At 66.6% G+C, this 51462-nt stretch carries 34 protein-coding genes and 4 pseudogenes; 29 read left to right on the forward strand and 9 right to left on the reverse strand.

Annotation, left to right across the window (positions count from 1 at the left end; genetic code table 11):
- Positions 1 to 384 (forward strand): M24 family metallopeptidase (locus BMW87_RS32995; RefSeq protein WP_143062652.1); only part of this gene is annotated, 384 nt, incomplete at its 5' end.
- A gap of 144 nt (positions 385 to 528) precedes the next feature.
- Here BMW87_RS32995 and BMW87_RS34910 read toward each other — a convergent pair.
- Positions 529 to 918 carry a hypothetical protein gene (locus BMW87_RS34910; protein ID WP_143062653.1) on the reverse strand — a complete coding sequence of 130 codons (390 nt, stop codon included), beginning with the start codon at positions 916 to 918 and terminating at the stop codon, positions 529 to 531.
- A gap of 97 nt (positions 919 to 1015) precedes the next feature.
- Here BMW87_RS34910 and BMW87_RS33000 point away from each other — a divergent pair, with 97 nt between their 5' ends.
- From BMW87_RS33000 to BMW87_RS33035, 8 genes are read left to right on the forward strand one after another with little or no spacing between them, the layout of a single operon-like run.
- Positions 1016 to 2419, forward strand: a complete 1404-nt coding sequence (locus tag BMW87_RS33000) for an MFS transporter (RefSeq protein WP_093082460.1) — start codon at positions 1016 to 1018, stop codon at positions 2417 to 2419.
- Positions 2416 to 18468, forward strand: coding sequence for a non-ribosomal peptide synthetase (locus BMW87_RS33005; protein WP_093082463.1), 16053 nt, complete (start codon positions 2416 to 2418; stop codon positions 18466 to 18468). The genes BMW87_RS33000 and BMW87_RS33005 overlap by 4 nt, the downstream gene beginning before the upstream one ends.
- On the forward strand, positions 18465 to 21965 hold the full coding sequence (locus BMW87_RS33010; RefSeq protein WP_093082465.1) for a non-ribosomal peptide synthetase: 3501 nt from the start codon (positions 18465 to 18467) through the stop codon (positions 21963 to 21965). The genes BMW87_RS33005 and BMW87_RS33010 overlap by 4 nt, the downstream gene beginning before the upstream one ends.
- Positions 21966 to 21982: 17 nt before the next feature.
- Positions 21983 to 30265, forward strand: a complete 8283-nt coding sequence (locus BMW87_RS33015) for a non-ribosomal peptide synthetase (RefSeq protein WP_143062654.1) — start codon at positions 21983 to 21985, stop codon at positions 30263 to 30265.
- Positions 30266 to 30267: 2 nt separating this feature from the next.
- The gene (locus BMW87_RS33020) at positions 30268 to 31218 is read left to right on the forward strand and encodes a TauD/TfdA family dioxygenase (protein ID WP_177192906.1); all 951 of its coding nucleotides are present in this window, start codon (positions 30268 to 30270) and stop codon (positions 31216 to 31218) included.
- A 46-nt stretch (positions 31219 to 31264) separates the two neighbouring features.
- Positions 31265 to 32209 (forward strand): TauD/TfdA family dioxygenase, encoded by a 945-nt coding sequence (locus tag BMW87_RS33025; protein ID WP_093082472.1) that lies wholly within the window; start codon positions 31265 to 31267, stop codon positions 32207 to 32209.
- Complete coding sequence (locus BMW87_RS33030) at positions 32209 to 33378, forward strand: hypothetical protein (protein ID WP_093082475.1); 1170 nt, start codon at positions 32209 to 32211, stop codon at positions 33376 to 33378. Before BMW87_RS33025 ends, BMW87_RS33030 begins: the two co-directional genes overlap by 1 nt.
- A 7-nt stretch (positions 33379 to 33385) precedes the next feature.
- The gene (locus BMW87_RS33035) at positions 33386 to 34834 is read left to right on the forward strand and encodes an alpha/beta hydrolase family protein (protein WP_093082477.1); all 1449 of its coding nucleotides are present in this window, start codon (positions 33386 to 33388) and stop codon (positions 34832 to 34834) included.
- Here the strand turns inward: BMW87_RS33035 and BMW87_RS35770 are convergent.
- Positions 34801 to 34908, reverse strand: coding sequence for a hypothetical protein (locus BMW87_RS35770; protein WP_177192908.1), 108 nt, complete (start codon positions 34906 to 34908; stop codon positions 34801 to 34803). The two genes, BMW87_RS33035 and BMW87_RS35770, sit on opposite strands and share 34 nt — an antisense overlap.
- A gap of 33 nt (positions 34909 to 34941) precedes the next feature.
- Here BMW87_RS35770 and BMW87_RS33040 point away from each other — a divergent pair.
- Positions 34942 to 35232: pseudogene (locus BMW87_RS33040) on the forward strand (2OG-Fe(II) oxygenase); the annotation flags it as partial.
- A 281-nt stretch (positions 35233 to 35513) separates the two neighbouring features.
- Here BMW87_RS33040 and BMW87_RS33045 read toward each other — a convergent pair.
- The 3 genes and pseudogenes from BMW87_RS33045 to BMW87_RS33055 all read right to left on the reverse strand — a co-directional run.
- A pseudogene (locus tag BMW87_RS33045) lies at positions 35514 to 35741 on the reverse strand (TonB-dependent siderophore receptor); the annotation flags it as partial.
- Positions 35742 to 35751: 10 nt separating this feature from the next.
- Positions 35752 to 36090, reverse strand: a complete 339-nt coding sequence (locus tag BMW87_RS33050; protein ID WP_093082480.1) for a hypothetical protein — start codon at positions 36088 to 36090, stop codon at positions 35752 to 35754.
- Complete coding sequence (locus tag BMW87_RS33055; RefSeq protein WP_093082482.1) at positions 36087 to 36287, reverse strand: hypothetical protein; 201 nt, start codon at positions 36285 to 36287, stop codon at positions 36087 to 36089. Before BMW87_RS33055 ends, BMW87_RS33050 begins: the two co-directional genes overlap by 4 nt.
- A 257-nt stretch (positions 36288 to 36544) precedes the next feature.
- Here BMW87_RS33055 and BMW87_RS33060 point away from each other — a divergent pair, with 257 nt between their 5' ends.
- The 11 genes from BMW87_RS33060 to BMW87_RS33095 all read left to right on the forward strand — a co-directional run bounded on the left by BMW87_RS33060 (position 36545) and on the right by BMW87_RS33095 (position 41517).
- On the forward strand, positions 36545 to 37057 hold the full coding sequence (locus BMW87_RS33060) for a PA2169 family four-helix-bundle protein (protein ID WP_093082485.1): 513 nt from the start codon (positions 36545 to 36547) through the stop codon (positions 37055 to 37057).
- Positions 37058 to 37087: 30 nt separating this feature from the next.
- Entirely contained in the window at positions 37088 to 37258 is a 171-nt protein-coding gene (locus BMW87_RS35260; RefSeq protein ID WP_218149805.1) for a hypothetical protein, read from the forward strand.
- A gap of 161 nt (positions 37259 to 37419) precedes the next feature.
- Positions 37420 to 37551, forward strand: a complete 132-nt coding sequence (locus BMW87_RS35775) for a hypothetical protein (protein WP_354337939.1) — start codon at positions 37420 to 37422, stop codon at positions 37549 to 37551.
- Positions 37552 to 37606: 55 nt separating this feature from the next.
- Positions 37607 to 37915, forward strand: coding sequence for a type II toxin-antitoxin system RelB family antitoxin (locus BMW87_RS33065; RefSeq protein ID WP_093082487.1), 309 nt, complete (start codon positions 37607 to 37609; stop codon positions 37913 to 37915).
- Positions 37912 to 38208: a type II toxin-antitoxin system RelE/ParE family toxin gene (locus tag BMW87_RS33070; RefSeq protein ID WP_093082490.1), complete on the forward strand. Its 297-nt coding sequence runs from the start codon at positions 37912 to 37914 to the stop codon at positions 38206 to 38208. Before BMW87_RS33065 ends, BMW87_RS33070 begins: the two co-directional genes overlap by 4 nt.
- Positions 38209 to 38231: 23 nt before the next feature.
- Positions 38232 to 38528 carry a hypothetical protein gene (locus BMW87_RS34915; RefSeq protein ID WP_143062655.1) on the forward strand — a complete coding sequence of 99 codons (297 nt, stop codon included), beginning with the start codon at positions 38232 to 38234 and terminating at the stop codon, positions 38526 to 38528.
- A 327-nt stretch (positions 38529 to 38855) separates the two neighbouring features.
- The gene (locus BMW87_RS33075; RefSeq protein ID WP_093082492.1) at positions 38856 to 39407 is read left to right on the forward strand and encodes a DUF421 domain-containing protein; all 552 of its coding nucleotides are present in this window, start codon (positions 38856 to 38858) and stop codon (positions 39405 to 39407) included.
- 493 nt (positions 39408 to 39900) lie between these two features.
- Entirely contained in the window at positions 39901 to 40236 is a 336-nt protein-coding gene (locus BMW87_RS33080) for a polysaccharide deacetylase family protein (protein ID WP_093082495.1), read from the forward strand.
- 51 nt (positions 40237 to 40287) lie between these two features.
- Positions 40288 to 40725: an Hsp20/alpha crystallin family protein gene (locus tag BMW87_RS33085; protein WP_093082496.1), complete on the forward strand. Its 438-nt coding sequence runs from the start codon at positions 40288 to 40290 to the stop codon at positions 40723 to 40725.
- 18 nt (positions 40726 to 40743) lie between these two features.
- Entirely contained in the window at positions 40744 to 41154 is a 411-nt protein-coding gene (locus BMW87_RS33090; protein WP_093082499.1) for an Hsp20/alpha crystallin family protein, read from the forward strand.
- A 207-nt stretch (positions 41155 to 41361) separates the two neighbouring features.
- Positions 41362 to 41517: a hypothetical protein gene (locus BMW87_RS33095; RefSeq protein WP_256217013.1), complete on the forward strand. Its 156-nt coding sequence runs from the start codon at positions 41362 to 41364 to the stop codon at positions 41515 to 41517.
- A 93-nt stretch (positions 41518 to 41610) separates the two neighbouring features.
- Here the strand turns inward: BMW87_RS33095 and BMW87_RS35780 are convergent, their stop codons facing one another.
- Positions 41611 to 41889: a DUF3606 domain-containing protein gene (locus BMW87_RS35780; protein WP_093082501.1), complete on the reverse strand. Its 279-nt coding sequence runs from the start codon at positions 41887 to 41889 to the stop codon at positions 41611 to 41613.
- 361 nt (positions 41890 to 42250) lie between these two features.
- On the reverse strand, positions 42251 to 42433 hold the full coding sequence (locus BMW87_RS33110) for a DUF3606 domain-containing protein (protein ID WP_093082506.1): 183 nt from the start codon (positions 42431 to 42433) through the stop codon (positions 42251 to 42253).
- A 464-nt stretch (positions 42434 to 42897) separates the two neighbouring features.
- Here BMW87_RS33110 and BMW87_RS35635 point away from each other — a divergent pair.
- Positions 42898 to 43157 (forward strand): annotated as a pseudogene (locus BMW87_RS35635) (IS110 family transposase); the annotation flags it as partial.
- Between the two features lie 71 nt (positions 43158 to 43228).
- On the opposite strand, the pseudogene BMW87_RS33120 reads toward BMW87_RS35635, so the two are convergent.
- Positions 43229 to 44026: pseudogene (locus tag BMW87_RS33120) on the reverse strand (site-specific integrase); the annotation flags it as partial.
- A gap of 362 nt (positions 44027 to 44388) precedes the next feature.
- Here BMW87_RS33120 and BMW87_RS33125 point away from each other — a divergent pair.
- From BMW87_RS33125 to BMW87_RS33140, 4 genes are all read left to right on the forward strand, one after another.
- Complete coding sequence (locus BMW87_RS33125; RefSeq protein WP_093082509.1) at positions 44389 to 45207, forward strand: NYN domain-containing protein; 819 nt, start codon at positions 44389 to 44391, stop codon at positions 45205 to 45207.
- A gap of 188 nt (positions 45208 to 45395) precedes the next feature.
- Positions 45396 to 45683: an ECs_2282 family putative zinc-binding protein gene (locus BMW87_RS33130; RefSeq protein WP_093082511.1), complete on the forward strand. Its 288-nt coding sequence runs from the start codon at positions 45396 to 45398 to the stop codon at positions 45681 to 45683.
- Positions 45683 to 46156 carry a hypothetical protein gene (locus tag BMW87_RS33135; protein ID WP_093082514.1) on the forward strand — a complete coding sequence of 158 codons (474 nt, stop codon included), beginning with the start codon at positions 45683 to 45685 and terminating at the stop codon, positions 46154 to 46156. Before BMW87_RS33130 ends, BMW87_RS33135 begins: the two co-directional genes overlap by 1 nt.
- Before the next feature lie 39 nt (positions 46157 to 46195).
- Positions 46196 to 46981, forward strand: coding sequence for a hypothetical protein (locus BMW87_RS33140; protein WP_093082516.1), 786 nt, complete (start codon positions 46196 to 46198; stop codon positions 46979 to 46981).
- A gap of 145 nt (positions 46982 to 47126) precedes the next feature.
- Here BMW87_RS33140 and BMW87_RS35785 read toward each other — a convergent pair whose 3' ends face one another.
- On the reverse strand, positions 47127 to 47492 hold the full coding sequence (locus BMW87_RS35785) for a JAB domain-containing protein (RefSeq protein WP_256217014.1): 366 nt from the start codon (positions 47490 to 47492) through the stop codon (positions 47127 to 47129).
- A gap of 310 nt (positions 47493 to 47802) precedes the next feature.
- On the opposite strand from BMW87_RS35785, the gene BMW87_RS33150 reads away from it, so the two are divergent.
- The 3 genes from BMW87_RS33150 to BMW87_RS33160 form a co-directional block, all read left to right on the forward strand.
- The gene (locus BMW87_RS33150) at positions 47803 to 49608 is read left to right on the forward strand and encodes an AAA family ATPase (protein ID WP_218149806.1); all 1806 of its coding nucleotides are present in this window, start codon (positions 47803 to 47805) and stop codon (positions 49606 to 49608) included.
- Between the two features lie 81 nt (positions 49609 to 49689).
- Positions 49690 to 51222, forward strand: coding sequence for an IS21 family transposase (gene istA, locus BMW87_RS33155; protein ID WP_093082519.1), 1533 nt, complete (start codon positions 49690 to 49692; stop codon positions 51220 to 51222).
- On the forward strand, positions 51215 to 51462 hold a 248-nt coding region (locus tag BMW87_RS33160; protein WP_218149807.1), incomplete at its 3' end, for an ATP-binding protein. The genes istA and BMW87_RS33160, both read left to right, overlap by 8 nt.

A 51462-nucleotide genomic window follows, 5' to 3' on the forward strand; every position in this document is an offset into this window, starting at 1 on the left:
GCCGGAATCCGGCAGGTCAAGCCCGGAGCGACTCTGGGCGATGTTGGCCATGCCATCCAGTCGGTTGCCCACCGGGAGCAATTCAGCGTGGTGCGTGAATACTGCGGGCACGGCATCGGCCAGATCTACCACGATGAGCCGCAGGTGCTGCACTATGGGCGACGCGGGGAAGGGTTCAGGCTGGAGCCGGGGATGGTTTTCACCATCGAACCGATGCTCAACGCAGGCAAGCGCGAAACCAGGCAATTGCCTGACGGATGGACGGTGGTGACGAAGGATCGGTCTCTGTCCGCCCAGTGGGCGCACATGGTGGCTGTAACGCCCGAAGGCTATGAGGTGCTTACGCCCTGGCTTGGAGGCACAGGCGCCTACGCGCCGGTTTGATACTCAGCCTGGGCGAGAACGCTTCACTTTTCGTGTCGCGCGACAGCTGTTGAAATCCATGCCGAGCGGTTGAAAACTGCAACGAATTCATTAAAAAAGAAAAGGCGCCCGGCATTGCCAGGCGCCTTTTCTTTTTCTTTTTTCTTACTCCGAGGCTCGCCCGCCTGAATTTTCCGCCTCCCCAAATTTGCAGGCCATGGTTTTACGCAAGCGCGCATTAGGCGGAATTACTACGTCGAGCAGGTCGTGTTTCAGCGGAAATCCGCGACCCTGTCTTGCACCTGAACGCCGTAGGGGAGACAGGATGTTGCACTTCAGATTTGACTCAGCCTTCTCTTTGAGTTTGCATAATAAGTTTTTGCCGAAAATGCGGCGCGGCTGCGTCGCCAAATTGGGCGAAAACAGAACAGATTTTCGTAATTGAATCGGCCAATCAATTCCGAAGTTCTCGTCTGTCTGCGTCAACAAATTTAAATAGTGCGTCATTTGTTGGCTGCCGCAATTACCGTGCTGCAGCGCGGAATAATCGTGCATCACCTCGCGGCCAGGCCGCGAAAAAACCCTAGCTCGCCACCCGCAGCAGCACCCGCGCTTCATTCATCGAGCGCGGGAATTTCAGAGAGCGCACGTTATGCAGGAAGTGACCGTGGAAGCCGCCGCGACTTCAACCCGTGACGACCCGGTCATGCCGCCGTTGCAACACGCGCCGTCGCGCGCGCGATCGACGTTCGCCTTGCTGTGGCTGAGCGAGACGGCCTTCGATCTCGGCACCACGCTGGTCAGCTTTGCGGTGGGCGTGTGGATTTTTTCCCGGACCGGCTCCGCGCAGGACTATTCGTTCTCGGTGCTCGCCGCCGCGCTGGCGGGCATGCTGGCCACGCCGTTCGCCGGCGCATTGGCCGATCGCCACGACCGGCGCTGGGTGGTGCTGTCGTGCGATGTTGCCGCCATCGCCGGCACCTTCGCGATCGTGCTGGCCCTGCTGTCCGGCCGGCTCGGCATCGGCGCGCTGTACGCCTACGCCGCGGTCGCGGCGGCGGTCGGCGCGCTGCGGCGTCCGTCGATCCGGGTGGCGGTCAGCCGCTTCGTGCCCAAGGACCGCTTCGCCCAGGTGGGGGGGCTGACCGGCATTTCGCGCGCGCTGGTGCAGGTCGGCGCGCCCGCCGCGGCCGGCTTCCTCATGGCGCGGATGGGCCTGCAGGGGGTGATGGCGACGCAGCTGTGTCTTTTGCTGGCAGGAGCCGCGCTGGTGTTCGCGGCATTGACCCGGGCCGGCGTGGACGTGCGCGGCGGGCCGCGCGCTGGCGAGTCGTCCACGCGCAGCACATCGCTGTGGCGTGGAGCGGGGGCCAGCTTTTCCGGTGCGCTGGCCTATCTGCGCGAGCAGCCGTTGATGGGCGCATTGCTGGGCTACGGCGCGCTGGTGCAGTGCCTGCTGGTGCTCGCGACGACCCTGCTCACACCGATGGTGCTGTCCACTCATTCCAGCGACGTGCTGGGCCTGGTGATGTCGGTCGGCATCGTCGGTGGCCTGCTCGGTTCGGTCCTGGTCGCCACCGCCTGGATCCGGCGCGGGCTGATGCAATGGATCCTGGCCTGCGACGCGCTGCAGTGCGCGGCGGTGCTGTTCGCCGGTTGCGTGACCACGCCAGCCCTGTGGTGCGCGGCGGCGTTTGTCTGCCTGTTCTGCGGCAGCACCTCGGTCGCCTGCTCGCATGCGCTGTGGATGCGCAAGGCGCCGATGGGCCGGCAGGGCAGCGTGTTCGCCCTGATCGCCGCGTCCAACATGCTGGTGATGTGCGTGGTGCTGCTGGCCGGCGGCTGGCTCGCCGACGCGGTGCTGGAGCCGGCGCTGCGCCCGGGCGGCGCGCTCGGCGCTACGGTCGGCGTCTGGTTCGGCACGGGGCCGGGCCGCGGCATCGGTTTTCTGTTCTTCGTTAGCGGCGCGGTCGGCCTGGTGCTGACCGTTGTCGCGCTCGCCCACCGGCGCTTGCGCCGCCTGGAAACGCTGGTGCCGGACGGCGGCGAATCGTGAGCAGCAAGGAAGTCCTCCATCCCCTGAGCTCGCCCCAGCAAGCGGTCTGGCTGGACCAGTCGCTGGCGCCGGACCTGCCTTGCTACAACATCGGCGTCGCGACCCGCCTCGACGGGCCGACCGACCCCGATCGCCTGGAGGCGGCGATCCGCTCGGTCGCCGGGCGCCATCAGGCGCTGCGCACCGTGCTCGAGCGTAGCGCCGGCGCCGATATTGGCGGGGCTGTGCAACAACGTTTCGCCGATACCGTGGATGCGCCGTCGCAGCGCTTCGATTTCACGGGCGAAGCCGATCCGGAGGCGAGCGCCTGGGCCCATCTGCGCGCCGCGTTCCTGACGCCGTTCGGGCTGTACGGCCAGCGGCTGTGGCGCATGCACTGGCTGCAGGTTGCGCCCGAACGCGGCTATTGGCTGGCGTGCTTTCATCACCTGGTCGCGGATGGCTGGTCGGTGTCGCTGATCGGCAATGCCGTGGTCGATGCCTACAACCGTCTCGGGCGCAAAGAGCCCGTGGCCGGTAGCGACAGTCATGACGACGCCGACTACGCAGACTTCATCCGCAAGGATGCCGAGTACCTGGCCTCTTCGCGCTATGCCAGCGACCGCGCATTCTGGCTGCAGCGCCATGCGCACCTGGCGGCACCGCTGTTCGAAGATGCGCACGCCCGGCGCGGCCGCTTCGATCGCAAGTTCGAACAGGCCGTATGGCAGCTGGACCGTGCCGACCACGACCGCCTGAGCGAAGTGGCCGCGGCGCAGGGCGCGTCGAGCACGCATTTCCTGGCGGCGTTGCTGGCGGTGTACTTCGCGCGCCTGAGCGGGCGCGAAGACGAAGTGGTGATCGGCATGCCGGTGCACAACCGCACCAGCGCGGCGCAACGGCGCATGCCCGGCATGTTCTCGGGCGCGATCCCGGTCGGCATCGCGGTCGATCCGCAGGAGACTTTCGCGGACACCCTGCGCAGGGTCGCCGCCGAACTGAAGCAGTGCTACCGCCACCAGCGCTACCCCCTGGCCGATCTGCACCGCGAACTGCTGGCCGGGGTGGGCGACCGCCGCGGCCTGTTCGACCTGTCGCTGTCGATGGAAAGCTTCCACGGCGACCTGGAGTTCGACGAAGGCATCCGCAGCTCGGTGTTTCCGCTGCACAACGGCTATGAGCGCCAGCCGCTGGCGGTCTATGTGCGCGACTACGAGCACGGGAGCCCGGTGCACATCGAGTTCAACTATGACCCGGCGCTGTTCTCCGCGCAGGAGATGGCTGCGCATCTGCGGCGGCTGCAAGCCCTGGCCAGGGCGGCGACCGATTCGCCAGACAAGCGCGTGTGCGACCTGCCGCTGATGGACGAGGCCGAGCGCGAATTGGTCGTGCATGGCTTCAACCGGCCGCGGCTCGACACCGGCGCGCCGTCGTTGATCCACGCGCTGTTCGAGCGCCAGGCCGAGCGTCACCCCGATGCCGTCGCGGTGCAGTTCGAAGATCGGCAGCTGAGCTACGGCGAACTCAACCAGCGCGCCAACCAGTTGGCTCATCATCTGCGAGGGCTCGGCGTCGGGCCCGACGATCTGGTCGCGATCGGCCTGGAGCGCGGGCTCGACATGGTGGTGGCGATCCTGGCCACGCTCAAGGCCGGCGGCGCCTACGTGCCACTCGACCCGGTATATCCGGACGAGCGCCTCGCACACATGTTGTGCGACAGCGCGCCCGTGGCGCTGCTCGGCGACGGCGCCTTGCTCGATCGCCTGCAACCGCCGCCGTCGTGCAGGCAGGTGCGCCTGGACCTGCCATGGGAGCAGGCGCCGTGGGCCGAAGCCACCGCCGACAACCCGCAAGTCGAGGGCCTCGCGCCCTCGCACATGGCCTATGTGATCTACACATCCGGCTCGACCGGCCTGCCCAAGGGCGTGATGGTCGAGCACGCCCAGGTCAATCGATTGTTCGACGGGACCCGGGCCTGGTTCGCGTTCGGCCGCGACGACGTGTGGACCCTGTTCCATTCCTTCGCTTTCGATTTCTCGGTGTGGGAGCTGTGGGGCGCGTTGATCCACGGCGGGCGCCTGGTGGTGGTGCCGCATGCGGTCAGCCGCGCACCGGCGGAATTCCATCGCCTGGTGTGCGAGCAGGGCGTGACCGTGCTCAACCAGACCCCGAGCGCGTTCCGCCAATTCGCCGCCGCCTGCCAGGCCAGTCCGGCAGAGCTGCCGCCGCATACGCTGCGCTGCGTGGTCCTCGGCGGCGAGGCGCTGGACACAGCGGCGCTCAAGCCCTGGTACGCGCAAGAGCGCAATGCGGGCACGCGCCTCGTCAACATGTACGGCATCACCGAGACCACCGTGCACGTTACGTACCGCGTGCTGGAGCCTGCCGACGCCGAACGCAGCGCCGGAGCGAGCCCCATCGGCACGCGCATTCCCGACCTGAGCCTGTACTTGCTCGACGCGCAGGGCCGGCCGCTGCCGGTCGGCTGCACGGGCGAGATGTATGTCGGCGGCGCCGGTGTCGCACGCGGCTATCTGCGCCGGCCCGAACTGGACGCGCAACGCTTCGTGCCCGATCCGTTCAGCGACGTGCCGGGCGCGCGCATGTACAAGACCGGCGACCTGGGCCGCTACCTTGCCGACGGCAGCCTGGAGTACCTCGGCCGCAACGACCACCAGGTCAAGATCCGCGGCTTTCGCATCGAACTGGGCGAAGTCGAGGCGCAGCTGATGCGGCTCGACGGCGTCGACGACGCCGTCGCAATCGCGCGCGAGGACACGCCGGGCGATACGCGCCTGGTGGCCTATCTCGTTGCCAGGGCCGCGTTCGATCCATCCGCCGCGCGTGCCGCCTTGCGCGAGCGCCTGCCGGACTACTTGGTCCCGGCAGCGTACGTCGTGCTGGACGCATTGCCGCTGACGGCCAACGGCAAGCTCGATCGCAAGGCACTGCCGGCGCCGGACCATCGAGCCTGGCACCAGCGCGACCATGAACCGCCGCAAGGAGCAGCGGAACAAGCGCTGGCACGGCTGTGGGCTGAAGTGCTCGGCGTCGAACAGGTCGGCCGCCACGACAATTTCTTCGAACTCGGCGGCCATTCCATCCTTGCCGTGCAACTGGTCGAGCGTATGCAGCGCGAAGGCCTGGAGGCCGACATCCGCCATCTGTTTGTCGAACCGACCCTGGCCGCACTCGCGGCCCGCGTGGCGCAAACAGGGCAGGGCGCGACACCAGTGCCGGCCAATGCGATTCCCGCGCAGTGCGAACGCATCACCCCGCAGATGCTGCCGCTGGTGCAACTGAGCCAGGCGCAGATCGAGCTGATCGCCAGCAACGTTCCGGGCGGCATGCGCAACGTTCAAGACATCTACCCGCTGGCGCCGCTGCAGGAAGGCATCCTGTTCCACCATCTGCTGCAGGGCGAGGGAGATGCCTACGTGCTTCCTGCCCTGCTGCGCTTCGACGATCGCGTGCGCCTCGATCGGTTCGTGGCCGCCTTGCAGCAGGTGATTGCGCGCCACGACATCCTGCGCACCGCCGTGCAGTGGGAGGGGCTGGACGCGCCAGTGCAAGTGGTCTGGCGCAGCGCCGCACTGACGCTGCACGAACTGCACTTCGATCCGGCCGGGGGTGACGTGCAGGCGCAGCTGCAGGCCCGCGCCGATGCGCGACAGGTGCGCCTGGACCTGCGTCGCGCGCCGATGCTGCAGGCCCATGCTGCTTTCGATCCGGTCTCGGGGCGCTGGCTCCTGCAGCTGCTGCACCATCACCTGACGCTGGACCACACCACCACCGAGCAGGTCCTGCACGAGGTGGTGGCGCTGCTGCAGGGACGTGCCGAGGCCCTGCCGGCGCCGGTGCCGTTCCGCGACTTCGTCGCACGGTCGCGCCAGGGCGTGAGCAACGCAGAGCACGAAGCGTTCTTCGGCGCGATGCTCGGCGATGTGGTCGAGCCGACCGCACCGTTCGGCCTGCTCGACGTGCAGGGCGACGGCTCGCAGGTCGAGCAGGCTCGCCTCACGCTGCCGGCAACGTTGTCGGCGCGGCTGCGCGCGCTCGCCATGCGCCATGGCGTGGGCGCGGCCAGCCTGTTCCACCTGGCCTGGGCCCGGGTGCTGGCCCTGTGCAGCGGGCGCGACGATGTCGTGTTCGGCACGGTGCTGTTCGGGCGCATGCAGGGCGGTGCGGGCATCGATCGCGCCATGGGCATGTTCATCAACACCCTGCCGGTGCGCATCGCGCTGGGCGGGCGCGCAGCGGTGCAGGGCTTGCGCGAGACCCATGCGGCGCTGAGCGGACTGCTGCGCCACGAGCACGCATCGTTGACTCTGGCCCAGCGCTGCAGCGGCCTGCCGCCGAACACGCCGATGTTCTCGGCGCTGCTCAACTACCGGCATAGCCGCAGCGAGAGCTTTGGCGACAGCGAGATCGCCGAGGGCATGCACTACCTCGGCGGCCGCGATCTCACCAACTACCCGTTCAGCCTGTACGTCGATGACCTGGGTGGCGACTTCGTGCTTACCGCCGAGATCCATGTGTCGGTTTCGGCCGAACGCATCGCCGGCTTCATGCAGCAGGCGCTGCACGCATTGGCACAGGCGCTGGAACAGGCGCCCGACACGCCGCTGCTGGCGCTCGATGCACTGCCGCCCGAAGAATGCGAGCGCGTGCTCCACAGCTACAACGACACCCGGCGCGAGTACACCGCGCCGGCGCTGGTGCACGAGGCCTTCGAGCAGCAGGCCGCCGCGCACCCGGAGCGCATCGCGCTGGAACTGGACGGCGCGCAGCTGAGCTATCGCGCCCTCAATGAGCAGGCCAACCGGCTGGCGCGGCACCTGTGCCGGCTCGGTGTTGGCCCGGACAGCCGCGTGGCGATCTGCGTCGAACGCAGCCTGGCGATGGTGGTCGCGGTCCTGGCCACGCTCAAGGCCGGTGGTGCCTGCGTACCAATTGATCCGATGTATCCCGACGAGCGACTGGCGCAGATGCTGCGCGATAGCGAGCCGGTGGTCGTGCTGAGCCAGCGCGGGTTGGCCGAGCGGCTTGATGCGACCTCGGTCCTGTTGGATGAAGCAGAACCGGCATGGGCCAATCTGTCCGCGGCCAATCTGCACGCAGTCGAGCTCGGCCTGCGCCCGGAACACCTGGCCTACGTGATCTACACCTCCGGCTCGACGGGCGTGCCCAAGGGCGTGGCGATGCCGCATCGCGGCCTGGTCAACCTGCTGGCCTGGCAGCGTGAGCAGCTGCCCGAGCCCGCGCGCACCCTGCAGTTCGCTGCGCTGGGCTTCGATGTCGCCTTCCAGGAGATCTTCAGCACGCTTGCCAGCGGCGGCACGCTGGTGCTGCTGCACGAAGCGTTGCGCCAGGACCTGCCGGCCCTGGCCGAGTGGCTGGCCCAGGAGTCGGTCGAACGCCTGTTCCTGCCGTACATCGCGCTGCACAACCTCAGTGAGCTGTGGTCGCAGCGCAGCGAGCCGCTGGCGATGCTGCGGGACCTGATCACGGCCGGAGAACAGCTGCGTATCACGCCGGCGATCCGCCGCGTGTTCGCCCGGCACCCGCAGGCGCGGCTGCACAACCATTACGGGCCGACCGAGAGCCATGTGGTCAGCGCGCACACCTTGAGCGGCCCCGCAGAACAGTGGGACGACCTGCCGCCGATCGGGCAACCCATTGGCAACAGCCGCATCTATGTGTTGGATGCGCAGCGCAATCCGGTGCCGGTGGGTGTGATGGGCGAGCTGTATCTGGGTGGGGTGCAGGTGGCGCGGGGTTATCTGAGCCAGCCCGAACTGAGCACCGAGCGGTTCCTCGCTGACCCGTTCGATGCCCGCGACGGTGCGCGCATGTACAGGAGCGGCGACCTGGGACGCTGGCGTGCGGACGGCAGCATCGAGTACCTGGGTCGCAACGACCATCAGGTGAAGGTGCGCGGCTACCGCGTCGAGCTTGGCGAGATCGAGGCACAGCTCGCGCGTCTGGACGGGGTGCGCGAGGCGGCGGTGATCGCACGCGAGGACCGGCCCGGCGACCTGCGCTTGGTCGCGTATCTGGTCGGTCACGCCGATGCATCGCAACTGCGCGCACAGTTGAGCCAACGCCTGCCGTCGTACATGGTCCCTGCCGCCTATGTCGTGCTCGATGCACTGCCGCTCAACGCCAACGGCAAGCTCGACCGCAAGGCGCTGCCTGCGCCGGAGGGAGAGGCCTACGGCCAGCGCGCCTACACAGCACCGCAAGGCGAAGTCGAACAGGCCCTGGCCGGCATCTGGTCGCAGTTGCTGGGCGTGCAGCAGGTCGGCCGCGACGACGACTTCTTCGAACTCGGTGGACATTCGCTGCTCGCCATCCGTCTGCTCGAACAACTGCGGCGGCGCAGTTGGTCGGCCGACATCCGCTCGCTGTTCGCGCATCCGAGGCTGGCCGCCTTGGCCGCGACGATCCGGCGCGACGATGCCACTACAGCGTTGGCAGTGCCTCCCAACCTGATTCCGCCCGGCTGCGAGGCGATCGAACCGGCGATGCTGACGCTGGTCGAACTCGACGCAGCCGCGATCGGCCGGATAGTCAGCGCCACGCCCGGCGGCGCGGCCAACATCCAGGACATCTATCCGCTGGCGCCGTTGCAGCAGGGCATCCTGTTCCATCATCTGCTGGAGCGCGACACCGACACCTATGTGCTGCCGACGCTGCTCGAATTCGACGGCAAGCCGCGCCTGGACCGTTTCATCGCGGCCCTGTCGCGAGTGATCGAACGCCACGACATCCTGCGCACCGCGATCCACTGGGAAAGCCTGGCCGAGCCGGTGCAGGTGGTGTGGCGGCGCGCCAGGTTCGCGGTGGACACATTGGATCTGGCGCCGGGCAAGGGCGCAGCAGCACAGCGCCTGCGCGAACATCCGCGCGTGCGCGACCTGCGCATCGACGTGCGCCGCGCTCCCATGCTGCATGGCTTCGCGGCTCGCGACGATGCCAGCGGGCGATGGCTGCTGCTGCTGTCCTATCACCACCTGGTGATGGACCACACCACGCTGGAGCGGTTGGTGGAAGAGATCGCCGCAATCGAGCGCGGCGATGCCGCCGGGTTACCAGCGCCGGTGCCTTTCCGCGACTTCGTCGCCCAGTCGCGCCTGGGCGTGAGCGAGGCCGAACACGAGGCGTTCTTCGGCGCGATGCTCGGCGACGTAGACGAACCGACCGCGCCGTTCGGCCTGCTCGACGTGCAGGGCGATGGCTCGCAGGTCGAGCAGGCCCGCCTCACGTTGCCGCAGGCGCTGTCGGCACAGTTGCGCGCGCTCGCCATGCGCCAGGGCGTAGGAGCGGCCAGTTTGTTCCACCTAGCCTGGGCCCGGGTGCTGGCCCTGTGCAGCGGGCGCGACGATGTGGTGTTTGGCACGGTGCTGTTCGGGCGCATGCACGGTGGCGCCGGTTCCGATCGTGCGGTCGGCATGTTCATCAACACCTTGCCGGTGCGCATCGCACTGGGCGGGCGCGGCGCGGCGCAGGGCCTGCGCGAAACCCATACAGCGCTGAGCGGATTGCTGCGCCACGAACACGCCTCGCTGGTGCTCGCGCAACGTTGCAGCGCAATGCCGGCGCATGTGCCGTTGTTCTCGGCCCTGCTCAATTACCGGCACAGCCGAGTTGCCCATGCCCAGGTGCTCGATGGCGTGCGATTGCTCGACGTGCGCGATCGCACCAACTACCCGTTCGGCCTGTACGTTGATGACGATGGGAGCGATTTCGAATTGACCGTGCAGGTCGATGCTTCGGTCTCGGCCGAACGCATCGCCGGCTTCATGCAGCAGGCGCTGCAGGTATTGGCACAGGCCCTGGAGCAGGCACCCGACACGCCGCTGCTGTCGCTCGATGCGCTGCCGGCCGGGGAACGCGATCGCGTGCTCCACGGCTACAACGACACCCGGCGCGAGTACACCGCACCGGCGCTGGTGCACGAGGCCTTCGAACAGCTGGCCGCCGCGCACCCGGAGCGCATAGCCCTGGAACTGGACGGTGCGCAGCTGAGCTACCGCGCCCTCAACGAGCAGGCCAACCGGCTGGCGCGGCACCTGTGCCGGCTCGGTGTTGAGCCGGATGCGCGCGTGGCGATCTGTGTCGAACGCAGCCTGGCGATGGTGGTCGCGGTCCTGGCCACGCTCAAGGCCGGTGGTGCCTGTGTGCCGCTGGATCCGATGTATCCCGACGAGCGACTGGCGCAGATGCTGCGCGATAGCGAGCCGGTGGTCGTGCTGAGCCAGCGCGGGTTGGTCGAGCGGCTTGATGCGACCTCGGTCCTGCTGGATGAAGCAGAACCGGCGTGGGCCAATCTGTCCGCAGCCAACCTGCACGCCGTCGAACTGGGCCTGCGCCCGGAACACCTGGCCTACGTGATCTACACCTCCGGCTCGACGGGCGTTCCCAAAGGCGTGGCGATGCCGCATCGCGGCCTGGTCAACCTGCTGGCCTGGCAGCGCGAGCAGCTGCCCGAGCCTGCGCGCACCCTGCAGTTCGCTGCGCTCGGGTTCGATGTCGCCTTCCAGGAGATCTTCAGCACGCTTGCCAGCGGCGGCACGCTGGTGCTGCTGCACGAAGCGTTGCGCCAGGACCTGCCGGCCCTGGCCGAATGGCTGGCCCAGGAGTCGGTCGAGCGCCTGTTCCTGCCGTACATCGCGCTGCACAACCTCAGCGAGCTGTGGTCGCAGCGCAGTGAGCCGCTGGCGATGCTGCGGGACCTGATCACCGCGGGCGAGCAGTTGCGCATCACGCCGGCGATCCGGCGCATGTTCGAGAGGCACCCGCAGGCGCGGCTGCACAACCACTACGGGCCGACCGAGACGCATGTGGTCAGCGCGCACACCTTGAGCGGTCCGCCCGAGGCGTGGGAAGACCTGCCGCCGATCGGACGACCGATCGGCAACAGTCGTATCTATGTGCTGGATGCGCAGCGCAATCCGGTGCCGGTGGGTGTGGTTGGCGAGCTGTACCTGGGTGGGGTGCAGGTGGCGCGGGGGTATCTGGCACAACCCGAACTCACGGGGGAGCGCTTCGTGCCCGACCCGTTCGACGGGCACGACGGCGCACGCATGTACAGGAGCGGGGATCTGGGCCGCTGGCGTGCGGACGGCAGCATCGAGTACCTGGGCCGCAACGACCATCAGATGAAGGTGCGCGGCTACCGCATCGAGCTTGGCGAGATCGAGGCACAGCTCGCGCGTCTGGACGGGGTGCGCGAAGCAGCGGTGATCGCACGCGAAGACCGGCCCGGTGACAAGCGCTTGGTCGCGTATCTGGTCGGCCACGCTGATGCATCGCAGCTGCGCGCACAGTTGGCGCGCAGCCTGCCGGAGTACATGGTCCCGGCAGCCTACGTCGTGCTCGGTGCGCTGCCGCTCAACGCCAACGGCAAGCTCGACCGCAAGGCGCTGCCCGCGCCGGAGGGAGAGGCCTACGGCCAGCGCGCCTACACAGCACCGCAAGGCGAAGTCGAGCGGGCCTTGGCCGGCATCTGGTCGCAGCTGCTTGGCGTGCAGCAGGTCGGCCGCGACGACGACTTCTTCGAGCTCGGTGGACATTCGCTGCTCGCCATCCGGCTCATCTCCCAGATCCGCGAGCGCTTCGATGCCGAACTCGCGCTGGCCACCCTGTTCGCACAGCCGCGCCTCGCCGCACTGGCCCACGCCGTGACAGCGGCTGGCCCCGGCGCGTTGGATGCCATCACGCCCGCCGACCGCAGCCGTCCGTTGCCGCTATCGCCGGCGCAGCAGCGCCTGTGGTTCATCGCCGGGATCGATGCCCAGGCCAGCGTGGCGTACCACATCCCTGGCGCGCTGCGCCTGCGCGGTGAGCTCGACTGCGTTTCCCTGCGCGCCGCGCTGGACGATGTCGTGGCCCGGCACGAAGCCTTGCGCACGCGTTTCATCGCGATCGACGGCCAGCCCTGGCAGCGCATCGACGCGCCGCACGGCTTCGAGTTGCGCGAGCAGGACGCGGGCGATTCGAGTCCGGCGCAGATCGAGGCACTGTGCCGCGAGGCTGCGGCCGAGCCCTTCGATCTCGCGGCCGGTCCGCCGATTCGCGGCCGCCTGCTGCGCATTGCCGAGCGCGATCACGTGCTGGTGGTTGTGATGCACCACATCGTCTCCGACGGTTGGTCGCTGAGCGTGCTGATGCGCGAGTTCGCCGCTGCCTACAGCGCGTTGCGCAATGGACTGAGGCCGATGCTGCCGCCGCTGCCGATCCAGTACGCCGACCATGCGGTGTGGCTGCACAAGCACCTGGAGGGCACGACCGCGCAAGTCCGGCTGCAGGAGTGGGTCGCACAGCTGCAAGGCGCACCGGCACGTACCGAGCTGCCATGCGACCGGCCGAGGCCGGCATTGCAGGACTACCGGGGCGCGAGCCTCGATGTCGGCCTCGATGCCGAAACCACGCGAGCCCTGCGCACGCTCGGCCAGCGCCACGGCGCGACCTTGTACATGGTCGTGCTGGCCGCCTGGGCCGCCGTGGTGGCACGCTACAGCGGCCAGCAGCAGGTGGTGATCGGCAGTTCGCACGCCGGCCGCGGGCGGGTCGAGATCGAACCGTTGATCGGCTGCTTCATCAACACCCAGGCGATGAAGATCGCGCTGGACGGCAGCCCGGGCGTGGCCGATCTGCTGGCCCAGGTGCGCCAGACTGCGTTGCAGGCACAGGCGCGCCAGGACGTACCGTTCGAGCGTCTGGTCGAGGCGCTGAACCCGCCGCGCTCCATGGCCCACCATCCGGTGTTCCAGCTGATGCTGGCTTGGCACAACACGCCCGCTGTCGCACTGGAGCTTGCCGGGCTGGATGTGGAACGGGTCGAGAGCCTTCCGGCCAGCGCGCAGTTCGACCTGGCGCTGGACCTGCAGGAAGACGGCGAGCGCATTACCGGCAAGCTCAACTACGCCACCGCCCTGTTCGACGAGGCCACGGTGCGCCGCCACTGGCACAGCCTGATGGCGATGCTGCGCGGCATGGCCGCCGACGATGGCCGGCCCGTCGATCGCATCGCGTTGCTCGACGCCGATGAGCGCGAGCTGCTGCTGCACGAGTTCGCCGAAGGCGCGCCAGCACAGCTTGCCCATGCGTTCGCGCATGCCGCGTTCGAACGGCAGGCTGCGTTGCAGCCGCAGGCGATCGCGCTGGAGCACGATGGCGAGCGACTCAGCTACATCGAACTCGACCAGCGCGCCAACCGGCTCGCCCACTATCTGCGCAGCCTCGGCGTTGGCGTGGAGGACCGGGTTGCGCTGTGCCTGCAGCGCGGGCCCGACCTGATCGTCGCGCTGCTGGCCACGCTCAAGGCTGGTGCAGCGTATGTGTCGCTCGATCCGTCCCATCCGGACCAGCGACTAGCCTGGCTGCTGGAAGACTGCGCACCGGTGGTGCTGCTGACGCACTCCGGCCTGCGCCCGCGGCTGCAACCACCGTCGTGCTGCACGACCGTCGCGCTCGACGAACACTCGCTATGGGCGGCAGCGCCCATACATGCGCCCGATCTGTGCGACCTGCCCAGCGACGGTTCGCATCTGGCCTACGTGATCTACACCTCCGGCTCCACCGGTACGCCCAAGGGCGTGATGGTCGAACACCGGCAACTCTCCAATCAGATCGCAGCGCTGCAGGCGCTCTATGGCTTCAGCGCCGAAGACCGGGTATTGCAGTTCTCCGGCCTGAGCTTCGACGTTGCCGGCGAGGAGATCTTCGGCGCGCTCAGCCATGGCGCGACGCTGGTGCTGCGCACCGACGAGTGGCTGGCGGAACCCCGGCGCTGGTGCGAACTGTGCGCCGCACACCGGCTCACCGTGGCCAACCTGCCGACGCTGTTCTGGCAACGCCTGGTCCAGGCGCCCGATGCGATCTTTCCGCCGTCGCTGCGGCAGATCGTGATCGGCGGCGATGCGGTCGGCGCGGCCGCGCTCGATGCCTGGTGGCAGCGCGACGGCCATCGACCGGCGCTGGCCAACGCCTACGGCCCGACCGAGACCACGATCAACGCCACCGTCGCCCGTTGCAGCGCCGGAGATTCGCCGCTGGGCATCGGCCGTCCGGTCGCGAATGCGCGCGTCTATCTGCTCGATGCCCACGGCGAGCCGGTGCCGGTTTGCGCCGTCGGCGAAATCTGGATCGGCGGCGCCGGTGTGGCGCGCGGCTACCTGCATCGCGCCGAACTCACCGCGCAGCGCTTCGCAACCGATCCGTTCGTGACCGCATCTGCGGACACGCCACCGCGCATGTACCGCAGCGGCGACCTCGGCCGCTGGCGCGGCGATGGTTCGATCGAGTTCCTTGGACGCGACGACCAGCAGGTCAAGATCCGCGGCTTCCGCATCGAGCCGGGTGAGGTCGAGGCCGAACTGATGCGGCTGGACGGCATTCGTGAAGCCGCGGTGATCGCCACGGCGGGGCAGGGCGACGACAAGCGCCTGCAGGCCTATGTGGTTGCGGACCCGGATCGCCCGCCACCCGACCCGTTGCTGCTGCGCGCGCGTCTGGCCGAACGCCTGCCCGACTACATGCTGCCGGCGGCCTTCGTGCTGCTGCATGCGCTGCCGCTCAACGCCAACGGCAAGCTTGACCGCGCCGCGCTGCCCGCGCCGGACGGCGAGGCCTACGCACAGCGCAGCTACCAGGCGCCGCAGGGCGAGTTCGAGCAGGCGCTGGCGCAGACATGGGCGTCGTTGCTCGGCATCGAACGCATCGGCCGCGACGACGGCTTCTTCGAGCTGGGCGGGCATTCGCTGCTGGCGGTGCGGATGCTCTCGCAGCTGCGTCAGCGGTTCGGCATTGAGCTGGCGCTGACGACAGTGTTCGCGCGACCGCGTCTGGCGGACCTGGCCGCCGAGATGGCGCGCGCCGCACCCAGTGCGATCGACCCGATCGTGCCGGCGGATCGCAGCGCACCGTTGCCGTTGTCGCACTCGCAGCAGCGCCTGTGGTACGTGACCCGTATCGACGCACAGGCCAGCGCGGCCTATCACCTGCCTGCCGCGTTGCGCCTGCGCGGCGCGCTGGACCGCATCGCGCTGCAGAACGCGCTGGACCGGATCGTCGCGCGCCACGAGTCGCTGCGTGCGCGCTTCGTCGTCGTCGATGGCGAGCCGCGCCAGCGCATCGAACCGGCGAACGGCGTGGCCCTCGACTACCGCGAACTCGACGGGCTTGGCGACGCCGCCTTGCGCGCCCTGTGCCAAGCCGAAGCCGCAGCACCGTTCGACCTCGAGCGCGGCCCGCCACTGCGGGTGCAGTTGCTGCGCCTGGCCGAAGACGAGCACGTGCTGCTGGCCACGATGCACCACATCGTCTCCGACGGCTGGTCGCTGAGCGTGCTGGCGCATGAGTTTTCTGCGCTGTACGGGGCGTTCCGCCGCGGCGAACCCGATCCGTTGCCGGCATTGCCCGTCCAGTACGGCGACTACGCCGCCTGGCAGCGGCGTCGCCTTCAGGGCGATGCCGTGCAGGCGCAGTTGCAGTACTGGGTCGAGCGCCTGCGCGATGCGCCGCCGCTGATCGGCCTGGCCACAGACCGGCCACGGCCGCCGCAGCAGGACTACCGTGGCGCCAGCATCCAAGTCGGCCTCGACGAAGAGTTGACCCGCGAACTGGGCGCGCTGGCTCAGCGCCACGGCGTCACCGTGTACATGGCCGTGCTCGCGGCGTGGGCGGCGGTGCTGGCGCGGTTGAGCGGCCAGTCGCGCATCGTGCTCGGCAGCGCCATCGCCGGGCGAGACCGGGCCGAGCTCGAGCCGCTGATCGGGTTCTTCGTCAACGCCCAGGCCTTGCGTTTCGACATCGACGACGGTCTCGACCTAGGCAGCCTTCTGGTGCAGGCCCGACAGGTCGCACTGCAGGCGCAACAACATCGCGACGTGCCGTTCGAGCAGGTGGTCGAGGCGCTCAATCCGCCGCGCTCGAGTGCTTTCAACCCGGTCTACCAGGTCCGCCTGGCGTGGCAGAACACGCCGCCTGCGCAGCTGCAACTGGAAGGGCTGGAGTTCGACAACCTCGCCAGCCATGCCGGCAGCGCCCAGTTCGATCTTTCGCTCGACCTGGAACCGGCCGGCGAACGCATCGTCGGTCAGTTCAACTACGCCACTGCCCTGTACGACGAGGCCACGGTGCGGCGCCACTGGCATGCGCTGGTGGCAATGCTGCGCGGCATGGTCGCCGATGCCGCCGCACCGGTGGCCCGTATCGACCTGCTGTCCCGGGACGAACGCGAGCAGGTGCTGCGCGCGTTCAATGCCAGTGGAAGCGTCGATTGCAATGGCCTGCTGCATCGCCTGTTCGAGGCGCAGGCCGCAGCGCAGCCAAGCACCCTGGCGCTGGCCTGCGAAGACCAGGCGTTGGACTACGGCGAACTCAACCGCCAGGCCAACCGCATCGCCCACCACCTGCGCGGCCTGGGGCTGCGGCCCGACGACCGCGTTGCGCTGTGCCTGGAACGCAGCGTGGACCTGGGCGTCGCACTGCTGGCCACGCTCAAGGCCGGCGGCGCGTGCGTGCCGCTGGATCCGGTGCATCCCGACGATCGCCTCGCCCACATGCTGTCCGACAGCGCGCCGGTGGCGGTGCTGACCCAGGCTCGTTTGCTTGATCGGCTGCGGATGCCCGAGGGATGCGCAGTGCTCGTACTGGACGACGAGGCATCGCCCCCGCCCTGGGCTGATGCGCCCACGGACGACCCCGATCCCGAGGCGGTCGGGCTGACTCCAGCGCACCTGGCCTACGTGATCTACACCTCCGGCTCGACCGGCATGCCCAAGGGCGTGATGGTCGAACACCGCAACGTGCTGAACTTCCTGCACGGGCTGGAGCAGCGCATCCACGGCCCGGCGCCAGACTGCCGGCGGGTGGCGTGGAACTCATCGTTCGGTTTCGACATGGCGGTCAAGGCCTGGGGGCAGCTGGCGTTCGGCCGCAGCGTGTTCCTGCTGCCAGAACGCACCCGCCTGGACGCGGAGGCCTTGCTCGACTTTCTGGAGCGCCACGCAATCGAGGCGATGGAGTGCACGCCCTCGCATTTGCGCATGCTGCAGCCGGCCGGCTTTGCGCAGCGACGCGCCGGTTCGCTGCACAAGCTGCTGCTCGGCGGCGAAGCGCTCGATGCTTCGACGTGGCGCAGCCTGGCCGAAGCCGAAGGGATGCAGTTCCACAACATGTACGGCCCGACCGAATGCAGCGTCGACGCAACCTGCGGGCCGATCGCTGGCGCGGTGCCGCATATCGGCCGCCCGATGCCGGGCGCGCGCGTCTACCTGCTGGATCCGCATGGCGAGCCGGTGCCTATTGGCGTGGCCGGCGAGATTCACATCGGCGGCGCCGGGGTCGCGCGCGGCTACCTGGGGCGCGCGCAACTCACCGCCGAGCGTTTCCTGCCCGATCCGTTCGTGAACGGAACGGCGCGCATGTACCGGACCGGCGACCTCGGCCGCTGGCGCGCCGACGGCAGCATCGAGTACCTGGGCCGCAACGATTTCCAGGTCAAGGTTCGCGGCTACCGCATCGAGCTCGGCGAGATCGAGGCGCAGCTGGCGCGGCTCGACGGCGTGCGCGAGGCTGTGGTGGTCGCCCATGCCGAGCTGGCTGGCGAGCCTCGCCTGATCGCCTACCTGCTGCCGCAGCCGGGCGCCGCACTGGAGCCCTCGGTGCTGCGCGCGCAACTCGGTGCGCAGTTGCCGGACTACATGCTGCCCGGCGCCTACGTCACGCTCGCGGCCTGGCCGCTGAACGCGAGCGGCAAGCTCGACCGCAAGGCACTGCCGCTGCCGGACGATGACGGCCTCGCACGGCAGGCCTATGCCGCGCCGGAAACCGACATGGAAATCCGTTTAGCGGGGCTGTGGGGCGAGCTGCTCGGAGTCGGGCAGGTCGGCCGTCACGACAACTTCTTCGAGCTCGGCGGGCATTCGGCGCTGGCCATCCAGCTGATCCACGTCATGAGCGAACAACAACTCCAGGTCGACGTGCAGATGGTGTTCAACGCACCGACCCTGGCAGACCTTGCCGCCGCCACGGTGCAACTGGAGGAGATCGTTCTATGAACCATGCATCGCAACTGCTCGACACGCTGGCCTCGCGCGGTCTCACGCTGCGCCTGGACGGCGAGCGGCTGGCGTTGCAGGGAGACTCGCGCCTGCTGGCGGATGCAACGCTGGTGCAGGCATTGCGCGATCACAAGCCGGAGCTGATTGCCCTGCTGCGCGAACGCCAGGGCCGCGATCCGCTGGCCTACCGCATCGATGAAGGGGCTGATGCAATCACGCCGGCGATGCTGCCGCTGCTCACGCTCGATCAGCACGCAATCGACCGCCTCGTGGCGCAGGTGCCGGGCGGCGTGCGCAACGTGCAGGACATCTATCCGCTGGCGCCGCTGCAGGAGGGCATCCTGTTCCATCACCGGTTGCACGGCGAAGGTGGGGGTGGCGATGTTTACGTCATGCCGACCCTCCTGCGCTTCGATGGCCGCGAACGGCTGGACCGGTTCGTGCAGGCCCTGCGCGAGGTGATCGCGCGGCACGACATCCTGCGCACCAGCGTGCATTGGGAAGGGCTGGAGCAGCCCGTGCAGCTGGTCCAGCGCCAGGCTGGCCTGGACATCGAGATGCTCGCCGCCGCGCCTGCGGAAGATGCGTTGGCACGCCTGCAGGCCCTGGCGGATCCGCGCCGCAGCCGGCTCGACGTGCGCCGCGCGCCGATGCTGCGCGGCCACTCGATCCAGGAAAGCGACAGCGGGCATTGGCTGCTGCAGCTGCTGCACCACCACCTGATCCTCGACCACACCGCCTCGGAATTGCTGGTGCAGGAAATCATGCTGATCCTGCAGGGTCGGCGCGAGCACTTGCCTGCACCAGTGCCGTTCCGTCGCTTCGTCGCGCAGGCCCTGCAGGGCGCGGCGGAATCCGGGCACGAAGCCTATTTCCGCGCCGCGCTGGGCGATGTCGAGGAAACCACCGCACCGTTCGGCCTGAGCGACGTGCGCGGCGACGGCAGTGGCGTGGCGCAGGCGCGCAGCGAACTCGATCCCGCGCTGGCGCGTCGCCTGCGCGAACAGGCGCGGCTGCGTGGGGTGGGCGCGGCCAGCGTGTTCCACCTGGCCTGGGCGCTGGTGCTCGCACGTTGCAGCGGCCGCGACGACGTGGTGTTCGGCACGGTGCTGTTCGGCCGCCTGCAAGCTGGCGCCGAGGCGACGCGGGCGATGGGCATGTTCCTCAATACCCTGCCGCTGCGCGTGCGCCTTGGCGCTGCCGGAACCGAAGCGGCGCTTCGCCGCGTGCACGCCGATCTGGCCGAGCTGCTGCGCCACGAGCATGCCTCGCTGAGCCTGGCCCGGCGCTGCAGCCGGTTGCCGGCCGATGCGCCGCTGTTCACCAGCCTGCTCAACTACCGCTACAGCCGACGCGACACCGAAGCCACGAGCCTGCCGGGCATCGAATTGCTCGGTGGACACGACCGCACCAACTACCCATTCGTGCTGCACGTGGACGACCATGGCGACGGCTTCGGCATTACCACCGAGATCGATCGCAGCCTCGATGCGTGGCGCGTCGGCGGCTTTGTGCGGCAGACCCTGCACGCGCTGGTCGATGCATTGGAAAGCGAGTCGCAGCGGCCGCTGCGCCGCATCGATGTCTTGCCGGAAGACGAGCGCCGGCAGGTGTTGGCCGATTTCAACGCCACCGCCACCGAGTACCCGCACGGCGTGCTCCTGCACCAGTTGTTCGAGCATCGGGTCGCGCAGCGCCCCGACGCGATCGCGCTGGTGTTCGAAGACCGCCAGTTCAGCTACGCCCAGCTCAACGCACGCGCCAATCGCCTGGCACGGCAACTGCGCGTGCTGGGCGTCGGCCCGGACGCCCGCGTGGGTGTGCTCATGCAGCGCAGCGAATCGCTGGTGGTGGCCTTGCTGGCGACCCTCAAGGCCGGTGGCGCCTACCTGCCGCTCGACCCCACCCATCCACCGGAGCGCCTGCGGCACATGCTCGACGAGGCCGTTGCGGTAGTGGTGCTGGCCGACCCGGAACTGGCGCTGAGCGTGCCGGGCGTGCGTACCCTGGTGCCCGCTCGCGACACGCACACGGCCACGTTCGCCGACCGCAATCTCGATGCTTCAGAAACCGGCCTCCACGAAGGCCGCCTGGCCTACGTGATCTACACCTCCGGTTCGACCGGCGCGCCCAAGGGGGTGATGAACGAACACCGCGGCATCGTCAACCGCCTGCATTGGATGCAGCAGGCCTACGCGCTGACTCCGGATGACGTCGTGCTGCAGAAGACGCCGTTCGGCTTCGATGTGTCGGTGTGGGAGTTCTTCTGGCCATTGATGGCCGGTGCACGGCTGGTGCTCGCACGGCCGGATGGACATAAAGACCCGGCCTATCTGGGCGAGCTGATCCGCAGCAGCGGGGTGACGACGCTGCATTTCGTGCCGTCGATGCTGCAGGTCTTTCTTGCCCGGCCTGACGCCGTGGCCGGCTGCGCCAGCCTGCGGCGGGTGGTGTGCAGTGGAGAAGCGCTTTCGGCCGGGCTGGCACGCCAATGCCGCGAACGCCTGCCACATGCGCGCCTGTACAACCTGTACGGCCCGACCGAAGCGGCGGTGGATGTCAGCGCCTGGACCTGCGGGAGCGACGATGGCGATTCCATACCGATCGGACGGCCGATCGCCAACACCCGGCTCTACCTGCTCGACGATGCGCTGCGCCCGGTGCCGGTCGGCGTGGCCGGCGAGCTGTACATCGGCGGTGTGCAGGTGGCGCGCGGCTACCTGAACCGACCGGAGCTGACCGCGCAGCGCTTCATCGCCGATCCTTTCGTCGAGGGTGGCCGCCTGTACCGCACCGGCGACCTCGGCCGCTGGCGCGCCGATGGCGCGATCGAGTACCTGGGCCGCAACGACTTCCAGATCAAGCTGCGCGGACAGCGCATCGAGCCGGGTGAGATCGAAGCGCAGCTGCGCGCGCTCGACGGCATCGCCGAGGCTGCGGTGCTGGCGCGCGAAGACCGCTCCGGCGCGCTGGCGCTGGTCGCCTATGTGGTGCCGACCTCGCCCGATGAAATGCCGGAGCCTGCACAACTGCGCAGCCAGCTCGGCGAACACCTGCCCGAGCACATGCTGCCCGCGGCCTACGTGCGCCTGGCGGCACTGCCTTTGAGCGCCAACGGCAAGCTCGACCGCAAGGCGCTGCCTGCACCGCAGGACGAGGCCTTCAGCCGCCAGGCCTTCGCGCCACCGCGGGGCGAGACGGAGCAGGCCCTGGCCGCGATCTGGTCGCAGCTGCTCGGTGTCGAGCGCATCGGTCGCCACGACAGCTTCTTTGCGCTCGGCGGGCACTCGCTGCTGGCGATGCAGTTGCTCGAACACCTGCGCCGGCGCGACTGGACGATCGACGTGCGCGCGGTCTTCGACCGACCCGAACTGGCCGCGATGGCCGCCGCCGTGCGCACCGCACCGACAACCGAGATCCCGCACAACGCCATCCCGGTGCGCTTTGCCGCGCCGGACGACGAATCAGAAGAAACCGAGGAGTTCAGACTGTGAATGTGGAAGTCGCGAGCATGAAATCGCTGGATGCGCCGGCCCTGATCGGCCTGCTCGAGCAGCGCCGGTTCGAAGCGCGGATCGAGCAGGGCGAACTGGTGGTGAAGGCGCCTCGCGGCGTGCTGACCCCGGGCGTGATGGCATCGCTGAAGCTGCACAAGCAGGCGCTGTTGAGCTGGGTCGCGGCCAACGGCGAACGCGCCGCGCCGGCACCGGCGGCGCAGCAGGCGCGAATCACCCCGCAGATGTTGCCGCTGGTGCGGCTGGAGCAGGCCCAGATCGACCGCATCGTGGCCGCCACTCCGGGCGGGGCCGGCAACGTGCAGGACATCTATTCGCTGGCGCCGCTGCAGGAGGGCATCCTGTTCCATCACCTGCTGCAGCAGCAGGGCGATGCCTACCTGACCCGGCTGCTGATGGGTTTCGACAGCCGCGAGCTGCTGGACCGCTTCGTCGCCGCGATGAACGAGGTGATCGCGCGGCAGGACGTGCTGCGCACCGCGGTGCAATGGGACGGCCTGGCCGAGCCGGTGCAGGTGGTGTGGCGGCAGGCGCAGCTTGAAGTGGAGACGCTGGAGTTCGCCGACGAAGTGCAGGCGCGATTGCAGGCCCACGCCGATCCGGGGCGCTATCGCCTCGATGTGCGACAGGCGCCGATGATGCGTGGCTTTGCTGCCTTCGATGCCACCTTCGAGGCCAGTGGGCGCTGGCTGTTGCAGATGCTCTACCACCACCTGGTGATGGACCACGTGACCATGGAGCTGCTGGTGCACGAGGTCGGCCTGGTGATGCAGGACCGCCGCGCCGAACTGCCCGAGCCGGTGCCGTTCCGCAACTTCGTCGCGCAGGCACGGCTGTCCGCGCGCGAGGCCGAACACGAGCAGTTCTTCCGCGCGATGCTCGGCGACGTCGAGCAGCCGACCGCGCCCTTCGACCTGCTCGACGTGCGCGGCAACGGCAGCGATGCGGTGCAGGCGAAGCTCCGGCTCGAGCCTGCACTGTGCGCTGACGTGCGCCGGGTCGCGCGAGCGCACGGGGTCAGCCCTGCCTGCGTGTTCCACCTGGCGTGGGCGCAGGTGCTGGGGCGTTGCAGCGCGCGCGAAGACGTGGTGTTCGGCACGGTGCTGTTCGGGCGTCTGCAGGGGGGCGCTGGAGCCGATCGCGCCATGGGCATGTTCATCAATACCTTGCCGCTGCGGGTGCGACTGGATGGACGCAGCGCCGCCACCGCGCTCGAAGAGACCGCGGCCAGCCTCGCCGGATTGCTGCGCCACGAGCACGCGCCGCTGACGCTGGCCCAGCGTTGCAGCGGACTGGCCGCGAACACGCCGCTGTTCTCGGCGCTGCTGAACTATCGCCACAGCCGCGACGAGCCTGCACAAGGCGAAGAAGGCATCGCCGGCATCCGTTATCTCGACAGCCGCGACCGCACCAACTATCCGTTCGTGCTGCACGTCGACGACCATGGCGATGGTTTCTCCGTCACCGCCGAAATCGTCGAGCGCGTGGACGCCGCGCGCATCGCCGGCTGGGTGCGCGAAACCCTGGAGCATCTGAGGCACGCGCTGGACCAGGCGCAGGACACGCCGATGCACGCGATCGAGACCCTGCCGCCGGCCGAACGCGCACAGGTCCTGCAAGGCTTCAATGCCACTCACCGCGACCACAGCGGCGATGGCGAACTGGTGCATGCGCTGTTCGAGCGCCAGGCCGGGCGCGACCCGTCCGCATTGGCTTTGGAGTTCGGCACGCAGCGGCTGAGCTACGGCGAACTGGAGGCGCAGGCGAACCAGCTGGCCCGGCATCTGAGCAGTCTTGGCGTCGGCCCCGACGAGCGCGTCGCGATCTGCCTGGAGAGCGGTCCGGCGCTGGTGGTCGCGATCCTGGCTACGCTCAAGGCCGGCGGCGCGTACGTGCCGCTGGACCCCGCTCACCCTGACGAACGGCTGGCGCACATGCTCGGCGACAGCGCGTCGCGCGTGCTGCTGACGCAGGAGCGGCTGGTCGAGCGACTGCATCCACCAGCGGCTTGCGAATGCGTGCTGCTCGACGATATCGGCCAGGCGCCGTGGGCGCAGACCGCGGCGCAGCGCCCCGACCCGCATGCGCTGGGCCTGCGCGGCGAGCACCTGGCATACGTGATCTACACATCAGGATCGACCGGCCGGCCCAAGAGCGTGGCGATGCCGCATCGCGGCCTGGTCAATCTGCTGGCCTGGCAGCGCGGGGTGCTGCCGGGCGCGGCGCGCACGCTGCAATTCGCCGCACCCGGCTTCGATGTCGCGTTCCAGGAAATCTTCTCGACGCTGGCCGGCGGTGGCACCCTGGTGCTGCTGCACGAAGACTTGCGCCGAGACCTGCCCGCCCTGGCCGACTGGCTTGGCGAGCAGCACATCGAACGGCTGTTCCTGCCCTGCATCGCGCTCAACGCCCTGAGCGAGCTGTGGTCGCAGCGCGAAGCGCCGCTGCCGGCGCTGCGCGACCTGGTCGTCGCCGGCGAGCAGCTGCGCATCACGCCGGCGATCCGGCGTCTGTTCGAAGGCAGCAGCGGCTCTCGCCTGCACAACCACTACGGCCCGACCGAAAGCCACGTGGTCACCGCCCACACGCTGGTTGGCGCGGCGGAGGATTGGGACGACCTGCCGCCCATCGGCACGCCGGTCGACAACTGCCGGATGTACCTGCTCGACGCACAGCGCCGGCCAGTGCCGCGCGGTGTAGCTGGCGAGATCCACATCGCAGGCGTGCAGGTCGCGCGCGGTTACCTCAACCAGCCCGAACTGAGCGCCGAACGGTTCCTGGCCGACCCCTTCGCGGGAGACGCGCACTCGCGCATGTACCGTTCCGGCGACCTCGGCCGCTGGCGCGACGACGGCACCATCGAATACCTCGGCCGCAACGATTTCCAGGTCAAGATTCGCGGCCATCGCGTCGAGCTGGGCGAGATAGAGGCGCGTCTGAACGAACTGCCCGGCGTGCGCGAAGCCGCGGTGATCGCGCGCGAAGACGTGCCCGGCGACAAGCGCCTGGTCGCCTACATCGTGGGCGATGTGAGCGATGCGCAGGCGACAGACCCCGCCGAGCTGCGCCAGCGCCTGGCCGCGCAGTTGCCTGACTACATGCTGCCGGGCGCGTTCATGCCGCTCGAGGCCCTGCCGCTCACCCCGAACGGCAAGCTTGACCGCAAGGCCCTGCCGGTGCCGGACGGCCTGGCCTTCGTCCACCGCGCCTACGAGGCGACGATCGGCGAGATAGAGGACACGCTGGCGCAGATCTGGTGCGAGCTGCTCGGCATCGAACGCGTCGGGCGGCACGACAACTTCTTCGAGCTCGGCGGCCATTCGCTGCTCGCGATGCGTCTGATCTCGCAGTTGCGCGAGCGGCTCGGCGTCGAGCTACCGCTGCCGGTGCTGTTCACCCACCCGCAGCTGGCCGACCTCGCCCAGGACGTGGCCGAGGCAAGCCAGAACACGCTCAGCGCGATCACCCGCGCCGACCGCTCGGCGCCCTTGCCGATGTCGTTCGCGCAGCAGCGCCTGTGGTTCATCGCCCGGGTCGATCCCGAGGCAAGCAAGGCCTATCACGTGCCCGATGCGGTGCGGCTGCGCGGCCCGCTCGATGTTGCTGCGCTGCAAGCCGCGTTCGACCGCATCGTCGAACGCCACGAGGTGCTGCGCACCCGGTTCGTCGGCATCGGCGGCCAGGCGCTGCAAGTCATCGACGAAGCCCGCGGCTTCGCGCTGCAGCGCGAAGACCTGCGCGGCGCTACCGATGCCGAGCTGGAGCCGGTCCTTCGCGAAGAGGCGCTGCGTTCGTTCGACCTCGCCCTGGGGCCGCTGATTCGCGGCCGCCTGCTCGCGCTTGGCCCGGACGACCACGTGCTGCTGGTGACCATGCATCACATCGTTTCCGACGGCTGGTCGGGCGGGGTGCTGGCGAACGAGTTCTCGACGCTGTACCGCGCCTTCCGCGAAGGCCGGCCCGATCCGCTGCCGCCGCTGGCCATCCAGTACGCCGACTTCGGCATGTGGCAGCGCCAATGGCTGCAAGGGCCGCTGCTGCAGCAGCAGTTGCAGCAATGGGTGCAACAGCTGCGCGGTGCGCCGAGCTTGCTCGATCTGCCGACCGACCGGCCGCGTCCGCCGGTGCAGGACTATCGCGGCGCCAACATCGCCATCGCGCTCGAGGCCGGGCTCAGCCAGGGCCTGCGCGCGCTCGGCCAGCGCCATGGCACCACGCTGTACATGACCATGCTCGCGGCCTGGGCGGTGGTGCTGGGCCGGCTTGGCGGACAAGACCAGGTGGTGATCGGCAGCTCGCACGCCGGCCGCAGCCGCATCGAGGTCGAGCCGCTGATCGGCTTCTTCGTCAACACCCAGGCCCTGAAGATCGACCTGTCCGGCAGCCCCAGCGTGCAGGCGCTGCTGACCCGGGCGCGGCAGACCGCGGTGCAGGCGCAGAGCCTGCAGGACGTGCCGTTCGAACGGCTGGTCGAGGCGCTCAACCCGCCGCGCTCACTGGCCCACCATCCGGTGTTCCAGGTCATGCTGTCGTGGCACAACACGCCCAAGGCCGAACTCGACCTGGCCGGCCTGCAGGCGCAGAGCCTTGGCGGCGGACCCGACAGCGCGCAGTTCGAGCTGTCGCTCGAACTGCGCGAGAGCGAAGACGGCATCGGCGGCCAGCTCAACTACGCCACGGCCCTGTTCGACGAGGCCACGGTCTGCCGCCAGTGGCGCTGCCTGGAGGCGGTGCTGCGCGCGATGGTTGCCGACGACAGCCAGCAGGTCGATCGCATCGATCTACTGGATGAGCAGGAGCGCGAGGCCATCGTGGAAGGCTTCAACGAAAGCCACGTTGCTGCCGCCAGACCGGTACTGGTGCACGCGCTCATCGAAGAGCAGGCCGCGCGGCAGCCTGACGCACAGGCGATCGAGTACGCGGGTGAGGCGCTCAGCTACGCCGAGCTCAACGCCCGCGCCAACCGGCTCGCCCATCACCTGCGCGCGCTCGGCGTGAAGCCCGACGACCGCGTCGCGATCTGCGCTGAGCGCAGCCTGGAGCTTGTCGTGGCGATGCTGGGCACGCTCAAGGCCGGCGGCGCCTACGTGCCACTCGACCCGGTCTATCCGGACGAGCGCCTGGCGCACATGTTGGCCGACAGCGGTGCGGTCGTGCTGCTGACGCTGCAGCGGTTGGACGCACGGCTGCAGACGCCCGGGCGCTGCGTTCGCATGATGCTCGATGCAGAGCAGCCAGACTGGGCCGAGGCCTCGTCCAGCAACCCGGACCCGGCCGCCGTCGGCCTCACGCCCGCGCACCTGGCCTATGTGATCTACACCTCCGGCTCGACCGGCACGCCCAAGGGCGTCATGGTCGAGCACCGCAACGTGGCGTATTTCCTCCATGCAATGGAAGCCTGCATCCACGGCGTGGCACCCGATTGCCAGCGCGTGGCGTGGAACTCATCGTTCGGTTTCGACATGGCGGTCAAGGCCTGGGGGCAGCTGGCTTTCGGCCGCAGCGTGTTCCTGCTGCCCGAGGCGGCGCGGCTCGGCGCGGAGGATCTGCTCGGCTTTCTGGAGGCGCATCGCATCGAGGTGATGGAGTGCACGCCATCGCATCTGCGGCTGATGCAGGGCGCAGGCCTGCTGCAGGGGCGCGCGCCGAGCCTGCGCAAGCTGCTGCTCGGTGGCGAGGCTATCGACGCGGCCACCTGGGGCGCATTGGCTGCCGTCGACGAGCGCCTGTTCTTCAACATGTACGGCCCGACCGAGTGCAGCGTCGATGCCAGCTGCGGCGTGGTCGACGGGCGCCGTCCGCACATCGGCCAGGTCATGCCGGGCGCACGCATCTATCTGCTGGATGAGTCCGCGCAGCCGGTGCCGGTCGGCGTGGCCGGCGAGATCCACATCGGCGGCGCCGGCGTGGCGCGCGGCTACCTGGGCCGCCCTGAACTCACCGCCGAACGCTTCCTGCGCGACCCGTTCGCGGGCGACGCGCAGGCGCGCATGTACCGCACCGGCGACCTCGGCCGCTGGCGCGAGGACGGCACGCTCGAATATCTCGGCCGCAACGACTCGCAGATCAAGCTGCGCGGCTTCCGCATCGAGCTGGGCGAGATCGAAGCACGCCTGGCGCAACAGGGGTGCGTGCGCGAGGCGGCGGTGATCGCGCGCGAGGACAGCCCCGGCGACAAGCGCCTGGTCGCCTACGTGGTCGCCCATGCGGTCGATGCGGTGGACCCGGCGCAGCTGCGCGCCGGCCTGGCCGCGCATCTGCCCGAATACATGCTGCCCTCGGCCTTCGTCGCCCTCGACGCGCTTCCGTTGACGCCCAACGGCAAGCTCGACCGCAAGGCGCTGCCGGCACCGGACGGGCAGGGCCTGGCCCTGAGCCGCTACGAGCCGCCACAGGGCGAGGTGGAGTGCGCCATCGCCGCACTGTGGTCGGAACTGCTCGGGGTCGAACGCGTCGGCCGCCACGACAACTTCTTCGACCTGGGCGGCTACTCGCTGATGGTGTTCCAGGTCATCGAGGGGTTGAAGCAGAAGGGCTACGAAGTCGCGCTGCAGGACGTGCTGCTGGCGCAGCAGTTGAGCACGCTGGCGGCTTTGATCGGTAAGCCGCGCGATGGCGTTGACGTCATGGCGAACGCGCAATGGGTGACCATCCGCAAGGGCGGTTCGCGGCGTCCGCTGGTGTTCATCCACGAGCCCAGCGGCGAAGTGCTGTCTTACGAGCGGCTGGCACAACGCATCGATCCCGAGATCGGCTTGTACGGCATCCGCGCCGACCGCCATGCGGTGCATGCCGACAGTCGCTATGAAGATCTGGCCGCGGGCTATGTGCGCCTGATCCGCGAGGCGCTGCCGCAGGGGCCGTACCGCCTGGCTGGCTGGTCGGCCGGTGGCGTGCTCGCCTTCGAGGTCGCGCAGCAACTGCTCGCACTGGGCGAGCGGGTCGAGTTCCTCGGTTTGATCGACAGCTGGCACCGCGGCGAGGGCGAGCGCGGCATCTCCGAACTGGGCTTGCACGACAGGAAGCTGCTGCTGGTGGCCTTCGCCGAGTACTACGGGCGCAAGCTGCAGGCGGCCGAGATCGCGCGGATCCTCGCCACCGAAGACCTGCCTGGGGCGATTGCGCTGGCGCGTGGCGAAGGGTGGCTGAAGAAGGACATGAGCCCGGCCGAGTTCGAAGCACGCGCCATGCTCTGGTTCAACCTGCGCGCCGCGGCGCATCGCTATTACGCACAGCCGCTGGAGATCGATACGCATCTGTTCGCGGCCCAGCCGGCTGATGCGGGTGATGCGGGCGATCCGTCCAACGGCTGGAGCGGGTTGCTGGGCAATCGCCTGCAGGTGCATCCTGTAGGCGGCGACCACTGGAGCATCATGATGGACGCAGAGCGCGCCGGCCGGGTCGGCGGCGCGATCGCTTCTGTGCTGGCCCGCCTCGACGGCATGGCGCCGAAGCCGGGCGGCAGTGCCCGCTCGCCCGCACCGGGCGCGGCAGTGACCATCCGCACCGGCAATGCGCAAACGCGCAAGGTGTTCTGCCTGCCGGGCGCAGGCGCCAACGCCACTTCGTTCCTCGACTTTGCTGCGCGCAGCCCCGGCGACGCCGGCTTCATCGGCCTGGAAGCGCCCGCGCCGCTCGGCCGCGATGGCGAACCGCCGACGCTGCAGGAGGCGGCGCGGCGCTATGTCGATACGATCCGCAGCCTGCAGCCGGAGGGGCCTTATCACCTTGTCGGCCATTCGTTCGGCGGCTGGGTCGCGCTGGAGGCGGCCAGGCAGTTGACAGAGGCCGGCGTCACGGTCGCGCCGGTGGTGCTGGTCGACACCCAGGCACCGCGAGCAGAGGGGCACGGTGATCGCGGCTACGCATTGCGCGAGTACCTGGCGTTGATCGAACTGCAAAGCGAGCAGGAGCACGGGCTCGATGCCGACACGCTGGCCGAGCTGCCACCCACCGAACAGGCGCGGCCGATCTTCGAGGCGATGCGCCGCGGCCGGCTGCTGCCGGCCAATGCGCGGCTCGAAGACTTCGTGCCCGTGCTGGAGATGTTCTGCCGCCAGTGCGCGATCGGCTATCGGCCACAGGGTGCGTTCGGCGGCCTGGCGTTGCTGCTGCGCGCCGTTCCCGGCGAAGCCGTCGATCTCGACGCCTGGCGCCAGCACGAGCCGCAACTGCGCAGCTTCGATGTGCCCGGCAGTGACCACCTGTCGATCCTCAAGCCGCCGCACGTCGATCGCGTGATCGAGATCGTCGGCCGCCACTGGTACCTGGGGCGATGAGCATGAGCGAGACCGATGAAAGCATCGGCAGCGGCTTTCCGCATTGCATCCATGCCGACTCCGCTCTGGCCGGGCGCGGCGCGGCGGAAGCCGGGGCCTGGTTCGCACAGACGATGCCGCGGCTAGAGCCGGTGCTGCTGCGTGCCGGTGCGCTGCTGTTTCGAGGCTTCCCCCTGCGCGAGGCCGAAGACTTCCGTCGCGCGGTTGCGGCGATGGCGCCGCAGCTGCGCGGCTATGCAGGCGGCACTTCGCCGCGCAGCCAGGTGGCTGAAGGCATCTACACCTCGACCGAATATCCGAAGCAATTGGAGATTCCGCTGCACAACGAGATGTCGTACAGCGCGCGCTGGCCGCAGCGGCTGTACTTCTTCTGCGCGACCGCGCCGCAGACCGGCGGCGAAACGCCGTTGGCCGACTCGCGGCGCATCCTGCAGGCAATGCCGGCGCCTATCGTCGAGGAGTTCGAGCGCCGCCAGCTGATGTACGTGCGCAACCTGGCGCCGGCGCAATCGCGCTACAACGCTTGGAGCAAGGCCTTCGAGACGCAGGACCGCGAGCGGGTCGAGGCCTGGTGCCGCGACATGGACATCGGCTGCGAATGGCAGCCTAGCGGCGGCCTGCGCATTCACGAGCGGCGGCCGGCCACGCGCCTGCATCCGCTGACTGGCGAGCGGGTCTGGTTCAACCAGGTGCACCTGTTCCACGCCTCCAACACACCGATGGCCAGCACGGTCGATGCGCGCATCGAGGCCGGCCTGCCGATGGCGGCGTACTACGGCGACGGCGGCCGGATCGACAACGCCACCCTGGCCAGCGTGCGCGAGGTGCTGCGCGCGCAGCGGCGTACTTTTCGTTGGCAGCAGGGCGATCTGCTGGTGGTCGACAACGTGCTGGCGGCGCACGGGCGACTGCCGTTCGACGGCGCGCGGCGGATTCTCGTGGCCATGTCCTGAACAGTGCCGCTCGCTCCTCTTTCCAAACCCATCGCAAACCGAGCCCATGCAAATCACCTCTGCTTCGCGCGAACCGCTCGCGCCCTGGATACGCCAACACCGCGAGCGCATCGACGAAGCGCTGTGGAGCGACGGCCACGTGCTGTTCCGCGATTTTGACGTCGGCGGCCTCGACGGCTTCGAGGCCTCCGCCGCCTCGGCCTGCGACGCGCTGTACAGGCACTACGGCGACCTGCCATTGGCCAGCGCCAGCGAGAACGTCTACTTCGCGACGCCGTACCCCAGGCACCTGGAGATCCGCTTCCACAACGAGGCTTCGCATACCCAGACCTGGCCATCGCGCCAGTTGTTCTTCTGCCTGGAGCCGGCGTCCGAAGGGGGTGAGTGGACCCTGTCGGACGGGCGCAAGGTCATCGAGTGCCTGCCTGCAGAAATGCTCGATCGGTTCCGCGAACTGGGTCTGGTCTACCGGCGCCGCTTCATCCGTGGCCTGGATGCCTCGTGGGAGCAGTTCTTCAAGGTCGGCAGCCTGCAGGAACTGCGCGAGAAGATCGCGCCGACCGGGCACGAGATCGACGCGATTTCGGAGAACGACCTGACCGTGTCGTACCGCACCCACGCGCTGCTGCAGATTCCAGAGCGCGACACAGAGGCATGGTTCAACCAGATCCTGCTGCACCACCCCGACGCGCTGCCAACCGAAGTCGATGCCCTGCTGAGCAAGCACTTCCGGCGCGACCAGTTTCCGCGCACGGTGTTCTTCGGCGACGGCAGCCCGATTCCGGCCGGGTGGGTGCGCACCATCGACCGGGTGCTGACCGAATGTTCGATCAGCATCCAGACCCAGGCCCACGACGTGCTGCTGGTCAACAACCTGCTGATGGCCCACGGGCGCCTGCCGTACAGCGGCAACCGCCAGGTTCGCGTTGCCCTGGGCGACATGCGCGACCACGCCGCGGCCACCGCTGCCGCCATGAAGGAGCCGGCATGATGAAACGCCAGCACGTCGTCAGCGACTTCTTTCCCGAGGCCGAGGCCATGCGCACGGCCTACGACGGCAAGGTCAAGAATGCCTACAGGCAGACCGTGCATTGGCAATACTTCTGCGAGCCGCAGATGTACACCTACCTGCGCACGGTGCCGCAGCAGGTGTTTCCCGAGGCGCTGTGGGCGCGCTTCGACCAGCACCTGAAGCAGTGGTGCATCGACCACGTCGGCCTGATTCCGACCGGCGCGCCGAACCTGCACCTGATGGTCAACGGCTGCACCCTGGGCCTGCACACCGACTTCCACAACGGCACCTGCGGCTTCGTCTACTCGCTCACGCGCTGGCAGACCCGCAAGTTCTCCGGCGGCGAAACCCTGCTGATGCGCGACGGCGTGCCGAGCTACAAGAAGCACCACGTGCAGGGCGAGGTGCTGTACGAGCTGGTGCCGGCGCAGTTCAACCAGCTGCTGCTGTTCGACGACCGCATCGTCCATGGCACCCCGACCATCGAGGGCAGCATGGACCCGCTGGAAGGGCGCATCGCACTGGTCGGCCACCTGCGCGCCACCTCGCCGGTGGTAACCGGACCGCTCGACGCCGCTGCCGCGCGCAAGATGGTGTTCGAGTTCCATCGCTCGCTTGCCGAACCGGTTGGGCCGTTCAAGGAAGTGCAGGGCGTGATGAGCTTTCGCATGGCTGTGACAGCAGACGGCAGCGTGGAGTCGGTCGATGTGCTGACCGACAACTTCGTCACCGTGCAAAGCGGCTACGAGGCCAACGACGAAGTCGCCGCAGCCCGGGCGCTGGTGCTCGATGCCGCCGCCGGGCTGCGCTTTCCTGGCGCGCGCGGGCCGTCGAAGGTCATCGCCGCGGTGCTGCTGCCGCTGCCGGACCTGCGGCCCATCGAGATATCCATACCGCACGCCGGGCGCCCGGCCAGGCTGCAGGAGTCCCTGAAGGCGCAGTTGAAGGAAGGCGAGGCGCTGGGCTTCAGGATCGACGTGCAGGGCGACAGCTTTGCGGTGCGCGAGCCGCTGGCCGGCACGATCCGCATCGAGAGCAATCGCATCGTCGCCTCGTTCGATCCGCCGATGTGGGTGCCCTCGCAGCGCGAACAATTCCAGGCCGGGCTGAGCGAGAAGCTGGGCATGCTCGCCAGGTACGGCGGCTGAGCTGGCGATGTCAGCACTGGATGGCGCGATCGTCCTGGTCGCAGTTGGCCTGGCCCTGGTCGCGGTGGCGACGAGGCGGGTCGGCGCGCGCGTCATCGTCGCTGTGCTGGCGGCGTTGTTGGTCGCCTGCCTCGTTCAGGTGTGGCGCGAGGGCTTCTACTGGCAGTACGTTGCCATCTACGCATTGCTTGCAGGGCTGGCGGTGCTGGCCTGGAGGCGTCGTGGGCCGCCGCCACGGCGGAGCGCGCTCGCATGGCTGGGGCGCTGTGGTGTGGCGGGGCTCGCCGCAGTTGCGTTGCTCGCGTGGAGTTTCGTGCCGGTGCCTGAGCTGCCCGCGCCAGGCGGACCTTATGCGGTCGGCAGCGAGGTATTCCGATGGATCGACAGCGATCGCGACGAAGCCGCGACCGCCGACCCGCACGATCACCGCAACGTCGTGGTCCAGGCCTGGTATCCGGCCGTTCCCGCCGTTCCCGGCGAGGGCGCTGGGTCGCGCTACATCGACGGCCTCGGCAGCTTGCCGACGTACGTTTCGCTGATACCTGGCCTGGTGATGCAGCGCTACGACCGCATCGACACCCATGCCCGCGCCAACGCGCCGGTGGCCACGCAACAGGCGCGCTGGCCGGTGGTGCTGTTCTCGCCGGGCTACGGCGCGTCGCGTGCGTTCTACTCCGGGCTGCTTGCCGATCTGGCCAGCCGCGGTTTCGTCGTGCTCGCGCTGGACCATCCCTACGAAGCCCCTGTGGTGGAGCTGGCCAATGGCCGCCTTGCGACACCGATTGAGCGCTTCCTGCCGGACGACCCCGACCGCACGCGCTACATGGGCGCACAGCAGGCGGTGCGGGCAGCGGACCTGCGCTACGTCGTCGATCAGATCGGCCGGCCGGGCGCGTTCGGTCCGCGGCTGTCGCAGCGGCTCGATCCGCAACGCATTGCCGCGATCGGCCATTCCTTCGGCGGCGCTAGCGCTGTCGAGGCGGCGATGAGCGACACTCGCATCCGAGCAGCCGCCAACCTCGACGGCACCCTGTACGGCCGCGCGGCCAGCGACCCGATGCCGGTGCCGTTCCTGCTGCTGGAAAGCGACCACCGCGAGACCCGGCATTCGCAGAACTATCTGCAGGGCAACGCCGCTCTTGAACAGCACTTGCGCGCCGGTGGCTACCGCTACCAGATCGCCGAGGCCAATCACTACAGTTTTACCGACGTGCCGCTGTACCTGTCTGGCCCGGTGCGTTTCGCGCTGGCCGCATTGATCGGCGGGTCGCGCGGCCCCGCCGGGAGCCAGGCTGCCAGCAACGATGTGTTGGCGGCGTTCCTGAGTGGCCCCTTGCGGGACGCGCCCGGCGACGTTGCCGCGGCGGCGAGGCGGCATCCGGGGGCGAGTGGCGGAGTGTCGAGCCGGGAGCGTTCAAGAGCTCAGGTATCGCTCCATTTGCAAAGCAGGTTGTGATACGTGCCCACCAGCGTGCGGCGCGCCGATTCGTCGGCACCGCTCTGGTTCAGGCGCTGGACCGCGTTGTCCATGTCGAACAGCAATGCGCGGTCGCCTGCGTCCGCAAGCTGCGCACCGACCTGTCGGCCACGCTCTTCCTGTCGGACGCCGACAGCTACGACGGCGGCGAACTGCAGATGGAAGACACGCACGGCATGCAGACCGTGAAGCTCGCAGCCGGCGACATGGTGCTCTACCCCGCCACCAGCCTGCACCAAGTGACGCCCATCACGCGCGGCGTGCGGCTCGCGTGCTTCTTCTGGGTGCAGAGCCTCGTGCGCGACGGTGCGAGGGTCGATGCGCACGCCGCCGTCTACGTGCAGGCCGAAGCGCATGCCTTCGCTGTAGCGGTTGAACATCGGCGGGTACAGCGGGTTGGGCAGCGCCGCGCTGATGAAGGTCGGATGGCGTTCGAGCGCGCTCGCCACGATGGCCTGGCATTCGTGCGCCACCGCCGAGCCTTCGTCGATCTGCTGGTTGAACTTGACCGGCGCGCCCTGGTGTCCCGCGGTGACGCGGCCGTCGACCCAGGCGTCGCCGGCCGCATCGAGGCGCGCGCGAACTGCCGCGAGCGCTTCGCGGTCGAGGACGCCGGGAATGCAGACCAGCATGTTGTGTCGAATGCTCCTGGGGAAACTCAGAGCCGGTAGGTGAGCGACAGCGTGGCGGCGCGACCCGAGCCCGGCACCGCACGGCCGCCGTCCGATGGGATCAGCGCGTCGGCGTCATGGCGGTTGGCCAGGTTGAACAGGTTCAGCCGGAGGTCGTACTTGGGTTGATGGTAAGCCACCATCGCATCCAGCTGGGCATAGCCGCCGACCTGCACGAGGTCGGTGTTGTTGGCAAAGCGCTTCGCTCTGTAGGTGGTGCGCAGCCTATGGCAGCGTGTTGACGATGATGCGCAGCACCTCGATCCGCTGTGGCAGTTCGATCAGGAACTCCGCGTCGCGCGGCAGGTGATGGACCACGTTCGGGTCACCGCCGGTGAACTCGCTCATTGAGGGGATGTCGGGCCAGTAGGAGGTCGTCACGAACTCGGTTTCGGCTGCACGGTCTTCCCGGAACAACTGCACCGCGAGGGCGGTCTTGCGCAGCGGAGGAATGCCTTCCGCCAGCAGGTAGCGCTCGTAGGCGTCGGCCTTGCCCGGCGCAACCCGGCCACGCCAGATGCGCGCGATCCTGGGTTCTGTCGATGAGCGATGATCCTGCGTCATGAGAGGCCTCCGCGCCGCGACCGGATCTGCTGGTTGCCGCCGCCGACGTGGCTCTCGCGATCGTGCCTGCTCTCGGGCGTACGGCGTGGCTCATTGCGAGGGGTGGGTTCCTGATGGCCGGCCTTGTTGTGTTCGGAAGAAGGTTTGCCGGCGTCGCGTTCGTCGCTGTCGTGCTTGCGGGTGGTCGAGTCCGTCATCGCTGGTCCTTGGTCGGGTTCGAAAGCCTCTTTCTCATCCCACGCGATGCCCCGCCCTGTGGGAAGAGACCGATTCCGGGCGTCGTCCATGCCTCGCGGGGTGCGAACTTCCAGCTTGTCTTCGGACAAGGCTTGCAACCGTCATCGCGTCGAGACGACAGAGTGCGCGCCGGATCTTGCCAACCATGAGGCTCATTGCGGTTTTCCTTCCCGGACCGACCGGCCTTCGCAGTGACCGACTCTTCATAGAGCAACTCATGGCCAGCGATATCAGCGCAATCTCCACCGCTGCAGAAGCGGTGTCGAACGATCAGATGGTCGACGTTCTGAACCAACTTCTGGGGAACTCGCGCGACCGCCAGTATGGCTTCCGTGCATGCGCGAAAGAAGCGGACTCGGCGCCACTCAGGAAGGTTTTTCAAAGCCGCGCATCGAAGTGCGCCAGCGCGGCATCCGAACTTGCCGGGCTCATCTGGCAGTTCGGCGGCAAGCCCAGAGACGGCGGTACCGTCGGCGGTGCGATGCATCGCGGCTGGGTGCACGCGAAGGGATTTGTCGGCGCCGACAGTTCGGCGTCGACGCTCGAGGAATACGAACGCGGCGAGGACGCTGCTGTCGTGCGCTACCGCAAGGCACTCGAGGAGGACTTGCCTGCCAGCGTGCGCGCCATAGTGCAGCGCCAAGCCGAGGGCGCCCGGCGCAACGGTGACCAGATCAAGGCGCTGCGGGAGACCGCTCGGGCGACCGGCAAGGCCAGTTCTGAGCTCTGAGACGTTCCGGTATATGGAGAGGAGCGCGCAATGACACATCCCATGCAAGCAGCCCCCCGGCCACCGTTCGACACGCCCAGGCAATCGCCGCCGGGACTGGAGTCGGCAATGATTCCGCGCCCGGATTTCGGCGAATCCTCTTACGTTGGATCCGGCAAGCACTCGGGCAAGTCCGCCCTGATGGATAAATCGGAAACCTGAAGAGAATCAACTACTTAGAAGAGCTCGTGTGCATTGCGTGTGCACTCGTTTTTCGCGGGTGGCCTCTATCTGGAAGTCTCAGCCTCGGGTTCTCACCGATGGTTTTGGAAGTTCAGGATTGAGGGGTCGAGAAGAAATTCGCCTTGGGCTCCTATCCCGACGTGAGCCTTGCGGCTGCGGGAAAGGCGCGTGACGCTGCCAAAGCCCAGAAGGCTTTCGGAATCAATCCCATAACCCTCCGACACCCGCTGCTGCATTCCCCCATCAGGCGCTGGGCCCAAGCACGCCGTTAATGTCATTCAGTTGAATTACAATGAATCTGTTTGTTCTCTGACTTGGAGGTCCATCATGGTCGCAAACGCATTGGTACAGACCCGCATCGACGCTGAGGTGAAGGAGCGTGCCACCGCAGTGCTCGACAACATCGGCCTCACCGTCTCGGATGTGATGAGGATCGTTCTGACACGCGTGGCCAAGGAGGGCGCATTGCCGGCGGGGTTTACCGTCGACGCTGCGGCCCATGATGCTTGGTTCCGAACCAAGGTGCAGGAGGCTTTGGATGATCCACGCCCGGCCGTCCCGCACGAGAAAGTTGAAACGCATTTCGCCAAGCGTCGAGCAGCCGCGCTGCTCAAAGTGGATGAAGGTGAGGCGTGAGGCTGGAGTGGTCGCCGTTGGCGATGGATGACCGAGAGCGGATTTTCGACTTCATCGAGCAGGACGACCCGCGCGCGGCGATTGCGGTGGACGAGCGCATCGCCACGCAAGTGCTGGTGCTGTCGCAATTTCCAGAGGGCGGGCGTCCAGGGCGCATCGAAGGGACGCGCGAGTTGATCGTTCGCCGCACACCGTACATCGTGGCCTACTGGGTTGGAAAGGATCACGTTCGTATCCTGCGTATTCTCCATAGCGCGCAGTTGTGGCCTGGCGAATTGACAGACCTGCTGTGAAGAGGGGGTAGGCGCGGACAGCCATGCCACTTCCCGCCCGCGTTGTCTGCATTGAATTGTTGGTTTTCGTACTACGCAACAGTATGGACGGCCATAAGCAGCGCGAACGGCCGGTGCCGCTGGCGGTCACGCGCTTTCGACGATCCCATGACGATCGGCAAGCCCCGTTAACTCAAAAGCAGAGCCAGCTTGACGCAGGTTCCATGTGGCTTGGCAGGCTCATGCTGCGCTATGCGTATGTGAGGCGGCTTCTGCAATTTTGCGGGCTCAATTTTTCCTCCGGCACGTCGGCGAATGTCGCTGAAGACGGACTCTGCTGACCTTCAACTGGTACGCCCGATGGCGGGCAGGTCAGCTGAGCCCCATTAACTTGGGTCGAGTCCAAAGATGACGCGCGACACGACGTCGCTGCGGCCGGGCGTCGCGTCGGCTGGCGCACGCCCTGGCACGGGTGGCTTCTTCGTCGGTGCTCCACATCTCCGCCGCCTACAAGCTACCGAAGCCCTCGCCGACACTGCACCAATGCTGTTCGTTCTAGGTTGAGCACCGACTCGCAGAAGGTCTCTCTCGATGAGGCTGATCGTTGCAGCCACGCCCGCGTGGGATGCCTAGCGACCCTCGTCATTCGTTCCAGGACGACACGAAGCATGAGTGAAATCGCTGATCTTTTCGCCCGCGAATTTCCCGTGTGGCACATGGTGGTGCGCGGCACGGTCGTGTACTGGTTCCTCCTCCTCGTGTTCCGCTTCGTGCTGCGCCGTGACATCGGCTCGATGGGCGTGGCCGACCTGCTCTTCGTTGTACTGGTCGCGGATGCATCGAGCAACGCGATGCAGGGCGAATACAAGTCCGTCGATGATGGGCTGGTGTTGCTCGCGACGCTGGTCGCGTGGAACTTTGCGCTGGACTGGCTGAGTTTTCGCTTCGAGCCGGTCGCCCATTTTCTGGAGCCGCCCGCCGAAGTGCTCATTCGCAATGGTCGGCTGAATCGGCGTGCCCTCAAGCGCGGGATGATCAGGACGGACGAGCTGCGCGGCAAGCTGCGCGAGCAAGGTGTAGCTGATTTTTCGGAGGTGCGCGTCGCTAGACTGGAAAGCGATGGCACTCTCAGCGTGTTCAAGAGGACGAAGAACAAGAATGACGACGAAGCCGCCAATCGCCATCGACCACCAGAGGCCTCGAAGCCCCCAGTTCAATGAAGCAGCTTGTGGACTGGCTCGTCGCCAAGAGGTGGAGTTCTTCGTTAGCAAGTGGCCGCCCGGACGCTGGTCGTCGTTTTCCATGCGCCGGTGATAACCCGCGAAATCCGCGTAGTGCCTTGCTTGAGCAGCAAAGTCCCTTCGATGCCGGCATCACTGTGCTGCTGTGGGCATCGTTGAGTCGAGGCCTCTCTCCGTTGTGAAGCACCGTAGCCGCCGACGTGGCACCAGGGAGCACGCATCGTATTTTCAAAACGTAGGATCTATCCGACACGCAGAGTCCAGGACCGTGTCTTAAATTTCGGCTCCTGCGGAGCTATCCGCAGGCTTGCTGTAAACCTCCGCCCGGCCCTCTGCGGCCGGGCTTTTTTTAAGCGCGCCGCGGGCTCGGCGAGCCGATGCTGGATGTCGAAATTTCCCTCTTGAAATCGCGCAAGGGCTCTCCTATCTTCTCTTCCGTCGGAAATTGGTCAACCGAAAAGGAGGTATTGAAATGACCATGAACTTGCTCAAGCAAATCGCCGGCTCTCGCCTGCCCGTTACGTTCTATCGCGCCGAGGACATCGACCAGGTCAGGATTCTGCGGGCCGCCGGGCTCGTCGTCGCCCTGGTGCCATCGCCCTCGAATCCGCTCTCCATGGCCGGACCCGCCTCGGCGGCGCAGGTGCTGGCCATCACCCAGAAGGGACGGGAGGAACTGGCGAAATTCAACTATCCGGAATCGCGCCCTCCGCGCTGGCGAAGCCGCTCGCCGCGCATCACCGCATGGCGCCGTCCGGATGCCGGCGGCCCTTCACGGGAGGCCAGCTCGCATCGCCTGCCTCAGTGAGGATCTCGGCCCATCTCTCGTTTACTTCATTCAAGATTTGGAGATTCGAACATGTACCGATCATTCTTTCCGCGCGACATGCTTGCAGAAATGGATCGCCTACAGCGGGACATGCAGCAGGCGTTCGACCTGGCGCCCACCATCCGTGGCTACGGCAGCAATGGATTTCCTGCATTGAATGTCGGCGCCACGCCGCAGACGGTGGAGATCTATGCGTTTGCGCCGGGCATCGATCCGGCGACGCTGGAGGTCCACCTCGAACGCGGCCTTCTGACCATCGCGGGCGAACGCAAGAGCGTGTTGCCCGAGGGGGATGCGAAAGCAGCAGTTCACATCAATGAGCGCTTCGACGGCCAATTCCGCCGGATGCTTACGCTGCCCGACGATGCCGACCCAGAGGCGGTTGACGCCAAGCTGCGCGACGGCGTGCTGCGCATTACCGTTCGCCGTCGTGCGTCGGCTCAGCCGCGTCGCATTGCTGTCCAATGAGCCAAGGAGACGAACACCATGAGCAAAGACATTCAGACCCGTTCGCCTGATGCGCCCGAAAGCGCCGACCCGAAGCAGGAGACGCCGCGCTATGGCAACGCGGCATTGACCCCACCTGTCGACGTGGTCGAAGACTCGGGTGGCATCACCCTCTACGCGGACCTGCCGGGCGTCTCGCGCGAGAAGCTGAATCTTCATGTCGAGGCGGAGACCCTGACCATCGAGGCCGAGTCGAGCTTGACGGTGCCTGACGGCCTGAAGACCAGTCACACCGAGGTGGGGCTCGGGAGGTTCCGTCGCGTGTTCACGCTCAGCAAGGAGCTGGACACGGAGAAGGTGTCGGCCGAGCTCACGCAAGGCGTGTTGAAGCTGCGGATTCCCAAAGCCGAGCATGCGAAGCCCAGGCGGATCGACGTTAGTTTGGCTTGAGGGGTGCGTCGATGAGCGTGCAGCCGACACGGCTGCACGCATCGCGCGGTGTATGTGCCTCTACGGACCAAACGGGGGCGGGGGCGCTCCCGCCCGTGCATTGGCCGACTGAGCGCTATCGGGGGGGCAATAGGGCGACCGAGCAGGTGTGTGCGTGCGTCCAACGACAGCGCCTGGTTCATCTCAACTTAAGGAGGCGCAACGGCGATGCCGATGAATTTCCTGCGGCGCATTGAGGATGCGTCGTTTCCCCTGGTCATCCACGAAGAGAGCGACATTGAGTGCGCGGCCGTCTTGGCCGCTGCCGACCTTGTCGAGGCGAATCTCGCTGAGGCGGGCGATGGCACCGGCCGGGGGGAGTGATTTTGCGCATCACGCCACGGGGTAGGTCAGAGTTGAACAGGCTGCGCGCAGACTTGGAGTGAAGGCGCGCGCGCCGCGCAGCGGTGTGCCCTGTCAACGCTCTGAAGATTGCGATGCCGGCCAGTGCGGCAGGCGTATATCAGGTGCCGTCGTTGGAAGGATCGGCTGATCGGGCGCGTTCGGCTCGATGCCTTTAGGCGGTGTCCGGCTGTTGAGCGCGTCGAGGTAAGCCCTGACGCGGTCGAGAGAGCTTCCCACAGCCCGGACTGCGATTCGAAGTTCCGCAACCGTGCACCCCAGACGCGTCGCCCATGCTTTTGCGTCGGCCGCCGTGGCTGCGGAGATGTTTATCGTCTTCGTACGGCGAGTCATATTGGCGACGTCAACAAACGGTTACGAGAGTGGGCCGCGACGGACATACCAGGCGAGCTTTCGCCAGGTGCACAGCAGGGCGTAGAGAGCCATCGCGATACCTCCTAAGCGCCATCGCTCCCGACCGGGGATGCTTCTTCGTGGTCACTCGAAGCTCGCGGGCCAATGCGTTCGTCGGGGACATATCTCAACAGCGCCTTCGTGCCAGCCTGGAGTGCGTCGAGCCACATGTCACAGGGCTCGTTCGCTGACTCGAGTTCGCCCCACTGCGAGGCGTCGTTGCCTTCTTCCATGAGCACCCAATAGAAGCGCCGAGGTTCCGGCTCCTCGACGTGGATCGAGATCCGGCGGATTGGAGACATCACTTTTCTTTCCCCGAGAGGTACTTTCGCACCGCGTCGGCGGAGTTGCCGACCGCTTTCACGGCGTCTCGCAGTTGAGTCTCGGTGCAGCCCAGTGATTCGGTCCATGAGCGCACCTCGTGCGGTTCGCCGAGGTTAACGAGCTTGCGATCAAGGCCGGTCTTCTTCGGGTCGTCTGCCATACGTTGGATCTCCATGAAAGCCGGCACCGCGCCAGCCAGAACTCACAGAGTGTCCTCAAGGAGAAGCGACGGACATCTCCAAAATGCGCTATTGGTTGACGGCATCTTTCCTACGCATGGGAGCTCGCTGAGCGAGCGCGAACTCGAGGTGGAGGCCGAAAAGAATCAGCATTTCCATCGGGACATTTCTTCAAAGCACGTGCGAAGCTCGGCACTGGCGCGTCAATGAACGAGCCGCACGAATGGACGCCTGCTCAGCTTTTCTTTGGCATCGGCATGCATACAGCACCCAAGCGCGCACCTCTCCACGAAGCATGCATCGCTCAGGCGGGGAACGGATCGTGGGACTGATCAGACGCATGCGGAAATCGGTGCTGCAGTGTTACCTTGCAGTTCCGGCTGGTGTGGAAACCGGTCGCAATATCTGATGGCGGAAGCGCCGGCCTGTGGTTTTGCGCAGTTAAGCGATCTGGACGGCGTGCCAGCAGCCCGGCATGCGCTTCGTTCCCGTCAAGACCGAGGCTCAGCAGATTGTGCTGTCGCTGCACCGGCTGCGCGCGCAACTCATGAAGACCCGCATCATGCAGACGAACGAACTTCGGGGGGCTGCTCTCTGAGTTCGGCATCGTGCTGCCGGAAGGTCAACGCGGCACTGCTCAAAGCATTGCCTGACGCCATGTGCGATGCGAAGACCCGGCTGCCAGCGATGCTCATGGATAGCCTGGGGCCGGTCGGTAAATCGAGCGAAGGTGGAATGTGCTTTGGCTTGACGCCGCGCAGGTGCTCTGGCCTCAGATGGGTGTATCGCTTGAGCATCTTCCAGTCCTTGTGCCCGGTCACAAGCGCAGCTTGTTCGATGGTGAACCCGGCCTCGAAGAGACGACTGGCTGCTTCGTGCCGCAGATCATGGAACTTGAGGTCCTTGATCCTCAATTCCTTGCAGGCCCGCCGGAAAGCGGTCCCGACAGAGCGCCCGTTGTACGGAAAGACCAGGCTGCTGTTCCCGGAGAACGGTTTCTGCTCCTCGAGAATGGCCCAGGCATCGAAGCCGGTGACATCGAGCAGCGGCACTTTCTGGTCGTTGCCGTTCTTGTCTCGTGGGTCTTTCCGGTCACGCACGATCACGGTACGGGCCTTGGCGTCGATGTCCTCCCATCGGATGCGGCAGATCTCGTCCTGGCGCATCGCGGTGGCGACCGCGAACCGCATGATTCGCCCCAGGGGGATGATCTGCCGTGAATTGCTAGAGAAGTAGTCGGCAAGCGCCTGCAGTTCGCCGAGGGTAGGGCGGCGGTCGCGTTCCCGCCCCTTGCCGACCAGGCCCAGGCGCTTGAGCGCGATGCGAGCCAGATCGATGGTCTCTACCGGAACGCGAACCCCGTGAACGGCCGCGGCGTGAGAAACTACCAGCTTGATGTAGCCGATGTCCATGCTGATGGTGACGGGACCGGCGCCTTCCTTGGCGCGGTCCTTGCCGAACTGGATGAGCCGCTCGCGCGTGACGTCCTTCAGCTTCAGCTTGCCCAGCTTCGTCTTGAGCGCATCGAGGGTGAAGGCCTTGGAGCGCCGAGGCGCTCGCAGCACTTCCTTCATGTCGGTGATGGATAAATCGGAAACCTGAGGAAAATCAACTACTTAGAAGAGCTCGTGTGCATTGCGTGTGCACTAGTTTTTGACAAATCCGATGTGTTCTTCGATTACCTGCATGGGGTGCAAGGGAGCGGGGGGCGAATCCTTTCACACGCAGCCCACTTGGAGACCTGATGCCACCTGTGTGATGACCCCCTCAGTGCACGCCAAGGCCTCGACGCCTGCGCATGCAAGTGGAAGGGGGCGAGACTCGCGTAGCGAGCTTGATGCGCCACGATAGCGCGGCTGGCCATGGGCACTTGATCGGAGACGCCTGGAATCAGCTAGCGTTGAGGAAACTCAATCCCAGAAATATACAAATCCGGATGAGCACCATTCCTACCATAGCAGAGACACGCGTGGCCGTCCTGGTCGATTGCGACAACGTGCCTTCGGACATCCTCGAGCACGCGTTGCGCATGGCGGCGCAGTTCGGCCGCGTCGTGCTGCGCCGGGGCTACGGCAATCAAGGTACGCTGGCCCACAAATGGCAGGACGCCCTGGTGCGACTGGCCTTCACCCCTTGCCTGCAGTACCAGTACGCCGCCGGCAAGAACACCGCCGACATCGCACTGGCCCTGGATGCCCTCGAAGCTCTCTTCGACCAACGGGCCGATACGTTCTGCCTGGTCACCAGCGACTCCGACTTTGCCTATCTGTGCCGCAAGCTGCGCGAGCGCGGCGCTACCGTCTGCATTGTCGGTGAGCCCAAGACACCTGACGCGCTGCGCAATGCCAGCGACCAGTTCTTCGAATGGGTGCGCCCGGAGCTGACAGTGGAAGCTCCTTTCGAAACCATACTCAAAGCCACGGCAAAAGCGGAGTCGGCCAAAGTCGAGCCTCCGAAACCGGAGGTACCCAAGCCGGCCGTCAAGCGGCGGCCGCGCTTCCTGATCGACGCTGTGTCGCTCTTGGCCAGCGACACCTCCGAAGGCAAGGTCGGACTGGGTGCCCTCGGCCAGTACCTCAAGCGCACCGACCCTGCCTTTTCGCCGCAGACCTACGGCCACTCCGGTCTGCTGAACATGGTCAAGACCTACGACCTGCTATCCGCTCGGCAGGAGGAGGGTGGGCACTGGTCGGTGAGCCTGGTGCCCAAGGGCGAAGCCACCGGAGAAGCCGACGATGACGCGCCGAGCGCATAGTGTGCACGGTCCTAAAAGGACTGCAGCGTCGACACGGAAGGCACGTCCTTCGATAAGATCGGCCAGCATGGTGTAGGCATCCTTGCCATTCGGTTCACTCCGATGGCGATGGCCGACGGTATGCACTGCCCCCGTCGGCCCGTGGCTTCGAAGAAGCTAGACGGTCAAACACAAACAGGAGACACAGCATGACGCTCAATGCGGACAAGTACAGCCGGTCGGTCAGCCTGCTGTGCCCGACATGTGGTGGCAGTCAGTTTTCTCACGACGATGCCGATGCTTCAACCAGCGCGCTTGTGAAATGCGAAGGCTGCGGACTGGAGATATCGAAGGACGATCTCGTCCGGGCAAACAGTGAGAACGTCGACGAGCATGTAAAGGAGATCGGCCAAGAGGTGGTCAAGGACATCGAAAAAGAGCTGCGCGAGTCGCTGAAGAAAGCATTCAGCGGCAGCAAGAACTTCCGAATCAAATAATGCCAATCTCGATCAGCATCGGGGATGCGATCGCCACTGGCGCGCTCGCACTGTCCGCCTACGCGACCTGGAAGACTTTCAAGTTCAATGAAAGACAGAACACGTTGATCGAGAGCCAGGAGCGACTGAATAAGTTGCTCTTGGACAAAGAAGCAGGTGAAGTCCTCAATGTCAAGAAGGCCGACCTTGGTGCAACCTTCGTCAAGCTCGGAAGCAACAAGCACCGGCTCAAGATCTGGAACAAGGGCAAGTCGGCCGCGCGCGACGTGTCGCTGGATTTCCCGGAGGGAAACGAATGCCTGATCCAATCGGACATCGATGCCAAGTTCCCATTGGAGATACTGGAGACGCACCAATCGGTGGAGTTGATCGCCGCCGTATCGATGGACTCCAAGAGCAAGCATCCGATCAAGTTGACGTGGTCTGATGAGTTCAGCGAGCACAACGAAAAGATGGTCTACCCAACGATCTGAGATCACGATCCGGCACTCCGAAAGAGCCCGCACTCCAAGATGATCGACAACGCCTTCTTAGCCTCGCAGAAAGCCAAATCTTTTGTAGGTCGACAGACTACGCCGGCACTGCGTCATCTTGTCTTCGCCATCGTGGATCAGGTCGCACGACAGCACTATGGAAGCATCTATTCCATCAAGTGCCTGCAGACGGCGGCAGCGGTGAAATCGCTGCTCTCTCGCTTGGGTATCGAAAGCCAATTGTGGATGGGCGCTGTATGCGTGGCTGAAGTCTTTATGGAGCCTGGTGTCGTCGCCTGGGGTGGCTTCTGGGACAAGGATCATCACATCTGGCTGGCGACGGAGTTCTACGAATATGTCGATCTCAGTATTAGTCAGTTGCACATGCACCCCCGTCGACGGCGCTACGATGCGATTCCAATGCCCCCCCTCTGGTGGAGCGACATTGGAAGTTGGCCACCCGTTCTCAAATATCTACCCGATACCCCGATTCATATGGGCCTGGAATGCCAAGAGGACATCGACGACATGAAGGCCTTCCAGGCAAAGGTCGATTCAACATTCGACACCATGCTGCAGAATGGCGATGTCGAAAAGGTTGCTTTCGGGACAATCCTGGGCGGTCCTGAGACCATGAACGCGCTCTATGAACAGGGCAATGAGTGGGTGGTCCGAGCATTCGTATTTCAGGAACGGTCAATCGCCTTTCCCGATTGGATTCGAAATCGAGAGATCGAACTGATCAGGGCACATCAACGCGGTGAACGTGCTGAAAGCAGGCTCAGTTCCCGAACCGATCTCGTTCGCACGCACGACCAAGAATAATGGCTACTTCCGTAGCTGCATGAACACCAAGGCGGCGGTACGAACTGCGCCGATCGGTGTCGGACGGATTGCCCGGGGCCTATCCCGGCATGGGTACCGCGGATGTCAGAGCTCATATACAGCCTGTATGGCTGATCCTCGGGAGTCAGGACTCGCGCGCAGCGCGCACGACCAGGCAGAAAACCAAGGGCCGTCGGCCCTTTGCGTCAAGTGGTCCCCGCTCGGCAAAACGCATCACGTCGTTGCCCGCGACGATCAGGTGGTCGAGCGCCGGCACGTCGACAAGACTCAAGGCCGTCTTCAACGTGTCGGACAGCGCCTTTCGACCCGCGACGGCTCGGCGACGCCCGAGGGATCGTTGTGGCAAAAAATCGCTGCTGTCGCATTGAATGTCAGCGATTCCTTGACCAACTCGCGTGGATAGGCCGAAGCTTGGCTTACTGCGTCCCCGGATCAGCTCGACGTATTCGATGAGGCGGTTCTGCGCAGCGAGCATCAGCACCGCGAACACCTCACTCCAGTCCGCCCAGCTTGACCTGCAGGAAGTCCTGCACCGGCTGTGGCGACGTCCGCACCTCACGCCCGCGCAGTTGCGCGCTGTGCAGCCTGCAGCTCATCATCGACGCTCGCCGGACGGTAGTAGCCGTGACGATCAGGTTGGCACAGGGCAACGCCCAAAAAAGCCTGACGCCGGGACCAGAGGATGTGATGATGTTTCTAAATGTGCCATCATGACTCCTGATGCATGCGACTCCGTGGGCACGTTCGTGCGCGTATTCCAAGAGAGGAAAAGCAGCAATGACAACGACTGGAGGAGACCCATGTCGATACTGCAGGAAATACTGGGCTGGACTCAGGGGCTGGCCACATGGCAAAGCGATGCGGTCGCACGTTTGCTGGCCAAGCAGACTCTGACGGCAGAGGATCAGGACGATCTATTCGCGCTTCTCAAGGCGGCACACGGCATTCCCGACCCGAAAGACCGCAAGCCCAAGCCGCTCACGGCCGATCAGATCCCCGCGCCGGTCAAAGCGACGACGCACGTTGAGTTGCGCGCTATTAAGAACATGCGCCACGTCAACGCGATTGCGGAGAACCAGCATCTGCCGTTCAGCGCGGCGGGAATGACGGTCATTTACGGCGACAACGGCTCGGGGAAGTCCGGATACTCCCGCGTGCTCAAGCGCGCCTGCCGTGCCCGCGATCAGGGGGAAGCCATCCATCCAAACGCCAATCTACCGCCCGGCAAGGCTGGCGCTCCGGAGGCAGCCTTCGAAATAGCCGTGGACGGCGTTGCCAAGGATGCGCATTGGACCCAGGGCAAGGCTGCGCCTCCGGAGTTGTCGTCATTCGCCATCTTCGATTCACGCTGCGCGCGCGCCTACCTCGACAACGAAGACGACTTTTCCTACGTGCCCTATGGATTGGATGTGTTCGAAGGATTGGCGAAGGTCTGCAAGCAACTGAAGACTTCGATCGAAACCGAGCATGCGTTGTTCGCGGCCGACCTTACGGCATTCGTGCCGTTGCAGGGCGACACGCTCGTCGGCAAGTTGATCGCATCGCTGTCTGCCAAGACGACTATTGACCAGGTCGATGCCCTCGCTACGCTCACACCTGAAGAACTGATCCAACACGTCGAATTCGACAAGAGCCTGAAAGAGAACAACCCGAAGGAGAAAGCAACGCAGTTGCGCCTGCGCGCTCGTCGCGTGGCGACCATTGCGACGAATGCTACGGCCAAGGGTTCGCTGGTTGGCCCAACGGTCGCCACCAAGCTGCGCAGCCTGGCGGACAGTTACCGCACGGCGCAGGCGGCAGCCGCGCTCGCGGCGAAGCAGTTCAAGGAAGGCGAGAACCTGCTGCCGGGCACCGGCGGCGAGGTCTGGCGCGAACTCTTCGATGCTGCCCGCAAGTTCGCAGTCGAGTCCTATCCGGAAAAGGAGTTCCCCGACTTGGGTGCCGAAGCACCCTGCCCACTGTGTCAGCAACCTCTCGGCGAAGGCGCGGCGCGAATGCTGCGTTTCGAGGCCTTTATCCAGCAGGAGGCCGAGAGAACATCCCAGGCACGCCGTATAGCGTTGTTCGCCGAGTACAAGCCGTTTGTTGCCCATGTCCTGACGCTGAATCTCGACGATGTGACGCATGGCGAGATCGAAGTCCTGGACCCGCAGCTTGCCGCTGATGCGAAAGCATTCGAACCATTGCTGATCGCTCGCCAGGAGGCCATCAAGGCAGCGGTGCTTTCGCACCAGTGGGACGGTATCGATCAGGCTTTGATCAACCCGGCGGCGCGGCTGCAGGCGCTGGCCGCCAAGCTGAACGCCGAGGCCGAGACCTTGGAGAAGGCATCGGATGAGAAAGCACGCGCAGCGCTTCAGAAGCAGTTTGGGGAACTCGATGCGCGTCGACGGCTGAGTCAGGTCAAGGACTCCGTGGTCACCGCGGTCGAGAAACTCGGCCACCAGGCGAAGCTCGTGAAGTGTCTGTCAGCCGTGAAGACCAACGCCATCTCGCTGAAAGCCTCGGAGTTGGCGGAAAAAGTGGTCTCCAAGGAACTGGCCGAAGCGTTAAACCACGAATTCAAGGCCTTGGGTGTTAGTGCCGATGCAATCTTGACCAGCTAAACCGCAAAGTGCCGATCCAATATTGACCAGGGTGTTCCACTGACCTGCTGAGAATTTCAGCAGGGATTCAAGGTGATCACCATGGACATGATTGGCAAGGTCAGGCGCATGAGGCTGCGCGACCAACTCTCTCTCAGTGAGATCGCAAAGCGCACAGGCCTGTCGCGCAACACGGTCAAGAAGTGGCTCAAGGCGCCCGGCGATGTTGTGCCGAAGTACGAGCGGGTGAAGCTCGACGGCAAGCTCACGGCGTTCGAGCCGGCCCTGCATCAAGCGCTCACAACCGACAGCCATCGCCCCAAGCAGGGACGGCGCAGTGGTCGCGCCCTGTTTGCCCAGATACAGGCGCAGGGCTACCGCGGCGGCTACAGCGCCGTCACCGACTACATCCGGCGCTGGCGGGTGGAGTCGGCAGCCAGTCCGGCCAAGGCGTTCGTTCCGATGAGCTTCGAGCTGGGCGAGGCCTTCCAGTTCGACTGGAGCGTCGAAGCCATGGTCGTCGGTGGCGTGTTCTACAACGTGCAAGTGGCGCACCTGAAGCTGTGCGCCAGTCGCGCCTTCTGGCTGGTGGCCTACCCCAGCCAGGGGCACGAGATGCTGTTCGACGCGCACACACGCTCGTTCCAGGCACTCGGCGGCGTCACCCGGCGCGGCATCTACGACAACATGCGCACCGCCGTGGACAAGGTGCAGCGCGGCAAGCAGCGCACCGTCAACGCCCGCTTCGCTGCCATGTGCAGCCACTACCTGTTCGACCCCGACTTCTGCAACGTCGCCTCCGGCTGGGAGAAGGGTGTGGTCGAGAAGAACGTGCAGGACAGTCGCCGGCGCATCTGGATCGAAGCCGCAACCCGGCGCTTCGGCTCGTTCATCGAACTCAATGCCTGGCTGAGTGAGCGGTGTCGTTCGGTGTGGAGTGACACCACGCACCCGATCCACCGGCAGTTCACCGTGGCCGAGATGTGGGAGTTAGAGAAGCCTCACCTCATGTCCATGCCAGCCCCCTTCGACGGCTACGTCGAGCGGCTGGCCCGGGTCAGCAGCACCTGCCTGGTGGCCGCCGCGCGCAACCGTTACTCCGTACCGTGCGAGTGGGCCGGCCACATCGTCAGCACCCGCGTCTATCCCGAGCGAGTCGATGTAGCGGCCGCAGACGCCGTCGTGGCCAGCCATGCCCGGCTGCCGGGCAGCGGCCAGACCAGCTACGACTGGCAGCACTACATCGAGTTGGTGCAGCGCAAGCCGGGCGCCTTGCGCAACGGCACGCCGTTCCTGGACCTGCCGGCGCCATTGCTGCGCTTGCGCCAGTCGCTGCTCAGGCACCCTGGAGGAGACCGGGTCATGGCACAGGTGCTGGCCGTGGTGCCGCAGGCCGGGCTGGAAGCGGTGCTGGTGGCCATCGAGTTGGTGCTCGAAGGCAGAGCGCCCAGCGGCAGCATCAGCGTTGAGCACGTGCGCAACGTACTGGCCCGCTTGAACAACCCGGCCACGCCAGACCAAGCGCAGACGTCCCTGCGACTCACCCAGGCGCCTAAGGCCGACACCGCGCGCTACGACCGGCTGCGCCCCACCCACCAGGATCATCTGGACGGACAGGAGGTTGGCCATGCGTGAGACCTCCATCGATGTACAGGCCCAACTGAAGGCGCTGAGGCTCAACGGCATGGCCACGGCCTGGGCCGATCTGACGGAGCAAGGCGGCGATACGACCCTGGCCGCATCACGCTGGCTGGTGGAGCACCTGCTGCAGGCCGAAGATGCTGACCGGGCAATGCGCTCCATTGCTCACCAGATGAAGTCGGCGCGCTTCCCCATGCACCGCGACCTGGCCGGGTTCGACTTCTCCGTCTCACA

This window comes from Variovorax sp. OV084, assembly GCF_900111625.1.
Lineage (GTDB): Bacteria > Pseudomonadota > Gammaproteobacteria > Burkholderiales > Burkholderiaceae_C > Variovorax.

What these genes read in the sequence shown, in the direction of transcription:
- BMW87_RS34910 (WP_143062653.1), bottom strand. Translation starts at nt 918, where the DNA reads ATGCACGATTATTCCGCGCTGCAGCACGGTAATTGCGGCAGCCAACAA.
- BMW87_RS33000 (WP_093082460.1), top strand. Translation starts at nt 1,016, where the DNA reads ATGCAGGAAGTGACCGTGGAAGCCGCCGCGACTTCAACCCGTGACGAC.
- BMW87_RS33010 (WP_093082465.1), top strand. Translation starts at nt 18,465, where the DNA reads ATGAACCATGCATCGCAACTGCTCGACACGCTGGCCTCGCGCGGTCTC.
- BMW87_RS33015 (WP_143062654.1), top strand. Translation starts at nt 21,983, where the DNA reads ATGAAATCGCTGGATGCGCCGGCCCTGATCGGCCTGCTCGAGCAGCGC.
- BMW87_RS33020 (WP_177192906.1), top strand. Translation starts at nt 30,268, where the DNA reads ATGAGCGAGACCGATGAAAGCATCGGCAGCGGCTTTCCGCATTGCATC.
- BMW87_RS33025 (WP_093082472.1), top strand. Translation starts at nt 31,265, where the DNA reads ATGCAAATCACCTCTGCTTCGCGCGAACCGCTCGCGCCCTGGATACGC.
- BMW87_RS33030 (WP_093082475.1), top strand. Translation starts at nt 32,209, where the DNA reads ATGAAACGCCAGCACGTCGTCAGCGACTTCTTTCCCGAGGCCGAGGCC.
- BMW87_RS33035 (WP_093082477.1), top strand. Translation starts at nt 33,386, where the DNA reads ATGTCAGCACTGGATGGCGCGATCGTCCTGGTCGCAGTTGGCCTGGCC.
- BMW87_RS35770 (WP_177192908.1), bottom strand. Translation starts at nt 34,908, where the DNA reads ATGGACAACGCGGTCCAGCGCCTGAACCAGAGCGGTGCCGACGAATCG.
- BMW87_RS33050 (WP_093082480.1), bottom strand. Translation starts at nt 36,090, where the DNA reads ATGACGCAGGATCATCGCTCATCGACAGAACCCAGGATCGCGCGCATC.
- BMW87_RS33055 (WP_093082482.1), bottom strand. Translation starts at nt 36,287, where the DNA reads ATGACGGACTCGACCACCCGCAAGCACGACAGCGACGAACGCGACGCC.
- BMW87_RS33060 (WP_093082485.1), top strand. Translation starts at nt 36,545, where the DNA reads ATGGCCAGCGATATCAGCGCAATCTCCACCGCTGCAGAAGCGGTGTCG.
- BMW87_RS35260 (WP_218149805.1), top strand. Translation starts at nt 37,088, where the DNA reads ATGACACATCCCATGCAAGCAGCCCCCCGGCCACCGTTCGACACGCCC.
- BMW87_RS33065 (WP_093082487.1), top strand. Translation starts at nt 37,607, where the DNA reads ATGGTCGCAAACGCATTGGTACAGACCCGCATCGACGCTGAGGTGAAG.
- BMW87_RS34915 (WP_143062655.1), top strand. Translation starts at nt 38,232, where the DNA reads ATGCCACTTCCCGCCCGCGTTGTCTGCATTGAATTGTTGGTTTTCGTA.
- BMW87_RS33075 (WP_093082492.1), top strand. Translation starts at nt 38,856, where the DNA reads ATGAGTGAAATCGCTGATCTTTTCGCCCGCGAATTTCCCGTGTGGCAC.
- BMW87_RS33080 (WP_093082495.1), top strand. Translation starts at nt 39,901, where the DNA reads ATGACCATGAACTTGCTCAAGCAAATCGCCGGCTCTCGCCTGCCCGTT.
- BMW87_RS33085 (WP_093082496.1), top strand. Translation starts at nt 40,288, where the DNA reads ATGTACCGATCATTCTTTCCGCGCGACATGCTTGCAGAAATGGATCGC.
- BMW87_RS33090 (WP_093082499.1), top strand. Translation starts at nt 40,744, where the DNA reads ATGAGCAAAGACATTCAGACCCGTTCGCCTGATGCGCCCGAAAGCGCC.
- BMW87_RS33095 (WP_256217013.1), top strand. Translation starts at nt 41,362, where the DNA reads ATGCCGATGAATTTCCTGCGGCGCATTGAGGATGCGTCGTTTCCCCTG.
- BMW87_RS35780 (WP_093082501.1), bottom strand. Translation starts at nt 41,889, where the DNA reads ATGACTCGCCGTACGAAGACGATAAACATCTCCGCAGCCACGGCGGCC.
- BMW87_RS33110 (WP_093082506.1), bottom strand. Translation starts at nt 42,433, where the DNA reads ATGGCAGACGACCCGAAGAAGACCGGCCTTGATCGCAAGCTCGTTAAC.
- BMW87_RS33125 (WP_093082509.1), top strand. Translation starts at nt 44,389, where the DNA reads ATGAGCACCATTCCTACCATAGCAGAGACACGCGTGGCCGTCCTGGTC.
- BMW87_RS33130 (WP_093082511.1), top strand. Translation starts at nt 45,396, where the DNA reads ATGACGCTCAATGCGGACAAGTACAGCCGGTCGGTCAGCCTGCTGTGC.
- BMW87_RS33135 (WP_093082514.1), top strand. Translation starts at nt 45,683, where the DNA reads ATGCCAATCTCGATCAGCATCGGGGATGCGATCGCCACTGGCGCGCTC.
- BMW87_RS33140 (WP_093082516.1), top strand. Translation starts at nt 46,196, where the DNA reads ATGATCGACAACGCCTTCTTAGCCTCGCAGAAAGCCAAATCTTTTGTA.
- BMW87_RS33150 (WP_218149806.1), top strand. Translation starts at nt 47,803, where the DNA reads ATGTCGATACTGCAGGAAATACTGGGCTGGACTCAGGGGCTGGCCACA.
- istA (WP_093082519.1), top strand. Translation starts at nt 49,690, where the DNA reads ATGGACATGATTGGCAAGGTCAGGCGCATGAGGCTGCGCGACCAACTC.